At 31.2% G+C, this 57,671-nt stretch carries 60 protein-coding genes and 2 tRNA genes (2 of these 62 cut by a window edge); 48 read left to right on the forward strand and 14 right to left on the reverse strand.

The features are described 5' to 3' along the window. Window positions 1-1,147, reverse strand: partial view of a YfhO family protein gene (locus ATE90_RS08535; RefSeq protein ID WP_036785127.1) — the beginning only. The gene continues 1,292 nt to the left of window position 1, outside the view; only the first 1,147 of its 2,439 coding nucleotides appear in the window; the start codon lies at window positions 1,145-1,147; the stop codon falls past the left edge of the window. An 84-nt stretch (window positions 1,148-1,231) separates the two neighbouring features. Beyond that, the gene (locus ATE90_RS08540) at window positions 1,232-1,477 is read right to left on the reverse strand and encodes a DUF4834 family protein (RefSeq protein WP_231960074.1); all 246 of its coding nucleotides are present in this window, start codon (window positions 1,475-1,477) and stop codon (window positions 1,232-1,234) included. Window positions 1,478-1,649: 172 nt separating this feature from the next. Between ATE90_RS08540 and ATE90_RS08545 the strand changes: the two genes are divergently transcribed. From ATE90_RS08545 to ATE90_RS08570, 6 genes are all read left to right on the forward strand, one after another. Continuing rightward, window positions 1,650-2,798 (forward strand): transporter, encoded by a 1,149-nt coding sequence (locus tag ATE90_RS08545; protein ID WP_101451530.1) that lies wholly within the window; start codon window positions 1,650-1,652, stop codon window positions 2,796-2,798. A gap of 18 nt (window positions 2,799-2,816) precedes the next feature. Further along, the gene (locus tag ATE90_RS08550; RefSeq protein ID WP_101451255.1) at window positions 2,817-3,938 is read left to right on the forward strand and encodes a GTP cyclohydrolase; all 1,122 of its coding nucleotides are present in this window, start codon (window positions 2,817-2,819) and stop codon (window positions 3,936-3,938) included. A gap of 51 nt (window positions 3,939-3,989) precedes the next feature. Beyond that, window positions 3,990-4,697, forward strand: a complete 708-nt coding sequence (locus ATE90_RS08555) for a 16S rRNA (uracil(1498)-N(3))-methyltransferase (RefSeq protein WP_036785123.1) — start codon at window positions 3,990-3,992, stop codon at window positions 4,695-4,697. Window positions 4,698-4,742: 45 nt separating this feature from the next. Next, window positions 4,743-5,384, forward strand: a complete 642-nt coding sequence (locus tag ATE90_RS08560) for a DUF4159 domain-containing protein (protein WP_036785121.1) — start codon at window positions 4,743-4,745, stop codon at window positions 5,382-5,384. Window positions 5,385-5,464: 80 nt separating this feature from the next. Continuing rightward, a complete protein-coding gene (locus ATE90_RS08565) occupies window positions 5,465-6,385 on the forward strand; it encodes a bile acid:sodium symporter family protein (protein ID WP_036785118.1) in 921 nt (306 codons plus the stop codon). A gap of 5 nt (window positions 6,386-6,390) precedes the next feature. After that, window positions 6,391-7,443 carry a lysophospholipid acyltransferase family protein gene (locus tag ATE90_RS08570; RefSeq protein WP_036788106.1) on the forward strand — a complete coding sequence of 351 codons (1,053 nt, stop codon included), beginning with the start codon at window positions 6,391-6,393 and terminating at the stop codon, window positions 7,441-7,443. A 125-nt stretch (window positions 7,444-7,568) separates the two neighbouring features. Here ATE90_RS08570 and ATE90_RS08575 read toward each other — a convergent pair whose 3' ends face one another. From ATE90_RS08575 to ATE90_RS08590, 4 genes are read right to left on the reverse strand one after another with little or no spacing between them, the layout of a single operon-like run. Beyond that, window positions 7,569-10,487, reverse strand: coding sequence for a glycoside hydrolase family 3 N-terminal domain-containing protein (locus ATE90_RS08575; protein WP_036785117.1), 2,919 nt, complete (start codon window positions 10,485-10,487; stop codon window positions 7,569-7,571). 20 nt (window positions 10,488-10,507) lie between these two features. Further along, window positions 10,508-10,993 carry a hypothetical protein gene (locus tag ATE90_RS08580; RefSeq protein WP_036785115.1) on the reverse strand — a complete coding sequence of 162 codons (486 nt, stop codon included), beginning with the start codon at window positions 10,991-10,993 and terminating at the stop codon, window positions 10,508-10,510. 51 nt (window positions 10,994-11,044) lie between these two features. Further along, the gene (locus ATE90_RS08585; RefSeq protein ID WP_036785112.1) at window positions 11,045-11,872 is read right to left on the reverse strand and encodes a 3'-5' exonuclease; all 828 of its coding nucleotides are present in this window, start codon (window positions 11,870-11,872) and stop codon (window positions 11,045-11,047) included. Then, on the reverse strand, window positions 11,869-12,723 hold the full coding sequence (locus ATE90_RS08590) for a PPK2 family polyphosphate kinase (protein WP_101451257.1): 855 nt from the start codon (window positions 12,721-12,723) through the stop codon (window positions 11,869-11,871). Before ATE90_RS08590 ends, ATE90_RS08585 begins: the two co-directional genes overlap by 4 nt. 164 nt (window positions 12,724-12,887) lie before the next feature. On the opposite strand from ATE90_RS08590, the gene ATE90_RS13565 reads away from it, so the two are divergent. Continuing rightward, complete coding sequence (locus tag ATE90_RS13565; RefSeq protein ID WP_172824260.1) at window positions 12,888-13,046, forward strand: hypothetical protein; 159 nt, start codon at window positions 12,888-12,890, stop codon at window positions 13,044-13,046. Then, the gene (locus ATE90_RS08595) at window positions 13,043-13,543 is read left to right on the forward strand and encodes a cupin domain-containing protein (RefSeq protein ID WP_036785110.1); all 501 of its coding nucleotides are present in this window, start codon (window positions 13,043-13,045) and stop codon (window positions 13,541-13,543) included. Before ATE90_RS13565 ends, ATE90_RS08595 begins: the two co-directional genes overlap by 4 nt. Before the next feature lie 119 nt (window positions 13,544-13,662). On the opposite strand, the gene ATE90_RS08600 is transcribed toward ATE90_RS08595, so the two are convergent. The 3 genes from ATE90_RS08600 to ATE90_RS08610 form a co-directional block, all read right to left on the reverse strand. Next, window positions 13,663-13,920 (reverse strand): DUF6952 family protein, encoded by a 258-nt coding sequence (locus ATE90_RS08600; protein WP_036785108.1) that lies wholly within the window; start codon window positions 13,918-13,920, stop codon window positions 13,663-13,665. Between the two features lie 2 nt (window positions 13,921-13,922). Beyond that, a complete protein-coding gene (locus tag ATE90_RS08605; protein WP_036785105.1) occupies window positions 13,923-14,231 on the reverse strand; it encodes a thioredoxin family protein in 309 nt (102 codons plus the stop codon). An 89-nt stretch (window positions 14,232-14,320) separates the two neighbouring features. Then, entirely contained in the window at window positions 14,321-14,962 is a 642-nt protein-coding gene (locus tag ATE90_RS08610) for a peroxiredoxin (protein WP_036785102.1), read from the reverse strand. Window positions 14,963-15,248: 286 nt separating this feature from the next. Here ATE90_RS08610 and katG point away from each other — a divergent pair, with 286 nt between their 5' ends. Continuing rightward, complete coding sequence (katG, locus tag ATE90_RS08615) at window positions 15,249-17,447, forward strand: catalase/peroxidase HPI (protein WP_036785099.1); 2,199 nt, start codon at window positions 15,249-15,251, stop codon at window positions 17,445-17,447. A gap of 66 nt (window positions 17,448-17,513) precedes the next feature. Here the strand turns inward: katG and ATE90_RS08620 are convergent, their stop codons facing one another. From ATE90_RS08620 to ATE90_RS08635, 4 genes are all read right to left on the reverse strand, one after another. Further along, window positions 17,514-18,677, reverse strand: coding sequence for a sigma-54-dependent transcriptional regulator (locus ATE90_RS08620; protein ID WP_036785097.1), 1,164 nt, complete (start codon window positions 18,675-18,677; stop codon window positions 17,514-17,516). 78 nt (window positions 18,678-18,755) lie between these two features. Beyond that, window positions 18,756-19,631 carry a mechanosensitive ion channel family protein gene (locus ATE90_RS08625; protein WP_036785095.1) on the reverse strand — a complete coding sequence of 292 codons (876 nt, stop codon included), beginning with the start codon at window positions 19,629-19,631 and terminating at the stop codon, window positions 18,756-18,758. Next, the gene (locus ATE90_RS08630) at window positions 19,632-20,957 is read right to left on the reverse strand and encodes an ABC transporter permease (protein WP_101451259.1); all 1,326 of its coding nucleotides are present in this window, start codon (window positions 20,955-20,957) and stop codon (window positions 19,632-19,634) included. Between the two features lie 3 nt (window positions 20,958-20,960). Continuing rightward, complete coding sequence (locus ATE90_RS08635; RefSeq protein WP_036785091.1) at window positions 20,961-21,890, reverse strand: ABC transporter ATP-binding protein; 930 nt, start codon at window positions 21,888-21,890, stop codon at window positions 20,961-20,963. A gap of 170 nt (window positions 21,891-22,060) precedes the next feature. Between ATE90_RS08635 and ATE90_RS08640 the strand changes: the two genes are divergently transcribed. The 6 genes from ATE90_RS08640 (at window position 22,061) to ATE90_RS08665 (ending at window position 29,694) form a co-directional block, all read left to right on the forward strand. After that, window positions 22,061-22,516 (forward strand): MarR family winged helix-turn-helix transcriptional regulator, encoded by a 456-nt coding sequence (locus ATE90_RS08640; protein ID WP_036785088.1) that lies wholly within the window; start codon window positions 22,061-22,063, stop codon window positions 22,514-22,516. Between the two features lie 23 nt (window positions 22,517-22,539). After that, window positions 22,540-24,945, forward strand: coding sequence for a 3-hydroxyacyl-CoA dehydrogenase/enoyl-CoA hydratase family protein (locus ATE90_RS08645; protein WP_036785086.1), 2,406 nt, complete (start codon window positions 22,540-22,542; stop codon window positions 24,943-24,945). Window positions 24,946-24,949: 4 nt separating this feature from the next. Next, entirely contained in the window at window positions 24,950-26,140 is a 1,191-nt protein-coding gene (locus tag ATE90_RS08650) for an acetyl-CoA C-acyltransferase (protein WP_036785083.1), read from the forward strand. 18 nt (window positions 26,141-26,158) lie between these two features. After that, entirely contained in the window at window positions 26,159-27,967 is a 1,809-nt protein-coding gene (locus ATE90_RS08655) for an acyl-CoA dehydrogenase family protein (RefSeq protein WP_036785081.1), read from the forward strand. Window positions 27,968-28,101: 134 nt separating this feature from the next. Then, window positions 28,102-29,070 carry a M28 family peptidase gene (locus ATE90_RS08660; protein WP_101451260.1) on the forward strand — a complete coding sequence of 323 codons (969 nt, stop codon included), beginning with the start codon at window positions 28,102-28,104 and terminating at the stop codon, window positions 29,068-29,070. A 177-nt stretch (window positions 29,071-29,247) separates the two neighbouring features. Then, entirely contained in the window at window positions 29,248-29,694 is a 447-nt protein-coding gene (locus ATE90_RS08665) for a KTSC domain-containing protein (protein WP_036785079.1), read from the forward strand. Window positions 29,695-29,776: 82 nt separating this feature from the next. Here ATE90_RS08665 and trxB read toward each other — a convergent pair whose 3' ends face one another. Continuing rightward, complete coding sequence (gene trxB / locus ATE90_RS08670; protein ID WP_101451261.1) at window positions 29,777-30,724, reverse strand: thioredoxin-disulfide reductase; 948 nt, start codon at window positions 30,722-30,724, stop codon at window positions 29,777-29,779. Window positions 30,725-30,916: 192 nt separating this feature from the next. On the opposite strand from trxB, the gene ATE90_RS08675 reads away from it, so the two are divergent. The 33 genes from ATE90_RS08675 to udk form a co-directional block, all read left to right on the forward strand. Further along, window positions 30,917-30,991, forward strand: a tRNA-Pro gene (locus ATE90_RS08675). 138 nt (window positions 30,992-31,129) lie between these two features. Then, the gene (locus tag ATE90_RS08680; RefSeq protein WP_036785074.1) at window positions 31,130-31,762 is read left to right on the forward strand and encodes a flavin reductase family protein; all 633 of its coding nucleotides are present in this window, start codon (window positions 31,130-31,132) and stop codon (window positions 31,760-31,762) included. Then, window positions 31,759-33,180 (forward strand): SDR family oxidoreductase, encoded by a 1,422-nt coding sequence (locus tag ATE90_RS08685; protein ID WP_101451262.1) that lies wholly within the window; start codon window positions 31,759-31,761, stop codon window positions 33,178-33,180. Before ATE90_RS08680 ends, ATE90_RS08685 begins: the two co-directional genes overlap by 4 nt. 2 nt (window positions 33,181-33,182) lie before the next feature. Next, on the forward strand, window positions 33,183-33,323 hold the full coding sequence (locus tag ATE90_RS08690) for a DUF2256 domain-containing protein (RefSeq protein ID WP_081958143.1): 141 nt from the start codon (window positions 33,183-33,185) through the stop codon (window positions 33,321-33,323). Beyond that, complete coding sequence (locus tag ATE90_RS08695; protein WP_101451264.1) at window positions 33,293-34,603, forward strand: DASH family cryptochrome; 1,311 nt, start codon at window positions 33,293-33,295, stop codon at window positions 34,601-34,603. The genes ATE90_RS08690 and ATE90_RS08695 overlap by 31 nt, the downstream gene beginning before the upstream one ends. Window position 34,604: 1 nt before the next feature. After that, a complete protein-coding gene (locus ATE90_RS08700; RefSeq protein WP_036785065.1) occupies window positions 34,605-36,137 on the forward strand; it encodes a cryptochrome/photolyase family protein in 1,533 nt (510 codons plus the stop codon). Next, window positions 36,127-37,617: a cryptochrome/deoxyribodipyrimidine photo-lyase family protein gene (locus tag ATE90_RS08705; RefSeq protein WP_036785062.1), complete on the forward strand. Its 1,491-nt coding sequence runs from the start codon at window positions 36,127-36,129 to the stop codon at window positions 37,615-37,617. The genes ATE90_RS08700 and ATE90_RS08705 overlap by 11 nt, the downstream gene beginning before the upstream one ends. Before the next feature lie 89 nt (window positions 37,618-37,706). Beyond that, window positions 37,707-38,150, forward strand: a complete 444-nt coding sequence (locus tag ATE90_RS08710) for a hypothetical protein (RefSeq protein ID WP_036785060.1) — start codon at window positions 37,707-37,709, stop codon at window positions 38,148-38,150. Window positions 38,151-38,158: 8 nt separating this feature from the next. Then, window positions 38,159-38,425: a TIGR03643 family protein gene (locus ATE90_RS08715; RefSeq protein WP_036785057.1), complete on the forward strand. Its 267-nt coding sequence runs from the start codon at window positions 38,159-38,161 to the stop codon at window positions 38,423-38,425. Window positions 38,426-38,483: 58 nt separating this feature from the next. Then, complete coding sequence (gene folE / locus ATE90_RS08720; protein ID WP_036785055.1) at window positions 38,484-39,182, forward strand: GTP cyclohydrolase I FolE; 699 nt, start codon at window positions 38,484-38,486, stop codon at window positions 39,180-39,182. A gap of 3 nt (window positions 39,183-39,185) precedes the next feature. Continuing rightward, on the forward strand, window positions 39,186-39,410 hold the full coding sequence (locus ATE90_RS08725; protein ID WP_036785052.1) for a hypothetical protein: 225 nt from the start codon (window positions 39,186-39,188) through the stop codon (window positions 39,408-39,410). Window positions 39,411-39,488: 78 nt separating this feature from the next. Further along, window positions 39,489-39,704: a hypothetical protein gene (locus tag ATE90_RS08730; RefSeq protein WP_036785050.1), complete on the forward strand. Its 216-nt coding sequence runs from the start codon at window positions 39,489-39,491 to the stop codon at window positions 39,702-39,704. 5 nt (window positions 39,705-39,709) lie between these two features. Next, on the forward strand, window positions 39,710-40,393 hold the full coding sequence (locus ATE90_RS08735; RefSeq protein ID WP_036785047.1) for an SDR family NAD(P)-dependent oxidoreductase: 684 nt from the start codon (window positions 39,710-39,712) through the stop codon (window positions 40,391-40,393). A 15-nt stretch (window positions 40,394-40,408) separates the two neighbouring features. Next, the gene (locus ATE90_RS08740) at window positions 40,409-40,882 is read left to right on the forward strand and encodes a glutathione peroxidase (protein WP_036785045.1); all 474 of its coding nucleotides are present in this window, start codon (window positions 40,409-40,411) and stop codon (window positions 40,880-40,882) included. A 5-nt stretch (window positions 40,883-40,887) separates the two neighbouring features. Further along, a complete protein-coding gene (locus ATE90_RS13480; protein WP_143741112.1) occupies window positions 40,888-41,061 on the forward strand; it encodes a Lacal_2735 family protein in 174 nt (57 codons plus the stop codon). After that, the gene (locus ATE90_RS08745; RefSeq protein WP_036785041.1) at window positions 41,058-41,519 is read left to right on the forward strand and encodes a TspO/MBR family protein; all 462 of its coding nucleotides are present in this window, start codon (window positions 41,058-41,060) and stop codon (window positions 41,517-41,519) included. The genes ATE90_RS13480 and ATE90_RS08745 overlap by 4 nt, the downstream gene beginning before the upstream one ends. Window position 41,520: 1 nt before the next feature. Continuing rightward, window positions 41,521-41,985 (forward strand): SRPBCC family protein, encoded by a 465-nt coding sequence (locus tag ATE90_RS08750; RefSeq protein WP_036785039.1) that lies wholly within the window; start codon window positions 41,521-41,523, stop codon window positions 41,983-41,985. Window positions 41,986-42,075: 90 nt separating this feature from the next. Further along, window positions 42,076-43,377, forward strand: a complete 1,302-nt coding sequence (locus ATE90_RS08755) for a cryptochrome/photolyase family protein (RefSeq protein WP_036785037.1) — start codon at window positions 42,076-42,078, stop codon at window positions 43,375-43,377. Between the two features lie 221 nt (window positions 43,378-43,598). Beyond that, window positions 43,599-43,672, forward strand: a tRNA-Thr gene (locus tag ATE90_RS08760). Between the two features lie 190 nt (window positions 43,673-43,862). Then, a complete protein-coding gene (locus tag ATE90_RS08765; RefSeq protein ID WP_180335192.1) occupies window positions 43,863-45,299 on the forward strand; it encodes a WS/DGAT/MGAT family O-acyltransferase in 1,437 nt (478 codons plus the stop codon). Window positions 45,300-45,365: 66 nt separating this feature from the next. Continuing rightward, on the forward strand, window positions 45,366-45,695 hold the full coding sequence (locus ATE90_RS13570) for a hypothetical protein (protein ID WP_180335193.1): 330 nt from the start codon (window positions 45,366-45,368) through the stop codon (window positions 45,693-45,695). Window positions 45,696-45,698: 3 nt separating this feature from the next. After that, window positions 45,699-46,634 (forward strand): alpha/beta hydrolase, encoded by a 936-nt coding sequence (locus ATE90_RS08770; RefSeq protein WP_101451266.1) that lies wholly within the window; start codon window positions 45,699-45,701, stop codon window positions 46,632-46,634. Between the two features lie 5 nt (window positions 46,635-46,639). Then, window positions 46,640-47,800 carry an alpha/beta fold hydrolase gene (locus ATE90_RS08775; protein WP_036785032.1) on the forward strand — a complete coding sequence of 387 codons (1,161 nt, stop codon included), beginning with the start codon at window positions 46,640-46,642 and terminating at the stop codon, window positions 47,798-47,800. A 5-nt stretch (window positions 47,801-47,805) separates the two neighbouring features. After that, window positions 47,806-51,051, forward strand: coding sequence for an HAD-IB family hydrolase (locus ATE90_RS08780; RefSeq protein ID WP_036788104.1), 3,246 nt, complete (start codon window positions 47,806-47,808; stop codon window positions 51,049-51,051). An 18-nt stretch (window positions 51,052-51,069) separates the two neighbouring features. After that, window positions 51,070-52,071: an NAD(P)H-dependent glycerol-3-phosphate dehydrogenase gene (locus tag ATE90_RS08785; RefSeq protein WP_036785029.1), complete on the forward strand. Its 1,002-nt coding sequence runs from the start codon at window positions 51,070-51,072 to the stop codon at window positions 52,069-52,071. 11 nt (window positions 52,072-52,082) lie between these two features. Continuing rightward, on the forward strand, window positions 52,083-52,595 hold the full coding sequence (locus ATE90_RS08790; RefSeq protein WP_036785026.1) for a hypothetical protein: 513 nt from the start codon (window positions 52,083-52,085) through the stop codon (window positions 52,593-52,595). Window positions 52,596-52,602: 7 nt separating this feature from the next. Next, a complete protein-coding gene (locus tag ATE90_RS08795) occupies window positions 52,603-53,406 on the forward strand; it encodes an AfsR/SARP family transcriptional regulator (protein WP_036785023.1) in 804 nt (267 codons plus the stop codon). Window positions 53,407-53,490: 84 nt separating this feature from the next. Continuing rightward, window positions 53,491-53,748 (forward strand): hypothetical protein, encoded by a 258-nt coding sequence (locus tag ATE90_RS08800; RefSeq protein ID WP_036785021.1) that lies wholly within the window; start codon window positions 53,491-53,493, stop codon window positions 53,746-53,748. A gap of 73 nt (window positions 53,749-53,821) precedes the next feature. Beyond that, window positions 53,822-54,667 (forward strand): hypothetical protein, encoded by an 846-nt coding sequence (locus tag ATE90_RS08805; RefSeq protein WP_091953243.1) that lies wholly within the window; start codon window positions 53,822-53,824, stop codon window positions 54,665-54,667. Between the two features lie 28 nt (window positions 54,668-54,695). Beyond that, window positions 54,696-54,986, forward strand: a complete 291-nt coding sequence (locus tag ATE90_RS08810; RefSeq protein WP_036785019.1) for a hypothetical protein — start codon at window positions 54,696-54,698, stop codon at window positions 54,984-54,986. Between the two features lie 119 nt (window positions 54,987-55,105). Next, window positions 55,106-55,765 carry a TetR family transcriptional regulator C-terminal domain-containing protein gene (locus ATE90_RS08815; RefSeq protein WP_036785018.1) on the forward strand — a complete coding sequence of 220 codons (660 nt, stop codon included), beginning with the start codon at window positions 55,106-55,108 and terminating at the stop codon, window positions 55,763-55,765. 6 nt (window positions 55,766-55,771) lie between these two features. Then, a complete protein-coding gene (locus ATE90_RS08820; RefSeq protein WP_101451267.1) occupies window positions 55,772-57,082 on the forward strand; it encodes an ABC1 kinase family protein in 1,311 nt (436 codons plus the stop codon). A 51-nt stretch (window positions 57,083-57,133) separates the two neighbouring features. Beyond that, a protein-coding gene (udk, locus tag ATE90_RS08825) for a uridine kinase (RefSeq protein WP_101451268.1) crosses the window boundary here: on the forward strand, window positions 57,134-57,671 show its 5' portion. The gene runs 68 nt beyond the window's last position; only the first 538 of its 606 coding nucleotides appear in the window; it begins with the start codon at window positions 57,134-57,136; its stop codon lies off the right edge, out of view.

Here is a 57,671-nt window from a genome sequence, read left to right on the forward strand (position 1 = left end):
TTCTACCCCAACTTAATAAAATAGAAAATACTGTTGCGGCTAATAACCATTGTTTTAACCTTCCTTTCACCAAAAATAAACCTAAGAAAAAAAGAAAGAAAATAACAGCACCAATATAAGCAGGAGCCTCAACAATTGTTTGATCCCCCCAATATGTAAGCGCTTGATCGGTAAAATAATCTGCTCCTTTTTTCCCTAGTTTTGTTTCAATAACTTTATATAACTCTGAACTGTTTTCTAGTTTCTCAACAGTTCCTCCACCCATAAATCGTGGAATAAATAAATTAAAAGTTTCTAATTTGGCATAACTATACTCCGTAATGTAGGCTTTATCTAATCCAACAGCAGCTTCTTTTACACTACCATCAGGCGTTATGGTTAGTTCGGATTTTCCTCTTGTACTATAATCCCCATATTCTTTCATTGCCATTAAGCGTGAAGAATTTGCTCCAATTCCTAATAAAACTGCAGCAATAATTACAACACTTTGTTTTATAAAAACTGGAAGTAACTTTTCTTTGATAGCGTTTATAAATTCAACAACTACTAAAATTAATAAACAAAACCCAAGATAGTAAGTCATCTGAGGATGATTTGTATAAATTTCTAAAGCCAGCCCAAAACCTGTAACTAAAAAGCCAAGAATATACCGTTTTTGAAAAACCCATAAAACTCCGGCTAGGACTAATGGCATATATGCAATTGCATGCGCTTTTGCATTGTGTCCTGCTCCAAATATGATTATTAAATAGGTAGAAAAACCAAAGGAAAGTGCCCCTAAAATTGCCAATCTCCATTCAATTTTCAAGGCCAACATCAATACGAAAAAACTTAAAAAATAAAGAAAAGTATAATCCGCTGGTCTTGGTAAAAAACGGAAAGTTCTGTCTATCGATCTAACGAAATCATTGGGATAATATGCACTTATTTGATAGGCTGGCATCCCTGAAAAAGAAGCTCCTGTCCAATAAGGTTCTGTATTTTTATCAGCTCTAAAATTGTTAATTTCCTTAACCATTCCTCGAAACTGAGTAATATCTGATTGGGCTATTTTTTGTCCTTTTAAAACAGGATAAAAATAAGTTAAAGAGGCAAAAATAAAAATTGCAATTGCAATAATATAAGGTAGAAGTTTTTTTGATTTCACTTTACGAAGTTAGATTTAAAAATTAAATTTGATTGCATTCAATTAAAAAAGTATCTAGATTTTACTGTAAACACCGCTTAAAGATTAATCTATTTCTTCAAAATCCACATATTCTCCAACAGAATTTTTACCTTGTTGGTTGCTTTTTGGTGCTTTATCTATAGTTGTTTCGCCTTCCTTAACTGTACTTTTAGGCTGCTGACTATTATATTGTTGCTCGGTCTTTTTCTTTATAGTCTCTGCTGCTTTTTTTACTAAAAAAGGACCAAACAACCGTATTAAATACTTAAAGCCTAAATAAACTAGAAGAATAATAAATAATGTTTTCAATTTCAATAATTTTAAAAATCAATCAAAAATAACAATTTGACAACAATTGCAGCGTTAACAAACTATAAAATTTTAACAAAAGTAAAAAAGTACTCAATGCTTTTAAGAACAGCAATTTTGTTCTATGTTTGTTTCACAAATCAATTTTAAATTTAAACGCTTTTTTGGGCTAATGAAAAACCATCTACTGAAACTTTCTTGTTTATTCTTTCTACTTGGTTTTTCGTCTGCTTACAGTCAATATACGGATGTTATAAATTCTAACAAACCTGGTTTCTCTGAGAGTCCTTATAGTGTTGGAAGAGGCATTTATCAATTTGAAGGTAATTTATTTTTAAGAAACACATCTATAGAGCCTACTTTTTCTATTCCACAATCTTTTGGATTTGATATGCTTTTTAGAACTAGTCTTTTATCCGAAAAATTAGAACTAAATGCTCAGGTGAGTTATCAAAGAGATAAAATTGCATTTAAAAACATTTTTACTTCTTCTTATTTTTCAACAGGATTTCAAAAAATTACTATAGGTGCAAAATATTTAGTTTTTCAAAAAGAGTATGAAGATAAAAGTAAAGAAGTTAGAAGCTGGAAAAAAAGACATGCCTTTGATCGAAATAGGTTAATTCCCTCTGTAGCAATTTATGCAGGAGTAAATACAGATATGGTAAACGACATATATAAAACAGGAAATATGTCGCCTAAAATAGGAATCTTATTACAAAATAATATGAGTAATGATTTTAATATTATTACTAATTTATACTACGACAAAATTGGGACTGATTTCTCCGAATTTTCATATATAATTACGGCTACACAAAATTTTAGTGACAAATGGTCTGGCTTTTTTGAAAACCAAACAGTATTACAAAAATATCAAAACAACACAAATCTAGCTGCTGGTTTAGCCTATTTGATTAATAGAGATTTTCAAATAAATACTTCTGTAAGAATACTTTTTGAGGGGAAAGCTGAGGGGACATATGGTAGTTTAGGTATTTCTTACAGAATAAATAAACATAAAGATTCATTTGTTGATTTACAAGAATCTAATTTAACTCTAAAAGGTACTCCGAAAACAAAATATAATAATCAAAAAAGTTTTTTTAGAAGGATTTTTAGCTTCCTTGAAAGGAAGAAAAATACAAAAACAATAAGAAAAAGGCCTAGCAGAACTAGAACAAAAAAAATCACTAAAAACAAAAAAAGAGGTTTATTTGGACTATTTGGCAAGAAAAAGAGGAAAGAAGAAACCGAAATTGAAAAGCTTGAAAGAGAAATTAAAGAATTAGAAAAAGAAGTAAAAAAAGATGACCACTAGAAATACTACTTTTGTTTCATGATTACACTTAAAAAAATTACTACAAAAAAGGAAATGAAAGAGTTTGTCATTTTTCCTTTTTCACTTTATAAAGATAACAAATACTGGGTACCTCCAATTATAAAAGACGAAGTTGATAATTTTGACTCAGAAAAAAACCCTGTGTTTGAAAATGCCGAAGCTCAATTTTTTGTAGCCATCAGAAATAAGAAAATTGTTGGTAGAATTGTTGCGATTATTAATTGGTTTGAAGTTGAAAAGCAACAAATTAAAAAAATGCGTTTTGGATGGTTTGATACCATAGACGATATAGAAGTTACAAAAGCACTAATAAACAGAGTCAAAGAAATTGGGGTTAAAAATAATCTTGAGTATATTGAAGGGCCAGTAGGTTTTAATAATCTTGACAAAACTGGAGTTTTAACTGATGGTTTTGATCATTTAGGAACGATGATTACTTGGTATAATCATCCTTATTATAAAGACCACTTAGAACAATTAGGTTTTGTAAAAGAAAAAGAATATTTAGAGAATAAATTCAAGTTCAAAAACGTAGATAGTGCTTATTTTAATAGAATAAGTAACATTATCAAAACACGGTTTAAACTTACGGCATTAGACTTTACAAAAACAAAAGAGATTATGCCCTATGTAGATGAAATGTTTGAAGTTTTTAGTGCAGCTTACTCTAAATTATCAACTTTTGTGCCCATTTCTGAAAGTCAGATTGCTTTTTTTAAAAAAAAATATATTTCTTTTATAAATCCAGAATATATAAAATTTGTGGTCAATGAGCAGAATAAGCTGGTGGCTTTCGCTATTGTTATGCCTTCATTTTCTGAAGCTCTGCAAAAGGCAAAAGGCAAGTTATTTCCTTTTGGTTTATTTCATTTATTGAAAGCAAGAAAATATTCAAAAGATGTTACTTTTTATTTAATTGGAGTGCATCCAGATTATCAAAATAAAGGTGTACACGCCATAATTTTTGATCAATACACAAAAACATTTGGGCCATTGGGAATCAATAATTGTATAAGAACTCCTGAATTAGAAGACAATGAAGCTATCAATAAATTATGGGAAAAATTTGCTCCAATAACTCATAAACGACGGCGAACCTATAAAAAGAGGATTCTGTAATTCAATTGTGAGTTGATAATAATAAATTTGAAAATCTGAAAAATAAAAAAAATGCAACTATTTTATAATTCTGAAATTTCTTCTAAAACTACTCAAGTTACTTTTGATAAAATTGAAAGTAAACATATTGTGCGTGTTTTACGCAAAAAAGAAAATGATGTCTTAAAAATCACAAACGGAAAAGGTTTTCTATTTGATGCTAAAATTAGTTTTGCAAGTGATAAGAAATGTATTGCAGAAATTGTTTCTTCAAAAGAGAGACCAAAACCCTGGAATTACCATGTTCACATAGCAATCGCACCTACAAAATTAAATGACCGAATGGAATGGTTTTTAGAAAAAGCAACAGAAATTGGTATTGATGAAATTACACCGATTATTTGTCATAATTCAGAAAGAAGGATTATAAAAATTGAGCGTTACAAGAAGATTATTCAATCTGCTATGAAACAATCACTAAAATTTACAATTCCAAAATTAAATCCTCCGATAAAGTTTAATGAGTTTATCCTTCAAGATTTTGATGGAAAAGTATGCATTGCACATTGTGAAGATGACAATAAAAAATTACTGAATACTGTTTTAAATCCGGCAGAAAAAATTACTATTTTAATTGGTCCTGAAGGTGATTTTTCATCCGAAGAAATAAAAAAATGTTTAACAAAAAACATGATTCCTATTTCTTTAGGGGAAAGTAGATTACGCACTGAGACGGCTGCTTTGGTTGCTGTACAAAATGTATCTTTTATAAATCAGTAACATCATTTTTAGTATCTTGCTTTAAATTCATTTATTGAATAATCTATGAAGCAGTTTATAACACTACTTATTCTTTTAATCTCTTTATCGACCTATGCACAAGATGTTGCTGTCTTAAAATATAATGGTGGCGGAGATTGGTATGCTAACCCTACAGCAATTCCTAATTTAGTGGAGTTTACAAATAAAACTATTAAAACTACTATTTCTAAAAATCCACAATCTGTAACTATTGGCAGTGAAGATCTTTATAATTTTCCACTAATATTTATGACTGGTCATGGAAATGTTTTCTTTTCTGATGAAGAAGCAATTAATTTAAAAAACTATTTAATTTCTGGAGGATTTTTGCACATTTCTGACAATTATGGTTTAGACAAATTTATACGGAGAGAGCTCAAAAAAGTATTCCCTAAGTTAGATTTTAAAGAGATTCCTAGTAATCACGCAATTTATAATCAGACTTTTAAATTCCCTGAAGGAATGCCAAAAATACATGAACATGATAAAAAGCCTGCACAAGGTTTTGGGTTGTTTTATGAAGGAAGATTAGTTGTTTTTTACGATTACGAAACAGATTTAAGTGATGGTTGGGAAGATGAAATTATACACAATAATCCAAAAGAATTACGCGAAAAAGCATTAAAAATGGGTGCAAATATTATTTCATATGCTTTTTTAAATTAGAGAATATCTTTAAATAACTTACCCTTAAAGTCTCTCAAAAAAACATGCAACTTGGTGCCTATAGAAAATGAAATAAAAATATGTTTTTACTAACGGATATAACAATTAATATTGATGACATTAAAATAAACTTCGATTCAGAGGGTTTATGGATATTAAATATTGCAATTGCAGTCATTATGTTTGGTGTTGCTTTAGGTATTCGAATTGACGATTTTAGTCGTCTTTTTAAAAATCCGAAAATAGTTTTTGTAGGCGTGCTATCACAATTTATTTTATTACCAGCAGTCACTTTTTTTGCAATTTTAATTATAGAACCTCATCCAAGTTTTGCATTAGGAATGATGATGATTGCGGCTTGTCCCGGAGGAAATGTATCAAATTTTTTTAGTAAAATGGCGGGAGGTAATGCCGCCCTCTCTGTTAGTTTAACAGCTTTCGCAACATTGATTTGTATTTTTATGACTCCTTTTAATTTACAATTTTGGGGCAGTATGTACGAGCCTACAAATGAAATTTTAAAAACAGTTGAATTAAATTGGGTAGACTTACTCAAACTAGTTTCTTTGATTTTAGGAATTCCATTAATTCTAGGGATGGTTATTAAACATTACCATTCAGAAATAGCAATTAAAATAGAAAAAATATTAAAACCTCTTTCTATGACTGTTTTCATTGTGCTTATTTTTGTAGCTTTTTCTCAAAACTTAGATGTGTTTGTAAGCTACATTCACCATGTGCTGTTCTTGGTTATTTTTCATAATATTTTTGCTTTTATTCTTGGTTTTTATACAGCCAAAAGTTTTGGATTAAAACAACAGGATTGTAAAACAATTTCTATGGAAACAGGCATTCAGAATGGTGGTTTAGGATTACTTTTAATTTTTGGATTTTTCGATGGTTTAGGAGGAATGGCTTTACTAGCCGCTTTTTGGGGAATTTGGGATGTGTTTTCAGGAATGGCGTTGGCTACTTTTTGGGGAAGAAAAAAGAATATATAATTAAGATGATACAAAAAACTTGGTACAACTTATTTAGATTTTTCGTAAAAATAGGTTTGTTCTTTTACAGCAAAAGAATATTGGTTTCTGGTGAAAAAAATATTCCGAAAAAAGGAGCTATTTTGTTTTGCGCAAATCATCCTAATGGATTAATAGATCCTTTAATCGTAACTACAAATTGCCGAAGAGAAAGTCATTATTTAGTGAGAGCTGCGGCTTTTAAAAAGCCCTTTATTAAGAAGTTTTTGGAAAGTTTAAACTTAATACCCATTTATAGAATTAGAGATGGATCGAGTCAAATGGCAAAAAATAAAGAAGTTTTTGAAAACTGTTTTGAGATTTTTAAAAGAGGAGAAACTTTACTGATTTATCCTGAAGCAAGTCATAATAGAAAAAGAACTATTAGAAATTTAAGTAAAGGATTTACAAGGATTGTTTTTGGTGCTTTAGATAAATATCCTGATTTAAAAATAAGCGTAATTCCAGTTGGACTTACCTATCAAAATACTTCTTTTTATCCCTCAAAGGTAGCTATTGTTTTTGGCAAACCTATTGCAGTTGAAACATTTTATAAATCAAATGAAATAACTTCTTCCATCAATAATTTAAAAGATGAGGTTAGCAAGCAACTAAAAAAATTAAGTGTTCATATTCCTGATGATGAAAAATACTGCTCAATTTTGGCCAAGTTAAACAGCTTAAATGTTGATTTTACAAATGTTGATTCAATTAATAAAATTATTGAATCTGGAAATTATCCAAAACAAAAAAAGAAACATCTAAACTTCTTACAACCTTTGTATTATATTATTATTTTAAATAGTTTAATCCCTTTTTTTATTTGGAGAAAAGCTTCTAAAAAAATTGATGAAATTGAATTTATAGATACTTTTAGATTCACATTTAGCTTGTTTGCTTTTCCTTTTTTTTATGTTTTACAAACTTGGATTTTCTATCTATTTTTTGATTGGAAAATTGCTACTTGTTACTTATTCACTTCCATAGTCATAGTCTTTATTTACTCCAAATTTTCAGAAACAAATGCAGAAAAAACTTAAATAAAAATGGTTCTTAAAGAATCTTATGGAGCAATTTAATTCTAAAAATACGCCAATCATAGTTTTGACAAAAAAAATTCAAAAAGACGATCTAAAAAGAGCTGCTAATAAATAGGAAGCAGCTTCTAATCTATTATCGCATCTTGAATGACCTGTTGAATTTTAGTACGCATGTTCGTTTTAATTAAACCTGTATTGTTCATGTGAGGATATACCCTGTTCGATAGAAAAACATAAACAATTTCGCTTTTAGGATCTGCCCAGGTATAAGTGCCTGTAAATCCCGAATGACCAAAACTTTCATCAGAGACACAACCACAAGTTGCTTTTACTTTCGGGTTTAATTGAGGTTTATCAAAACCTAAACCTCTGCGTACTTTTTTCTCCGAAAAATAACGTGTATTAAATTTACCTATAGTTTCTGGTTTTAAATATCGCCTTCCACCATAAAACCCTTTCTGCAAGTACATTTGCATAATTTTTGCGACATCATTTGCATTAGCAAACAAACCCGCATGGCCCCCTACTCCGCCTAACATTGCCGCCCCCATATCATGCACATGACCATGTAGTAATTGATTTCGAAAATAATCGTCCTTTTCTGAAGGTACAATCTCCGATTTATTAAACTTAGCAAGAGGTAAATAGGTCATTCTATTTGCTCCTAAAGAATTGTAAAATTTTTGATTAACTAATTTATTTAATGGTTTATTGTAAGTGTTTTCTAGCGCTTCCTTGAATAAATAATACCCTAAATCACTATATTTATAACCGTTTTTCTCTCTCTGATCTGCTTCTCTTATATACTTATAAATACTATCTTTATAAAATTTACTGATATATAAATTTTCAGCAACCTCTATATTAAACTTTGAGTTTCTTTTTTTTCTATAAAATTTAGATGAATTTTTACCTGAAAAACTGTCTTGAGCACCTTTGTAAAAAGGAATCCAAGCCTTTAATCTTCCATAATGAGAAAGGATTTCCTTTACTGAAACCGCCCCTTTGTTGCTGTTTTTAAAACTTGGTAAAATATCTTGTAGACTGGCAGATAGCCTTATTTTTTGTTCTTCTTCAGCTTTCATTATCAATGGTAAAGAAGCTAAAATTTTAGTAAGAGATGCAAGATCATACATGTCCGAATTTCTAACTTTTCTAACTTCATTTGCAGTATGATATCCGTAACTTTTTTGAAAAATAACTTTACCTTTTCTTGCAACTAAAACCTGAAACCCTGGAGCCATTTTTTCTTCTAAAATAGTATCAGCTAATTTATCTATTAAGGCTAATTTTTTTGAGGATACTTGAGCTTCTTCTGGAATTGTATATTCCAATCTACTTAAACTATAAGATTGTAAACCATGACCTACTTTAAATTCTTCGCCTATAGAAACAGGTAATTTTCCTTGAGCTTTAAAAGCTCCAAAAATCATTTGTGCAGAAAGTTCTTGTGCTAATTTACTGTTTTGATACGATACGATTATAGCTTCTATATTGACGAATGTTTTTACTTGTAACAAACTGTAAGGGCTTGCGAATACATCTAGGATAACTTTTTTGTTTCTTGCAATTTCTTGTAACCAAACTAATTCTTTATTTTTAAATCTATAGCTCTTCCAAGGATGCTTGTTTGATTTATGAAAACCAATAATTACTTGATTATAGGATTTCAGTTTTGTTAATAATCCATCTAAATTGTTATCACTTATCACTTCCACTTTCGTGTAATTTTTTAACATATTTACGAAATGATCTCCAGAATCATCCCCTAATTTAACGTAAGCAATTTTCTTATATTCTAAGTTTCCTAGAGGAATATTTTGATCTGAATCTTTTATCAAAGTAATTGCATTTTTCAACAATTTTCTATGAAGCAATTCATCTTCAATAGTGTTTAAATCTTCCTGCAAGCCTGAAATTTCTATAGGTTTATAATTATTTAAACCCATCCAATATTTTGCTTTCAAGATCTTACGAACAGATTTATTGATTCTCTCTTCTGATAGCGTTTTAAGCGCAAGAGCTTGTTTTATAATTCTTATACTCGCAGGCACATTTTGCGGAATTAAAAGCAAATCATTACCTGCTTGAATTGCTGATAAATTAATTTCTGCTGATCTCGCATAATTTGTAGCCCCTTTCATATTTAAACCATCAGTAATAATCAGCCCATTAAAACCCAACTCTTGTTGCAATAGATTTGTAACTACATTTTTTGAAAGTGATGTAGGTAATGTTCCATTCGGTTCTAAACTTGGTATGTTTAAATGTGCCGTCATTACACTGCCAATACCAGCGTCAAAAACTTTACTGTAAGGGTACAATTCAATAGAATCTAAACGTGCTTTGTCAAAATTTAAAAGTGGTAATGTGTGATGAGAATCTGCTGCTGTATCACCATGACCAGGAAAATGTTTTGCATTTGCCATCACTCCATACTTTTGCATTCCATGGGTAAAAGCAATTGCTTTTTGCGTAACATTCTCTTTACTCTCTCCAAAAGAGCGATTGCCAATAATCGGATTTTCTGGATTTACATTTACATCTACAACCGGTGCAAAATTAATATGAATTCCTAACCTTTTACAATGTTTCCCTAAATGTTCTCCAAATTCCTTTACTAAAGAATCATTTTTGATTGCACCCAAAGTCATGTTCCAAGGAAACTTGTAGGTGTTTTTTAAACGCATATCTAAACCCCATTCTCCATCAAAACCAATCATTAAAGGAACTTTAGAAAGCGTTTGATATCTATTATTTAAAACAGCCTGTTTTTCTGGAGTTCCCTGCATAAAAATCAAATTACCAACATGATGTTTCGTAATCAATTCAGAAATAAAGATTGCATGTTCTTCATCTAAATTAGAATATGCTTGCACCATAAACATCTGGCCAATTTTTTCATCGATTGACATATTATTCATAATACTGTCTACCCAAATTTCCTGAGCTTCAAAATCTCTAGTTCTTAAAGGATCTATTCTTTGTGATTGTAATGTGCAAACAAATGCAATTAAAAACAATAACAGTACTCTTTTTTTCATACTCTGTTTTAACTCAATATTTATATTAAAAAGCGTTTATGCCAGCTTTTTTTTGCTGGAACTTCCCAATTGTTTTCAAAATCTTCCTTGGTATTTACCATATTATTGAAAACAATGGTTTCTTGACCTATTTTTCCGTCTTTTGCAAATTTCTGAAAAGCAGCCAAATTCACTAAATTAATTGTATCATTATTTTTAAAGGTAACATTCATTTTATTCATTAAATCTAATTGTAATTCTTTCTCTAATTCTTGTATAAAACGAACTGAACTATCAATAGAGCAACCAGAAATATTGTTAAAACTTTCATCTACGGCTAAAATTAAAAACTGTCTGTATTTTATGGTAAATGAACCTTTTAAATCATCTCCATGACGTGTCCATTGATTAATAAAATCTTCTGATTTTAAAGCTATAAAGTCAACCTCTTTATTTGTGAACTCTCTGGCTGACTGATAAATCCAAACACGAGAATTGCTTGGTAAATTCTTATATTTTATAAACATTTTATTCTAAATTAATTGATATGCGTAAAGGCCCTAATCTGTGATTAAATATTACCTCAAATTAAATTTTTGTTGCAAGGCCTCTAATTTTTCTGCATCAGACATTTTATTCTTTGGAGCAGACATTCTTTCTTTAATTTCTCTCAACACTTTTTTGGTGTATAAAGGGAAATCTGCATTCTGAATCCAATTATTATAACCAGGATTTTCTTTTAGCACCTCAACAACTGTTCTTCCTTTATATTTTCCAAAAGAAAAAATTTCTTGGTCTTCTTCATTCATCAAAATAAAACCTGCAAAATCTGCTCTTTTCCCATGTGTTGAATATTCACTTAACGCATCAACTGTGTTTCCTATATCCTTGTATTTAGTTAATTGAGCCAGCAAAATTTCATAAGTAGCATTTGTATCTGCCTCTGCTCCATGAGCACCTTCTAATTCTTTTTCGCAATAAAATTGATATCCCGCACTTAAAGTTCGCTGTTCTTTTTTATGAAAAATAACTTGTACATCGATTGCTTTTCTATTCTTCATATCAAAATCAATTCCTGCGCGCATTAATTCTTCTGCTAATAAAGGAATGTCAAATCTGTTTGAATTAAATCCTGCTAAATCACAGCCTGAAATCATTTCATTTACTTTGGAGGCTAACTCTTTAAAAGTAGGTTCTGTAGCTACTTTTTCATTTGTAATTCCGTGCACATCTATAGAACCTTGTGGAATTTCCATTTCTGGATTTACCAACCATGTTTTACTTTCTTTATTTCCATTTGGAAAAACTTTTAAAATTGAAATTTCTACAATTTTGTCGTTTGCAATATTAATACCCGTAGTTTCTAAATCGAAAAATACAATTGGTTTTTTTAAGTCTAAATTCATTTATTATTTAATTGTGCTTTAAAATCATCTATTTGATCAACAATTTTTAACGGTAAAGTTGGTTCTTTAAAGTTATATTTTTTTAAGTTTTTTAATAAAATTTCAGCTAAAAGTAATCTTGCTGTTGGTTTATCATCTGCCGGAATTACAAACCAAGGAGCATTTTCTTTGGAGGTTCTGTTTAATAAATCTTCATAACAATACTGATATTTATCCCATAGTTTGCGTTCTTTTAAATCTCCTGTCGAGAACTTCCAATTCTTTTCTGGTAAATTTAACCTTCTTAATAATCTATTTTTTTGTTCATCTTTAGATAAATTTAAAAAGAACTTTAAAATAATTGTTCCACTTTTAGCAAGATGATTTTCAAAATTGTTAATTCTATCCATTCTATCATGATAAAATTCATCATTCAAATCGCTTAAACTTCTTACGCCTGGTATGTTTTCGCCAAAAATATATTCAGGGTGGACTCTTGTAACCAACACATTTTCATAATGGGTTCTGTTAAAAACTCCTATTTTGCCTTTTGAAGGAAGTGCTAAATAATGACGCCATAAGAAATCATGTTTTAATTCTAATTCTGTTGGAACTTTGAAGCTATGAACTTCCACTCCACGTGCATTTACATCTTTAAAAACCTCTCTAATCAGGCTATCTTTTCCAGATGTATCCATTCCTTGTAGGCAAATAAGTATGCTATATTTTCCTTCTGCATACATCCTATCTTGCAACGTACTTATTTTTTTTCTTACTTTTTTAAGTTCCTTTTTCGAATCTTCTATTACTTCCTTTGTAGAAAAATCTTTTATATTTATGGCACTTGTGACTTCATATTTTTCTAAATCCATGTTCATTCTAATTATTCTTTAAAGATAAAAAAAAACATGGGTTTTCTATTAGTTTTGAGATGGCTTTTATCGATTAAAATGATAATTTTTTCACAAATTTTATAAACACTTAAACCAGTTTTTAGAAATAAAATTCCTTAAATTCGTTTCATAATTCTATCTAAATGCCTAAAAAAGGGAAAGCAAAAAATACGGTTAACAAAGCTAAACACACAAAGTTGATGAATCAAAAAATCAACAAAGTAAAGCTAGAAAAACAACTTACAAAAGAGCGTTTAAAAGCGATTATTAAAAAAGTAAACGAAAATAAAAATACGGAATGAAAGTTGCAAAAATTATTAGTCATTTTAATTTAATCGAGCATCCCGAAGGTGGCTACTTTAAGGAAACTTATCGAAGTAACGGTGAAATTCAATCAAAACATCTAGGAAATGAATTTGATGGAAACAGAAATTATTGTACGAGTATTTATTTTTTACTAACCTCTGATAAATTCTCTGCTTTTCATAAGATAAATCAAGATGAAATTTGGCATTTTTATACCGGAACGACTTTAAGATTACACACGATTTCACCAAACGGAGCACATGCTACTGTATTGATTGGAAATGATTTTCTAAATGGTGAAATCTTACAATTCACAGTGCCTGCTGGGTATTATTTTGCTGCTGAAGTTTTAGAAAAAAATTCTTTTTCTTTCACCGGATGCACAGTTTCGCCTGGTTTTGACTTCAGAGATTTTGTACTTCCCAGTTGCAAAGAACTTTCAAAAAAATTTCCAAAACATAAGAAAATTATAAAGCAATTAACCCATCATTAAAATAAAAAATAGTGTTTTATTGTATTAAATTTTATGAATAAGAAACTTTTGAATTACAATTAATTGAAAAAAATCCCGAGTTTTCACTCAGGATTTAATTTTTATATTAAAAATCAGAACTATTGATCAATAGAACCCAATACACGTTTCATAAAAATATTTAATGCTTCTTTTTTCTGAGTACCTTCTTTAATCATTTTATGAACTTCTAAAGCACCATACATATTAGAAATCAATTCTCCAATAACATCTAATTCTTCATCCTTTAAAGACGAAACTTCAGTTAAAGCTTCTAAGGTTTCTATTGTTTCTAAAACGTAATCTTGGTCGTTTTCTTCAATAAAACTGGTTAAGTGTTTTATTACAGGTAGTTTCATAATTAAATAACTTGGTTTACTAAATCTTTTAAAACATCAAACTTGTTCGTTTGTGTTTGATTTAAAAATTTACCATCAACAAAAGTTGCAAAAGTTGGCAAATTACTAACATCTGCTAATTTTCTACTTTCAGGAAATTTTTCTGCATCGACAATCACAAAAGCAACGTCTTCATTTTCTGAAGATAATTTTTTAAATTTTGGCTTCATTATACGGCAGTTTCCGCACCATGATGCAGAAAATTGTACGACTACCTTTTGATTATCAGAAACTATTTCTGCTAAATTATCTTGACTTAATTCTTGTACCATTTTTTTTTAATTTTGTGATATTATAAGTAAAACGAACTAATCTATTTTCTAATTTAAGATTGTTATGCTTTCTAATAATAACTAATTATTTAATGAGAAGCTAAATACGCTGCTGTTCCTTTTGCATCAGGAGACATTGCATCTTTACCTTCTTCCCAGTTTGCAGGACATACTTCTCCATGAGATTGCACATGTGCATAAGCATCAATTAAACGTAAAAACTCATTTACATTTCTGCCTACTGGCATATGATTGATTCCTTCATGAAAAACAGTTCCTTCTTCATCAATTAAATAAGTTGCTCTATAAGTTACATTATCTCCTTCTACCTGAATAGTTTGTGAGGCTTCATCAAATGTCTCATTCGTAATATCTAAGATTCCTAAAATTGAAGATAAGTTTCTATTGCTATCTGCTAACAAAGAATAAGAAACACCTTCAATTCCTCCATTGTCTTTAGAAGTACTTAACCAAGCAAAATGAACTTCTGGAGTATCACAAGATGCACCAATTACAATTGTATTTCTTTCTTCAAACTCAGCTAAAGCTGCTTCAAAAGCGTGTAATTCTGTAGGACATACAAATGTAAAATCCTTTGGATACCAAAACAATAATACTTTTTTTCCTTTATTTTTTGCTTCTTTTAAAACATTTAATTTAAATGTATCTCCCATATCATTCATTGCGTCTACATTTAAATCTGGGAATTTTTTTCCAACTAAAGTTGCCATTTTTTCTGTTATTTATTATTGATTAATAATTTTAAGCCGCAAATATATTCTAGTTTAAACTAATAAAAAACTGAGACAAATTTTTTTACTTATTTTAAAATAAGATTTTCTTATGTAGATAATTTAATTACAATCCTCATCATCCTACAAAACCACAAAACATATATTATCAAGCATTTATGCATGTTTTTGATAAATTTAAGTTATGATCAAATAAGAAATATAGATAAAAATCATCAATATTTTTATCGTAAATTTGGATTATACTAATTTTAAAACTAGAAAAATGGAGCATAATAAGAATGGAGACATAAGTAAATGTCCATTTCAAAGTGGTACACAAAAAAAAACAGCTGGAGGGGGAACTTCTAACAGAGATTGGTGGCCAAATGAGTTAAAATTAAATATTCTGCGCCAAAATGGAGCAAAATCTAACCCATTGGGTGAAGATTTTGATTATTCGAAAGCTTTTAACAGTGTCAATTACAATGAACTAAAGCAAGATATTATTAATTTAATGACAGATTCTCAAGATTGGTGGCCAGCAGATTATGGACATTACGGTCCATTTATGATTCGTATGGCTTGGCATAGTGCAGGAACTTATCGCGTTGGAGATGGGCGCGGAGGAGCAGGATCTGGAACACAACGATTTGCACCATTAAACAGTTGGCCAGATAATGGTAATTTAGATAAAGCACGTTTATTATTATGGCCAATAAAAAAGAAATATGGAAATAAAATTTCTTGGGCAGATTTGATGATTCTTGCCGGAAATTGTGCACTAGAATCAATGGGATTCAAAACATTTGGTTTTGCTGGTGGACGGGCAGATGTTTGGGAACCAGAAGAAGATATTTATTGGGGTTCTGAAAATCAATGGTTAGGTAATGATGAGCGATATGACACAAGTGATGGTGACTTAGAAGGTCATTTAGGAGCTGTTCATATGGGATTAATCTACGTAAACCCGGAAGGTCCAAATGGAGAACCAAATCCCTTAAAATCTGCACATGATATAAAAATTACGTTTGGTCGTATGGCAATGAATGATGAGGAAACTGTGGCTTTAGTTGCTGGTGGACATACATTTGGTAAAGCTCATGGCGCTGCTGACCCAAATAAGTATGTTGGAACTGAACCTCATGGAGCGTCAATTGAAGAAATGAGCACTGGGTGGAAAAACAGTTTCGGTTCTGGTGTTTTAGATGATACAATTACGAGTGGTTTAGAAGGTGCTTGGACACCAAGTCCAACACGTTGGGATGATGAATATTTTGATGTTTTATTAAATTATGATTGGGAATTAACTAAAAGTCCAGCTGGAGCTCATCAATGGACTCCAACTAAAGCATCAAAAGCTAGAATGGCACCAAAAGCCGGAGACGCAAATAGCGAACAAGCTTTAATGATGTCGACTGCAGATATAGCATTAAAAATGGATCCAACTTATTTAGAAATATCTAAGCGTTTTCATAAAGATCATAAAGCTTTTGAAGATGCTTTTGCTCGAGCTTGGTACAAATTAACACATCGTGATATGGGACCAATAAGCCGTTATTTAGGTCCTGAAGTTCCGAAAGAGGAATTATTATGGCAAGACCCAATTCCCGCAGTTAGTTATAATTTATCAAACTCTGATATTTCTTCCCTTAAAAAAATGATTTTAGCATCAGGTTTATCAATATCAGAATTGGTTAAAACGGCTTGGGCTTCGGCTTCTACATTTAGAGGTTCAGATATGCGTGGCGGAGCAAATGGTGCTCGTATTTGTCTAGAGCCACAAAGAAGCTGGGAGGTAAATAACCCATCTGAATTAAATAAAGTTTTAACTGTATTAGAAAAAATTCAAAGTGAATTTAAGGAAACTATTTCTATGGCAGATTTAATTGTATTAGCAGGAACCGCAGCAGTTGAAGAAGCTGTAAGAAAAGCTGGACATAATATGACTGTTCCATTTTCTCAAGGTAGAGGTGATGCTACACAAGAGCAAACAGATTTAGAATCGTTTGGATACTTAGAACCTTTGGCAGATGGATTTAGAAACTATATGAACTCTAAATTGGATGTGGCTGCCGAAGGCTTATTAGTAGATCGCGCTAACTTACTAACTCTAAGTATTCCAGAAATGACAGCACTTGTTGGAGGATTGCGTGTTTTAGGAGCAAATTATGATGGTTCTAAACTTGGCGTTCTTACTGATAATGTTGGAAGTTTAACAAATGATTTCTTTACAAATATTCTTGATTTTTCTGTAACATGGAATGCAACTGCGTCAGAAGATAAAGAATTTATTGGACGAGATCGTAAAACTGGAGCCATGAAGTTTGCAGGAACTCGAGCAGATTTAATTTTTGGCTCAAATACAGAATTAAGAGCAGTTTCTGAAGTTTATGCACAAAATGACAACAAAGAAAAATTTGTAAATGATTTTATTACTGCTTGGACTAAAGTGATGAATCTTGATCGTTTTGATTTACAATAATAAAATACATTCAATAAAAAAGCCTGCTATAATTAGTAGGCTTTTTTTAGGCTTTAAAACAACATTTTACTTACTAGCAAAAAGTTGAATGTCATTTGCAGAAACCTCTTTTTCTCCTAAAATTATTAAACGTTCAACCACATTTCTTAATTCACGAATATTTCCTGTCCAATCATATTCTTTTAAAAGATTGATTGCTTTTAACGAAAACTTCTTTATTGGAGTTCCTTGTGCTTCAGAAATTTTCTTTGAGAAGAAATCCACCAGTAATGGAACATCCTCTCTTCTTTCATTCAACGCAGGAACTTTAATTAAAATGACCGCTAATCTGTGATACAAATCTTCTCGAAATCTACCTGCTCCAATTTCTTCTTTTAGATTTTTATTAGTAGCTGCAACTACCCTAACATCTATTTTTATATCTTTATCAGAACCAACTCTAGAGATTCTACTTTCTTGCAAGGCACGCAATACTTTTGCTTGAGCAGACAAACTCATATCCCCAATTTCATCTAAGAAAATAGTTCCCCTATTCGCAGCTTCAAACTTACCTGCTCTATCCTTATTTGCACCTGTAAAAGAACCTTTTACGTGTCCAAAAAGTTCACTTTCAATTAATTCTGACGGAATTGCCGCACAGTTTACTTCAATCATTGGTGCTTTCGAACGGTCTGATTTTTCATGCAACCAGTGCGCTACCAACTCTTTACCTGTGCCGTTAGGACCTGTAATTAAAACTCTTGCATCTGTAGCTGCAACCTTTTCTATAATTTCTTTAATGTGAGAAATAGCAGCACTATCTCCTATCATTTCATAATTTTTGCTAACCTTTTTCTTTAATCGCTTATTCTCAACAATTAAAACTTTCTTTTCTAAAGCATTTCTAACCGTATTTAAAAGTCTATTTAAATCTGGCGGTTTTGAGATATAATCAAAAGCTCCTAAACGCATTGTATTTACAGCCGTATCTATATCTCCATGACCAGAAATCATAACAAATGGAATTTCTGGTTTAATTTTCTTTGCTTTTTCTAACACCTCAACACCATCCATTTTTGGCATTTTAATATCACACAAAACCAAATCGTAATCGTTATTCTTAATCATTTCGATTCCTAACAATCCATCTTCTGCTCCTTCTACACGATAAGCTTCATTTTCTTCCGAAATAATTTTTGTTAAAACTCTTCTAATCGCAGCTTCGTCCTCAATAATTAATATTTTACTCATATATTTTTGGTTTCAAGGTTTTAATTTTTTTTTTGAAAACAGTATTAAATTTTGTTCTTTTTACTAAAACTATTTTTATTAATCTGATTGTTTTTTGCTTCCAAAAATATGCACATCTCTTTGAGGAAAAGGAATAGTAATACCATTTTCTCGAAACTTTTTATCTATTTCAAAACGTAAATCGCTTTGTATGAATCTTGTTTCAAAACTATCATTTAGAGAAAAAACGAGTTGGAAATTTAGAGAACTATCAGCAAAATCAGTGAATAATACTTTAGCTTCTGGAGTTTTTAAAATCTTATGTTGACTTTTTGCTACATCTAACAAAATTTGTTTGACTAACTCTACATCACTTCCATAAGAAACACCAACAGTTAAGGACTCTCTTGTTTCTGTTCCGTTTTCTGTCCAATTAAATAAAATGTTGGTTAAATATAGATGATTCGGAATCACTAAAACCTTATTATCTATGGTTACAGCTCTGGTAGTTCTTAATCTTATATCTAAAACTCTACCAACTTTTCCCTCTAATTCAATGATATCACCAACATGTACAGATTGATCTACCAAAATAAAAACACCTGAAATAATGTCTTGAAACAAGGTTTGCAAAGCCAAACCAACGCCTATTAAAAGCACTGCTGAAGCTGCAAAAAGAGCAGTTACATTTACACCAGAAGCATCCATAGCAATTAAAAAAATAGCTAAAAACACCACCCATCGAATATAGCTAAAAACACTTACGAATTTAACTTTATCATTTTCTGGCATCTTTCTAGTAATAAATCTTCTTATCTGTTTTAACACAAAAGCTGTAATTATAAGAGCTACTGCAACAAATAATAATCCTTTAAGAGATATACTTATTTCTTTACTAAATGTAAAAGTATAATCTAAAATTGAATTAGCTTCCTGGACGATAGTGTCTGTAACTTTCTCTAATTTACCTTGCATTTATCCTTTGTATTTTAGCCATTTATATAAATCTTTATAGGTAGGTTTCTTACCATACATTAAAATTCCTACTCTGTAAATTTTAGCAGCCAACCAAACCATGAACACAAATGTTATAACTAATAAAGTCATTGATATTGCCAATTCATACCAAGAAACTCCGAAAGGAACTCTCATTAACATTACAATTGGTGAAGTCAATGGAATATGTGAAAACAGCACTGCTATGGATCCGTGAGGATCATTAATTACAGTTGCAAAACCGACATAAACTCCAAGAATTAATGGCCCCATAATTGGCAACATAAATTGTTGTGTATCTGTTTCATTATCAACTGCAGCCCCAACTGCAGCAAACAAGGAACTGTATAACATATAACCTCCTAAAAAATAAAAGATAAATAAAATGAACATTTTTAAAATTGGTAATCTTAAAATTTCTTGAATTATCAATTGCATTTTATCCATACCTGCTGCTTGTTTTGCAGCTTCTAATTGTTCTGCTGGTAATTTTGCAGTTTGCATTTCTACCATATCAATTCCGAAAATAGAGAATGCCAATGTTGAAATTATAAATATCAGAATCCCCCAAATTAAAAATTGTAATAAACCTGCAGAAGCATTTCCAATAATTTTACCCAACATTAACTGAAAAGGTTTTACAGATGAAACTATAATCTCTATAATTCTACTTGTTTTTTCTTCAATTACACTTCTCATTACAGAAGTTCCATATATCATTACAAACATCATTAATAAGTAACCCGCTATTAAACCGACCCCAATCTTTAGTCCGTTTATTAATTTAGATGATTCCTCTCCTGAAAAATTCAACATTTTGATCTCTGACTGAATTTTTGATGCATTAATTTTTTCAAGATCAATTCCAAAATTATTAAGCTTTTCGTTTCTTAATTTACGCTCAATTTTTGTTTCCAAAGAATTCATAACAGACATACCAGGTGAATCTTTTGAATAAAATTCTATAGCGTTTGCTAAAATTTCTAGACTATCTTGTTTTGGTATAATTAAAGCTCCATAATAATCTCCTTCTTCAACTTTTTTCTTAGTCTCAGCAATCCCTAAATCAGTATAATCTTGATAACGAATTGTTTCTGAATCTTTAAAATCATCTTTTGAAAACAACCCTGAATTATCAACATATACGATTTCTTTAACTTTTTCATCATTTTTTTTCATTAGGAAAAAAACCAAGGCACCCATACCAACCAATAGTATAGGACTTAAAAAGGTCATAACCAAAAACGATTTATTACGAACCTTAGCTATAAACTCTCTCTGTATAATTAATTTTAACTTACTCATTTTCTAATTGTTTTTACTTATTGCTTGAATAAAAATATCATTTGCATTTGGGATCAACTCAACGAAATGTTGTACTTCACCTCTACTTGTTAAAAATGATAATAATTCGTTTGCAGAATTATTATTTCCTAATTTCACATTTAATGTTAACTCATTTCCTAATAATTTAAAATCTGCAGGTAAGACATCAAAATTTTGTTTTAAGGAAGCTTTCACCTCTTTAGGGTTTAAAGTATTTAACCCTACCTGAAAAGTATGGGTCTTAAATTGACGTTTGATGTCATTTAATTTTCCATCTAAAATTTTATTCGATTTATCGATCAATGCAATTTCATCACACATTTCCTCAACAGATTCCATTCTATGCGTAGAAAAAATAACGGTTGCACCTTTATCTCGTAATTGTAAAATTTCTTGAGCAATTAACTGCGCATTTATCGGATCAAACCCCGAAAAAGGTTCATCAAAAATCAACAATTTTGGCTCATGTAATACAGTCACTATAAACTGTACTTTTTGGGCCATTCCTTTCGAGAGCTCTTCAATTTTTTTTCCCCACCAAGCAGAAATATCAAATTTGTCAAACCAATATTTTAAGCGTTTTCTTGCTTCGGACTTACTTAATCCTTTTAACTGAGCTAAATACAAAGCTTGTTCGCCAACTTTCATAGATTTATACAAACCACGTTCTTCTGGCAAGTAGCCAATATCTGCTGTATGCTTTGGTGCCAAAAACTCGCCATCTAACATAACAGATCCTGAATCTGGCATTGTTATCTGGTTTATAATTCTTATTAACGAGGTTTTACCAGCTCCGTTTGGCCCTAATAATCCGTATACACTTCCTTCTGGAATATGAATAGAGACATCATTTAACGCTCTAAAATCTCCATAATTTTTTATAACATTTTTAATTTCTAATAAATTCTTCATTAACAATTGGTTTTTTTATCCGTGTAAACACAAATTTAGTTATTTTAAACGTACTAGTGGAGAATAATTGCTAGAGGTTACACGACTAAAAAATGTTAAATTTACTATGCATGCATAACTTTTTTTAAATTTACTATGCATGCATAGTAAATTTTTATATCTTTGACCTCATGGATAAAAATAAATCTATAGATCATCAATTAAGAGCTACGTGGCAAGCAGTTGCAAAAATGTATAATGAGCAAGCTGCGAACTACGGCAGCACAATGTCTTCTGCCTTTGTTTTGCTCACTATTGACAAACAAAATGGCACACCTTCCACGGCTCTTGGACCACTCATGGGAATGGAACCAACAAGTCTCTCTAGAGTTTTAAAGTCGATGGAAGATAAAGGGGCTATCTATAGAGAAAAAAATCCAGATGATGGTCGAAGTGTAATTATTAAGTTAACTGATTATGGCTTAGAAATGCGAAAGTTTTCTAAAAACCATGTTTACCAATTTAATAATGTGGTTAGAGAGTATGTTACAGAACAAGAACTCGAGAGTTTCTTTAAAGTAACTTCCACAATTAATAAGTTAATTGCAGACAAAAATATTTATAAATCAAGTAATCAAGAAAAATAAGAAGTATAATAAACAATAATCAAATGACAAGAAGAATTAAAAAAGTAGCAATTGTAGGATCTGGTATTATGGGTTCTGGTATTGCGTGTCACTTTGCTAATATTGGAGTTGAAGTTCTTTTGTTGGACATTGTTCCAAGAGAATTAAATGACAAAGAAAAAGCAAAAGGACTTACGTTAGAAGACAAAATAGTTCGTAATCGTTTAGTAAATGATGCTTTAACTACTTCTTTAAAATCGAAGCCTTCCCCTATTTATCATCAGAAATTTGCAAGCAGAATTACTACTGGTAATTTAGAAGATGATATTGCAAAAGTTGCTGATGTAGACTGGATTATGGAAGTTGTTGTTGAACGATTAGATATTAAAAAAATCGTTTTTGAAAAATTGGAGAAATACAGAACGCCAGGAACTTTAATTACATCTAATACTTCTGGTATTCCTATTAAGTTTATGAACGAAGGAAGAAGTGAAGATTTCCAAAAGCATTTTGCGGTAACTCACTTTTTCAATCCACCAAGATATCTAAAACTGTTTGAAGTTGTTCCTGGTCCAAATTGTAAACCAGAAGTTACCGACTTCTTAATGATGTACGGTGATAAATTTTTAGGTAAAACCTCGGTTTTAGCCAAAGATACGCCTGCATTCATAGGAAATAGAATTGGAATTTTTGGCATTATGAGTTTATTTCATGTTGTAAAAGAGATGAATTTAACGATTGAAGAAGTAGATAAATTAACAGGGCCCGTTATCGGTCGTCCAAAATCTGCTACTTTTAGAACAATTGATGTAGTTGGTTTAGATACACTTGTTCACACTGCAAATGGTGTAAAAGACAATTGTCCTGAGGATGAAATGAGAGACCAGTTTGTAATTCCTGATTTTGTAAATCATATGATGGAAAACAAAATGTTAGGAAGCAAAACCAAACAAGGCTTTTACAAAATGACCAAAGATGGGAATGGTAAAAGAAATATATTATCATTAGATTTAAACACTTTAGAATACAGACAAAAAAAATCAGCAAAATTCGCCACTTTAGAACTTACAAAAACGATTGACAATGTTGTTGATCGATTTAAAGTTTTAGTTGCTGGAAAAGATAAAGCTGGTGAGTTCTACAGAAAAAGCTTTGCAGCAATGTTTGCGTACGTTCAAAATAGAATTCCAGAAATATCTGATGAATTATATAGAATAGATGATGGTTTAAGAGCTGGTTTTGGTTGGGAACATGGACCTTTCCAAATTTGGGATGCAGTTGGTGTTGAAAAAGGTATCGAAATTATGAAAGCTGAAGGCAAAGAACCTGCAGCTTGGGTAACAGAAATGTTAGCAAATGGTCAAACTTCTTTCTATTCTGTAAAAGAAGGCTCAACGCATTATTATGATATTCCTGCAAAAACACAAATTAAAAAACCAGGACAAGATTCATTTATCATTCTAGATAATATCAGAAAATCAAACGAAGTTTGGAAAAATTCAGGTGCTGTAATTGAAGATTTAGGAGATGGAATTTTAAACTTAGAATTCCAATCTAAAATGAATACTATTGGTGGTGATGTTTTAGCTGCCATAAATAAAGCAATTGATCTAGCAGAAAATAAATATCAAGGTTTGATTATTGGTAATCAAGGAGCAAATTTCTCTGTAGGTGCTAATATTGGTATGATTTTTATGATGGCTGCCGAGCAAGAATATGATGAATTAAATATGGCTATCAAATATTTTCAAGATACCATGATGCGCATGCGTTATTCTGCAATTCCTACAATATCTGCTCCTCATGGAATGGCTTTAGGTGGTGGATGTGAAATATCATTACATGCTGATAAAGTAGTTGCAGCAGCAGAAACCTATATGGGATTAGTAGAATTTGGAGTTGGTGTAATTCCTGGTGGTGGTGGCTCTAAAGAAATGGCTCTGCGTGCTTCAGATACATTCCGTAAAGGAGATGTTCAATTAAACGTTTTACAAGAAAATTTCTTAACGATTGGTACTGCAAAAGTAGCAACCTCTGCTTATGAAGCTTTCGATTTAGGTTTATTACAAAAAGGAAAGGACGTTGTGGTTGTAAACAAGGATCGACAAATTGCAGAAGCTAAAAAGCATGCCGTTTTAATGGCAGAAGCTGGTTACACACAGCCAGCCACTCGTAAAGATATTTTAGTTTTGGGTAAACAAGCATTAGGCGCGTTTATGGTCGCTACAGATTCTATGCAGGCAAGTAGATTTATCTCAGAACATGATCAAAAAATTGCAAATAAATTAGCCTATGTAATGGCTGGTGGAGATTTATCAGAACCAACTAAAGTTTCTGAACAGTATTTATTAGACCTTGAACGTGAGGCGTTCTTGAGTTTATGTACAGAGCGCAAAACATTAGAGCGTATTCAACACATGTTAAAAACTGGTAAACCATTAAGAAACTAAAAAGATGAAAACAGCATATATAGTACAAGGATATAGAACAGCCGTAACAAAATCTAAAAGAGGCGCATTCAGGTTTAAAAGAGCTGATGAGTTGGCTGCTGAAACCATTGAATATTTAATGGAGAATTTACCAGAATTCGATAAAAAAAGAATTGATGATGTAATCGTCGGTAATGCCATGCCTGAAGGCTCTCAGGGTTTAAATATGGCTCGTTTAATATCTCTAATGGGATTAAAAATTGAAGAAGTACCAGGTGTAACCGTAAATCGTTTTTGTTCTTCAGGATTGGAAACTATTGGTATGGCCGTTGCAAAAATTCAATCTGGAATGGCCGAATGTATCATTGCAGGTGGTGCTGAAAGTATGAGTTCTGTGCCAATGACAGGTTTTAAACCAGAATTAAACTACGATACAGTAGCTGCTGGGCATGCAGATTACTACTGGGGAATGGGAAATACTGCTGAAGCGGTTGCTGACCAATATAATATCTCTCGTAAAGATCAGGATGAGTTTGCATTAAATTCTCATTTAAAAGCATTAAAAGCACAAGAAGAAAATCGTTTTCAAGACCAAATAGTTCCTATTGAAGTTGAAGAGACGTATGTGAATGAAAAAGGTAAAAAAACGACAAGAAAATATACTGTAACCAAAGATGAAGGACCAAGAAAAGGATCTAACCTTGCTGGCCTGGAGCGTTTGCGTCCTGTTTTTGCAACCAATGGAAGTGTTACTGCTGGTAATTCATCACAAACAAGTGATGGTGCAGCTTTTGTAATGGTCATGAGCGAAGACATGGTAAAGGAATTAAATATAAAGCCAATCGCAAGAATGGTAAGTTACGCTGCTGCTGGTGTACCTCCACGAATTATGGGGATAGGACCTGTAGCTGCAATTCCTAAAGCATTAAAACAAGCAGGCTTAAAACAAGAAGACATAAGCTTAATAGAATTAAATGAAGCATTTGCTTCGCAATCTTTAGCGGTAATTCGTGAATTAGGATTAGATGCAGACATTATTAATGTAAATGGTGGTGCCATTGCACTCGGTCATCCTCTAGGTTGTACAGGTGCGAAATTGTCCGTTCAATTATTCGATGAAATGCGTAAGCGAAATATGCAAGGAAAATACGGAATGGTAACCATGTGCGTTGGAACAGGACAAGGTGCTGCTGGTATATTTGAATTTTTAAACTAACTCCTAAAATAATATAAAATGGAAACAACAAATAAAGAAATTTTAAGAGGAGGTCAATTCCTTGTAAAAGAAACAAACTGTGAAGATATATTTACTCCTGAAGATTTTTCAGAAGAGCAAATTATGATGAAAGATGCAGTGAAAGAATTCACTGATCGCGAAATTGTTGCGCATAGAGATCGTTTTGAAGCGAAAGATTATGCATTAACAGAAGAAGTAATGAAAAAAGCCGGTGAACTTGGCTTTTTAGGTGTTGCTGTTCCGGAAGAATATGGAGGAATGGGAATGGGTTTTGTATCAACGATGATTACCTGTGAATATATTTCTAGTGGAAATGGTTCTTTGAGCACAGCCTTTGGTGCGCATACAGGAATTGGCACCATGCCAATTACTTTATATGGTACGGAAGAGCAAAAACAAAAATATGTACCAAAATTAGCTTCTGGTGAATGGATGGGCGCTTATTGTTTAACTGAACCAGGTGCAGGATCTGATGCAAATTCAGGAAAAACAGTTGCTGAACTTTCTGATGATGGAACCTCTTACAAAATTAACGGACAAAAAATGTGGATTTCAAATGCAGGTTTCTGTAATTTGATGATCGTTTTTGCTCGTATTGAAAATGACAAAAACATTACTGGGTTTATCGTTGAATATGATGCTGCAAACTCAAATGGAATTACCTTGGGTGAAGAAGAGCATAAATTAGGAATTCGTGCTTCCTCTACAAGACAGGTGTTTTTTAATGACACTGTTGTTCCTGCAGAAAACATGCTGTCTAAAAGAGGCGGTGGTTTTAAAATTGCTGTAAATGCATTGAACGTTGGACGTATTAAATTAGCAGCAGCCTGCATCGACTCTCAAAGAAGAGTTACAGATACTGCTTTACAATATGCAACCGAACGTAGACAATTTAAAACTCCTATTGCAGATTTTGGAGCTATTAAAGCAAAATTAGCAGAAATGGCCACCAATACATACGCGGGTGAATCTGCAAGTTATAGAGCTGCAAAAAATATTGAAGATAGAATTGAAATGAGAATGGCCGCCGGAAATTCACATCAAGATTCTGAATTAAAAGGAGTTGAAGAATATGCTATTGAATGTTCTATCTTAAAGGTTACTGTTTCTGAAGATGTGCAAGCCTGCGCAGATGAAGGAATTCAAATATTCGGAGGAATGGGGTTCTCTGAAGAAACACCAATGGAAGCCGCTTGGAGAGATGCCAGAATTGCGCGTATTTACGAAGGAACTAATGAGATTAATAGAATGCTTTCTGTAGGTATGTTAATAAAAAAAGCAATGAAAGGTCATGTGGATTTATTAGGTCCAGCGACTGCTGTAGCAGATGAATTAATGGGAATACCTTCTTTTGACACACCAGATTACTCAGAATTATTTGCAGAAGAAAAAGAAATGGTTGCCAAGTTGAAAAAGGTTTTCTTAATGGTTGCTGGTTCTGCAATTCAAAAATTTGGCCCAGATTTAGACCAACACCAACAATTGTTAATGGCTGCTGCCAATATTCTAAACGAAGTTTATATGGCAGAATCTACAATACTCCGTGCTGAGAAAAATGCAAAACGTTTTGGAGAAAATAAACAAGACGGACAAATTGCCATGGCGAAGTTATATCTATACAATGCTGTAGAAATTGTTGCTAAAAATGGTAAAGAAGGCATTATTTCTTTTGCTGAAGGTGATGAACAACGTATGTTGCTAATGGGATTAAAACGTTTCACGAAATATGCCAATTATCCGAATGTAATCGGTTTACGTAATCAAATTGCAGAAAAATTAAAAGCTGAAAACAAATATTGCTTTTAAGCATATTTAAAAAAAGAATCAAAGTTTTAGAATTTAGTTTTTTATTCAAAGGGATCATTTTAATAAATGGTCCCTTTTTTTTGTATATTTACATATATCATTCCCTTATTTAGTTTATTTAAAAAAAGGAAGTTATGAAATCATTTTTCTACTTTATTGCCTCATTCTTGATTTTTGCTGGCGGATGTACTTCAACTGAGCCTATTGACATCGATAGTAAAAATCTGTTAAAAACTGTTCAAATCATCTCCCATGACTCCTTAGAAGGAAGAGCTTTTTCCACTCTTGGTAACATTAAAGCTCAAAAAATAATTAATAGGAATTTTACTAAAATTGGTTTACAAACTGGAAAAAACCGACGCTATTTTCAAGAATTTTCATATTCGTTTAAAGGTGAAAAAAGACAAGAAATTTTCCCGATAAAAAAACCAAAAGAGAATTTTTCAAATGTTCCTGACACCACATTAACAGGTAGAAATATTGTTGGAACATTAAAAGGAAAAATCAATAAATCCATAATTATTACGGCTCATTTCGACCATTTAGGCATAAAAAATGGTAATATATACAATGGAGCCGATGACAATGCTTCTGGCGTGGCCGCTTTGTTCACTATTGCTGAATATTTTAAAAAAAATCCTACTAACCATGATTTAATTTTTGCTGCTTTCGATGCAAAAGAATTTGGTTCTTTAGGGGCTGAATATTTTTTAAAAAATTACGAGGACAAAGAAAATATTGTTTTGAATATAAATTTAGATATGATTGCGCATAGTGATTATGATCCAATATTATTTGCTTGCGGATTGCACCATCATCCTAATTTAAGAAAACCTTTAGAAAGAATAAAATCAGATGAAGTCACATTATTATTTGGTCATGATGACCCTCTTAATAGAGATCAAACTGATTGGACTTTTTCATCAGATCACAAAGTTTTTCATAAAGAGAATATTCCATTTATTTATTTTGGCGTAGAAAGTCATAAAGATTATCATAGGCATACAGACAATTATGAGACTATTAATCCTGAATTTTATATTGAAACTGTAAAAATAATTATTCAGGCTATCAAAAACTTTGATGAGTTTTTATTGGACTAAGAATAAAGAGACGGTTCATCTGCACTCTTTCTTTTAAAGTTACTTAGATAGCTCCGCTTCCTTATTATCTGTAAGACACTGATAACCAAAATAACAAATACTTTAATTAAATTTTGACGCATTCATATTTAATCAAATAAATAAGACTAATTTTGCACGAAATTGGAAAACACAGAAATGAAGCGCATAAAAGAATATAAAAAACTATTTAAAATAGAAGGTGCAATTGATTTAAAGGAATTAAAATCTTCTTACAGAAAATTAGTGAAAGAATGGCATCCAGATAAATTTCAAGACGAAATTAAAAAAGAGGAAGCAGAGGTTGTGAGTACTCAAATTATTGATGGTTATCATTTTTTAGTAAGCATCGCTCCAGAAACAAAAGAAGCTAATTTAGATGCATATAAAACTACAATTACCCAATTTCAGGTTGCTGACTGGCATCATAAAAGTATGCTGTTAGAAGTTACTTTTACAGACGGAAATAAATATGAATACTTTGGGGTGAGTAAAATACTTTTCGGGAAGTTTGTCAATGCAAAATCTATGAATAATTTTGGTAAAAGAAATATTTTTAATTCTTTTATATATAGAAAATCAATGAAGGCTTCTGTAGTCGCATAAATACTTTTCTTTAAAAAATGAATGACATAAAAAAAGAGATTACCAAAGGGTAATCTCTTTTTTTATGATATCAGTAGAAATCTTATTCTAAAGCTCCTAAATAACGTTCTGCATCTAAAGCTGCCATACAACCTGTTCCTGCTGCAGTTACAGCTTGCCTGTATTCTTTATCTTGAATGTCTCCAGCAGCAAATACTCCTGGTAAATTTGTCTTTGTAGTTTTTCCTTTGGTAATTAAATAGCCTGTTTCATCCATATTTAAAACGCCCTTAAATAAATTTGAGTTTGGTGTATGTCCAATAGCTATAAAAACACCAGTAACAGAAATATCGTGTGTTTTCGTCGTTTTGTTATTGATTGCTCTTACCCCCTTTACAACATTTGTTCCAAGAACTTCATCAATTTCTGTATTGTACAAGACTTCTATATTTTCAGTTTTATTTACTCTATGTTGCATTGCTTTCGAAGCTCTCATAAAATCCTTACGAACTAAAATAGTAACCTTTTTACAAATATTTGCTAAGTATGTAGCCTCTTCTGCAGCAGTATCTCCTGCACCAACAACAACTACATCCTGACCTTTGTAGAAAAAACCATCACAAGTAGCACATGCAGAAACACCACCACCAATTAAACGCTGTTCGCTCTCTAAACCTAAATATTTTGCAGTTGCTCCAGTACAAATGATAATTGTTTCTGCCTCTATATGTTTCGTTTCATCCACAATAACTTTATGAATTCCACCAACTTCAGCACTCAAATCTACACTAGTTACCATTCCGAAACGAACATCTGTACCAAATCGCTCTGCTTGTCTCTTTAAATCGTCCATCATTGTTGTTCCATCTGTTCCATCCGCATATCCTGGAAAATTATCAACCTCTGTAGTAGTCGTTAATTGACCTCCCATTTGCATTCCAGTATACATGATTGGTTTCATATCTGCTCTCGCGGCATAAATTGCCGCAGTATATCCTGCCGGACCAGAACCTATAATTAAACATTTAATTTTTTCTATTGTATCTGACATATTTATTTGTAATAATTTTTGAAGCGTAAAAATATAGTTTTTTAATACTTCTATTCACGAATGTTTATAAGTTTTAATAATGAGAAGATAATTAGATTTAATGCAAAATTTGCTCTCAATATTATTTATTAAATTAATTGTTTTTCTTTAAAAAGGATGTATCTTTGCCAACCTTAAATGAGCAATCATTTTCGGGGTGTAGCGTAGCCCGGTCATCGCGCCTCGTTTGGGACGAGGAGGTCGCAGGTTCGAATCCTGCCACCCCGACTAAAAACTTCAGATTTATTTTCTGAAGTTTTTTTTATTTATAAAAGCCTCTAATTTTAACCTTATCTTATGTTTAACTTATTGCTTTATACCTTAAACAATTTGTATCTTTGTTTCTAATAGATAGAAAACGAAGACATGAAATTTTTTGATCATAAAGACATCTTAAACCTCGATAAAATTTATAAAATTAATTTAATAAATAGTTGTTCTGGCTTTAAATCAGCAAATTTATTAGGTTCAATTTCCCTGGATGAAACTCCGAATGTTGCGGTTTTTAGCTCCGTTACACATTTAGGTTCTAATCCACCAACACTAGGTTTTATATTAAGACCTACAACTGTTCCGAGAGATACCTATAAGAATATCAAAGAAAATGGTATTTTCACTATCAATCATATATGGGAAGATATTATAGAGGATGCACATCATACATCAGCGAAATATCCTGAAAAAATATCTGAATTTGACGTAACTAATTTAGAGTCCGAATATAAGGGTGAATATAAAGCTCCATTCGTTAAAAATGCACCCGTACAAATGAGTATGAAATTTGTAGAAGAGGTCTATGTACCCTCTAATGATGTAATGTTAATTGTTGCGCAAATTCAAGAGCTATATGTAACAGATAACTTACTTCAAAAAGACGGGCTCATTAATCTTTCAAAAGGAAATATAGCCACCATTAACGGTTTAGATACATATGCAATTCCAAAATTTAAAAAACAATTATCATATCAACGTCCAAAAGATTTAAATAAAATGTCATGAAAATTCTCGTAACAGGTGCAACTGGTTATATCGGCAAACGATTAATTCCATTATTATTGAATGATGGTCACATAGTCGTTTGTGCTGTAAGAGATAAAGACAGAGCAAAAAGTTATTTCAGAGGTCGAAAAAACATTGAACTCGTAGAAGCTGATTTCTTAAGTTTTACGAGTCTAGAAAGTATACCTAAAGATATTGATTTTGCTTATTATTTAATTCATTCCATGTCTAATTCTGCGAAAGAATTTCACGTTTTAGAAGAAAAATGTGCTTTCAATTTTAAACGTTTTGCCGAACAAACAACTTTAAAACAAGTTATTTATCTAAGCGGAATTACAAATGACACAAAACTTTCTAAACATTTATTGTCAAGAAAAAATGTAGAAAACACCTTAGCATCTAAAAAATATGCGTTGACTACATTTAAAGCAGGAATTATAGTTGGTTCTGGAAGTTCATCGTTTGAAATTATTAGAGATTTGGTTGAAAAACTACCTGTGATGATTGCTCCAAAATGGTTAGACACAAAAACACAACCACTTGGTATTCGCGATGTTTTATCATTCTTACACCGTGCAATTGGGAAAAAAAAGTTGTTCAATAAATCTTTTGATGTATTTGGACCAGAGGTTTTAACTTATAAAGAAATGTTATTGCAATTTTCTGAAGTACGAAAATTAAAAAGATGGATTTATACTGTTCCAATAATGACACCTAAACTATCATCATATTGGCTCTATTTTGTAACATCTACATCCTATAAGTTAGCAAGTACTTTGGTAAACTCTATGGGTGTAGAAGTTATTGGAAACAAAAGCGATATTAATAAAATATTAGATGTACAACCGATGTCTTATAAGCAGGCCGTGGAATTTGCTTTTGTAAAAATTAAACAAAACAGTATCATTTCTAGTTGGAAAGATTCATACATCAGTAGTGGAAAATTAAAAAACTATGTGCATGAGTTTATTAATGTACCAAAACATGGTTGTTTTAAAGATTTCAAAAAGAGAAAAGTTGAAAATCGAGAACGAACTTTAAACAGAATATGGGCAATTGGTGGTGAAACTGGTTGGTATTATGGCACTTTTCTTTGGAAAATTCGTGGATTTATAGATCAGTTTTATGGAGGTGCAGGTTTGAGAAGAGGAAGAAGGCACCCTTCAGAATTAAATGCAGGCGATGCATTAGATTTCTGGAGAGTTATTTATGCAGATAAAGAAAAAGGCAAACTCCTACTCTATGCAGAAATGATTTTACCCGGTGAAGCTTGGCTAGAATTTAAAATTGAAGAAGGAATTTTGTGCCAAACAGCAACTTTTAGACCTCATGGCCTCGCAGGGAGACTATATTGGTATGCTGTAATGCCTTTCCATTGGTTTGTTTTTAACGGAATGATTAATAATATCAATAAATAATTTTGAAGAAAGAACATCTTCCAACAAAAGATTGCCCCGTTTGTAAAAGGCCATTCACATGGAGAAAAAAATGGAAAAAAAATTGGGATAACGTTAAATATTGTAGTGAAAAATGCAGAAGAAACAAAATAATACAGGATTAATATGGTTTCGTAATAATTTACGAACAGAGGACAATGCATCTCTTAAAAAAGCAGTTGAAAATTGCAACAAAGTAATTGCAGTTTACTGTTTTGATCCAAAATTATTTCGAATTGACGAATTTGGGTTTCAAAAAACAGCAAAGTTTAGAGCCCAGTTTCTGATTGAAACAATTGCTGATTTAAAACAAAATTTAGCAAATTTGAACGTCACGATTCTCACCTATTTTGAAAATCCGGAAAATAGCATTTATAAAATTTGTGACACCTACTCGGTACATACTATTTATACTCAAACAGAATGGACAGAGGAAGAAACAACCACTAATAACCTCATCAAAGCCACACTAGCAGAAAATATAAATTTCATAGAAGATTATGATCAGTTTCTATATCATCCCGATTCTATCTCGAAAGATTTTACTAAAATTCCTGATGTATTTACCGTTTTTAGAAAAAAGTTAGAAAAAACAGTGAAAATTGAAAAAGAATTTTCTGTTTCTAAACTTCTAAAAGAAAATTTAATTAAAAATGATACATCAATACCAACTTTAAAAGAATTGGGTTTTGAAAGCTTTGAAACAAATGTAAAATCTGCTTTTCCCTTTTCTGGTGGAGAAAACGCTGCCCAGGAAAGATTAAATGACTATACTTTTAAAACAAAGAAGGTTGCTTTTTATAAAAAAACAAGAAATGGATTAGTAGGTGTAGACTATAGTACAAAATTTTCGCCTTGGTTAGCAAATGGTAGTTTATCTGCCAAAACTATTTATTGGAAAATAAAGGAATATGAAGCCGAATATGGGGCAAATCAATCTACATATTGGGTAATATTTGAATTAATTTGGAGAGATTATTTTAAATACATTTCTCTAAAACATCATTCTAAAATTTTTAAAATTGGGGGGATTTTAGAGAAAAAATATCAATGGAATACAGACAAACAATTAATTCAACAATGGGTTCATGGAAATACAAAAGACGATTTTGTTAATGCTAATATGATAGAACTCAAAGAAACAGGCTGGATGAGCAATAGAGGAAGACAAAATGTGGCTTCTTATTTTGCAAAAGAACTTCTGTTAGATTGGAGAATTGGAGCAGCGTATTTCGAATCTTTGTTATTGGACTATGATGTACACAGTAACTATGGAAACTGGATGTATGTCGCGGGTGTTGGAAATGATCCAAGAGATCGAAAATTTAATACACAATTGCAAGCTGACCGCTATGATGGCGGACACAGGTTTAGAAAACTTTGGTTAGAAAAAACATTATTTTAAAATGAAAAAATTACGCTTAATTTTAGGAGATCAGCTAAACAGCCAGCACTCTTGGTTCCGAGAGACTGATAGTAATGTTATCTATTGCATATTTGAAATGCGACAAGAAACAGACTACGTAACCCATCATATTCAAAAAGTTACTGGCTTTTTCGCAGCCATGAGAAACTTTGCCAAAGAACTAAAAATAGCAAATCATGCTGTTATCTATTTTAATATAAATGATAAAAAAAACACACAAAGTTTAGTTGAAAATCTTACTATTTTAATTGAAGAAAATAACATTGAAAAATTTGAATATTTATCTCCGGATGAATATCGGCTTGATCAGCAAATAAAAAGTTTTTGTAAAAATTTACCTATTGATTCTAGGGTCTTTTCAAGTGAACATTTTTATACAGAAAGAGAGGATTTAGAAACTTTTTTTAAAGGTAAAAAACAGTTTTTAATGGAGAATTTTTATCGCAATATGCGTAAAAAACATCAAATCCTAATGATTGACAAACAACCTGAAGGAGGTAAATGGAATTACGATGCCAGCAATAGAAAAAAGTGGAAAGGAGATACTCTAATTCCGCAAGAAATTAACTTTGACACAAACGTTGAAGATATTCTTTCTGATATAAAAAAAGCAAAAATAGAAACGATTGGAAAGATCAATTCTAAATATTTTGAATATCCTATTTCTAGAAAACAAGCAATTCAGCAATTAAATTATTTTTGTGAACATTTATTGGTACACTTTGGTGATTATCAAGATGCCATGCATACAGATAAAATCTACCTTTTTCATAGTCGAATTTCTTTCGCCATGAACACGAAAATAATTTCTCCTAAAGAAATAATTGATACCGTTCTTGAAACATACAGAAAGCAACAAGATGCTATTGACATTTCGCAAGTTGAGGGTTTTATAAGACAAATTCTAGGTTGGAGAGAATATATGAGAGGGATGTATTGGATGTTAATGCCTGAATACAAGAAAGAGAACTTTCTAGATAATAAAAATAAATTACCCGAATTCTTTTGGACGGGAAAAACAAAAATGAACTGTCTTAAAAATGCAATCAATAATTCTTTAGAAAATGGGTATGCACATCATATTCAACGATTAATGATTACCGGAAATTTTGCCTTATTAACGCAAATACATCCAGATGAAATCGATGCTTGGTATTTAGGTATTTATGTAGATGCCATTGAATGGGTTCAACTGCCAAATACACGCGGAATGAGTCAGTTTGCAGATGGTGGAAAAATTGCAACAAAGCCCTATGTTTCAAGTGGAAGTTACATTAGTAAAATGAGTAATTATTGTGAAAGTTGTATATATAAAAAAGCAAAGAAATTCGAAGACGATGCGTGTCCTTTTAATACACTTTATTGGAATTTTCTGGACGAAAAACAAGAGAAACTATCCTCTAATTTTAGAATGAAAATGATGTATAGTCTATTAAACAAAATGTCTTCCGAAGACCGAGCGAGGATAAAAGAGAAAGCAAATCATATTATAAAAAATTTAAATGAATATTAATAAAGAAGAAATACATATTGTTTGGTTTAAACGTGATTTACGTTTGCAAGATAATGAAGCAATTCAAAATGCTTTAAAAGCAAACAAACGTGTACTTTTCTTGTATGTTTTTGAAAATTCCTTAATCGAAGACCCACATTACGACACACGTCACTGGAACTTTATAAAAGAGTCTTTGGTAAATTTAAATGCTGACCTAAAAAAGTACAATACCAAAATTCTTTGCGTTCAAACAGAAGTTGTGAGTGCCTTCAATCAATTATTTGATAGCTATTTTATAAATACTGTTTTTTCTCATCAAGAAACTGGTTTATTAACAACCTATAATAGAGATAAAGAGTTTACCAGATACTGCAGAAACAACTCCATAAATTGGGTGGAAAACAATAATAATGGAATTTTAAGAGGTTTATTAAATAGAGAAGATTGGTTTGAAAAGTGGGATGATTACATGTATGACTCTCTAATTACTAACCAATTTAATTCAAAGAATTTTATCTCTATTGAAGAAATTACTAAACTAGAAAAATATTTTCATATTGTAAATTTAGAAACGCCAAAACATAAATATTTTCAAAAAGGGGGCACAAAAACAGCTTGGAGATATGCCGATACTTTTTTTCAGAAACGCCATGAAAAATATATGTATCATATTTCAAAACCTAGTTTGGCAAGAGAAAGTTGCAGTAGATTATCGCCATATATTGCTTGGGGAAATGTTTCTATTCGACAAATATTTCAAGAGGCTTTAAAATACAAAACAGAAGCTAATAAAAGACATCTAGGGGCTTTTATCTCAAGATTACGCTGGCAGGCACATTTTATACAGAAATTCGAAATGGAACATACCATGGAGAATGCCAGTATCAATAAAGGATATCAAAAATTAAAGAAAAGCATTTCTGTAAAATATCAAAAGGCTTGGGAAGAAGGAAAAACTGGATTTCCTTTAATTGATGCATGCATGCGTTGTTTGCAAGAAACCGGTTATTTAAATTTCAGAATGCGGGCCATGTTAGTTTCTTTTTTTACGCATATTTTATGGCAACCTTGGCAAGCCTCCTCTCAACATTTATCTAAATTATTTTTAGATTTTGAACCCGGAATTCACTTTCCTCAATTACAAATGAATGCGGGTGAAACTGGTATAAACATTCTTCGAATATACAATCCTGTAAAAAATAGTTTAGAACATGACGAAGATGGCAGTTTCATAAAAAAATGGGTCCCTGAACTGGCACATTTATCAATTCCTTTTTTACATGAGCCATACTTAATGACCCCCTTAGACGAACAATTTAACAATTTAGAACTTGGCATCGATTACCCAAAACCAATTGTAGATATTAAGATTGCGAGAAAAAAGGCAAGTGATACACTTTGGAACATGAAAAAAAATGCTAATGTGAAAAAAGAAAGTTTACGAATTCTAAAAAAACACACCCTTTCTGACAGAAATAGTTTGCTTGAAAACAATTAACAACCTCCCTTTAGTAAATTATAATATTATGTTAATTTTTGTTTAAGTATATCTAAATATGGTTAAACATTAATATATTTGATATTGTTATGATATACAATACAACATATCGAAATCAAGAAGCAAAAGAGATTTTTAATGATTTGCTTGGCGAATCTTATTCTTTTTTACAAGCCATAAAAATGGGCGGCGTAGGCTCAAAAAGAATGATCATAGAGGAGGTCAGTCCAGGTTTTGCAAAGTATATGAATGCTGTTTCTGACATAAACTATGGTAACATAGAGATACGTGAAAAAGGAATTATAATTCATATAACCAAAGGATTGAAAAACTTTAGCTGGGGAATTCCTTTTTACCAATTGCATACTTACAAAACTGCTGGTCTAAGCATACATGCTTGTGGAAATTTTGTTCGTTTTAAAAATAACAAATTATTGAAAGAAAACAAAAAGTTTATTGATAAAATAATAGAAATGAAGATAAAAAATACTTCAAACTATGAATTCTATAGTTCTACTAATTCAACTTTTTAATAACAAATATGGATAGCATAACAACTGATCGGATTATTGAAATGGCTTGGGAAGATAGAACTACTTTTGAAGCGATCGAATTCCAATTTGGACTGAAAGAGCAAGAAGTTATTAATTTAATGCGCAAAGAAATGAAACTTAAAAGTTTCAAAATGTGGAGAAAAAGAGTTCAAGGTAGAAAAACAAAACATGAAAAATTAAGAACATTTGCAGAGGGAAGATTTAAATGTACAAGACAAAAAGCGATATCAAATAACTCAATAGCGAAAAGATAACAACGTGCTTTGGTTTAAGGTTTGAGTACTTAAACACAGCAAATAAAAAAGACAAAAAATGATTACAGAAGTAGGATTAAAACAGACAGAAATATCAGAAAAATTAAATGGATACTCATTTGAAGAAGTGGGAGATGATCATTTATTTACAGGTTTACACACTCCAATGAAGGCTGATGCTTTTAAGCTCTCTGATCATGAGAAAAAAGAAAGAATAGCTCTATTATTTGAAGAGATAATGGATGTGATGGGTTTGGATTTAACCGATGATTCATTAAAAGGAACTCCTAAAAGGGTTGCCAAAATGTATATTGATGAAATATTTTCTGGTTTAAATCCAGCTAACAAACCAAAAGTTGCATTGTTTGATAATAAATATCAATACAATCAAATGTTAGTTGAAAAGAATATTACTTTCTATTCTAATTGTGAACATCATTTTGTACCTATAATAGGTAAAGCTCATGTTGCTTACATTTCCTCAGGAAAAGTTATTGGTTTATCAAAAATAAATAGAATCGTACAATACTATGCGAAAAGGCCCCAAGTACAAGAAAGATTAACAAATCAAATTGCAATAGAATTAAAAACTATTTTAAAAACAGATGACGTGGCGGTAATTATAGATGCCAAGCATCTATGCGTCTCTTCAAGAGGCGTAGAGGACGATTCATCTTCTACAACAACTTCCTATTTTGGAGGTAAATTTGAAAATCAATCAAAAATAGTAGAATTGCAAAACACTTTAAATTATTAATTTATGGATTTAATACACAAAGCATTAGAATTTGAAACAAGGAAAATGAGATTTCCAACCACTAGTGATCGCATCATGGCCGCTAGAGAAGCTAAATCTTTAATCTTAAGTCTAAATGAAATATATAAAGAAAATAAAGATTCAAAGATTATGGATATTATGAAACGTTTAACCACAATTAAGCAAAGAATTGAAAAACGTTTAAAAGGTAAACCGTTAACTGCATAATAAGTTCAGATTTTTCTTGCTTTTCTAACTTTTATATTTATATTCGAAAAAATATAGAATAAAACAGAGAAACAAGGAATGGATGTATTAGAAAGAGCTTTAGAATTTGAGAATAGAAAATTCTCATTTAAAACTACGAGCGATAGAATATTGGCCTCAAGAGAGGTAAAAGCTTTAATACTAGAGCTTAATGAAGTATACAAATTAGAGAAAGATCCAGAGATAATGGATCAAATGAAGCGCTTAACAGCTGTTAAACAAAAAATTGAAAAGCGCTTGAAAGGAAGACGTTAAAAAGTATGAAAAAAATTTTAGTTATCGGAGGAAGCAAAGGAATTGGAAATGCAATTATCAAATCTTTAGTTGATGAAAATTTAGTTATAAATATAAGTAGATCGGCCCCTTTGCTTTCCCATACTAACCTTACTCACTTTTCTTGTGATATCCTTACGGATGATTTACCAGAAATTGAGGCTATAGATTCCCTAATCTATTGCCCTGGAAGTATAAATTTAAAACCAATTTCACGCCTTAAATTAGAAGATTTTAGAAATGATTTTGAAATTAATGTCATTGGTGCAGTAAAGGCTATACAATACTATTTACCCTTATTGAAGAATGGAAGTAAGCCTTCTATTTTACTATTCAGCACGGTTGCTGCAAAACTAGGAATGCCTTTTCATGCAAGCGTAGCTGCTGCGAAATCAGCAGTAGAAGGTTTAACAAAGTCTTTAGGCGCAGAATTGGCTCCTTTAATTCGTGTAAATGCAATTGCACCAACTGTGACGGATACAGAATTAGCCTCTAAACTATTGCGTAATGAACGAATGATAGAAAACATTACAGAACGTCACCCTTTAAAAAAATATTTAGATCCAAAAGAAGTTGCTGACTTAGCTGCTTTTTTAATCTCTGAAAAAGCAAGTTCGATTTCAGGTCAGATTTTTGAATTAGACTGCGGAATTGTTAGTTTTAAAATTTAATTAAACCTCATCAAAATGAATATTTATGATATAGAGATTAAAAGTCTCCAAAATAAACCTATACTTTTATCAGATTTTGAAGGAAAATTTATCCTTTTTGTAAATGTAGCCTCTAAATGTGGTTTTACCCCTCAATACAAAGGTTTAGAGGAATTACAAAATACCTATAAAGACAATTTAGTTGTTATAGGAGTTCCTTGCAATCAGTTTGGAAGTCAAGAACCAGGATCGTCATCAGAAATAAAAGAATTCTGTGAAGTCAATTACGGAGTTTCTTTTTTAATTACTGAAAAAATTGAGGTAAAAGGCACCAACCAACATCCTTTATATCAATGGCTAACATCAAAAAAATTGAATTCTAAAAAAAGTTCTTCTGTAAAATGGAACTTTCAAAAATATTTAGTTTCTCCAGATGGACAACTGATTGATTATTATTTTTCAATCACAAAGCCTTTAAATTCAAAAATTACAAAACACTTAAATTCATAAATTTTATGTTTGGTTTATTTAAAAAGAAAAGTGAATTAGAAAAATTACAAGAATCTTACAAAAAGATAATGGAAGAAGCGTATAAAATACAATCCATTAATAGAACGGATAGCGATAAAAAGTATTTAGAAGCAGACAATGTTCTAAAAAAGATAGAACAAATTCAATCAAAAAAATGAAACAAGTTAAATTAACCTTTCTCTTTTTAATACTTAATTTTGGAGGGCTAGCCATTGGCAGCTGGTTAATGAATAACGGCCCAACGACAGATTGGTACACGAACTTAAATCAAGCTAGCTGGACGCCTCCAGGTTGGGTTTTTGGAGTTGCATGGACCTCTATAATGATCTGTTTTTCTCTTTATCTAGGAAAACTTTTTACAAAAGATTACCGCTCAAAATTGATATTCGTATTTCTCGTGCAGTTTATTTTAAACGTTAGTTGGAACTACATTTTCTTTAATCAGCGTCTCATATTATTTGGTTTGATAACAATTGTTTTGTTAACATCACTGATATTTTATTATTTCTTTAAATTGAGTAAGAATACCAGCTATTATAAATTTTTATTGCTACCCTATATGATTTGGCTGTGCATTGCAACTTCATTAAACCTCTATATTCTAATTCATAATTAAGATGAAAATCTACACACTTCATAAAAAACAAAAACTACCAATTTCTTTAGACGAAGCTTGGAATTTTTTATCAAATCCAAAAAACTTAAAAATAATCACCCCAGATTATATGAGTTTTAACATTATTTCTAATATAAACAAACCTTTATATACAGGACAAATTATTCAATATATAGTAACACCTCTTTTGGGGATTAAAACAAAATGGGTTTCTGAAATTACACACGTAGAAAATAAGAAGTATTTTGTAGATGAACAAATGTATGGACCATATGCGCTATGGCATCATAAGCATTTTATTAATGAAATCGATGGCGGTGTAGAAATGGAAGATATAATTGACTACAAAGTGCCTTTAGGAATTTTAGGACAAATGTTACATCCCATATTGGTAAAACCAAAATTAGAAGAAATTTTTGCTTACAGACAAACAAAATTGATTGAACTTTTTGGTGAATACAAATAAAGACTGAAACGGATTAAAATGTATTAAGAGTTAAAAACTATTATTTTTCATTAATTCTTACATTTAAAATTTTACACCTTTTTTACATTTATGAAATTATCAATACATATTTTTTGGTTTAGAAGAGACTTACGTTTAGATGATAATTGTGGGTTACTACATGCTTTAAAATCGGATAAAAAAGTCTTACCTCTTTTTATTTTTGATGAAGAAATTCTCAATAAACTTCCAAAAGATGATGCTCGTGTTTCGTTTATTCATCAACAATTAGAACACATCAACAATCAACTTACAGCAATAGGCAGTTCGTTAGCTATATATCACGGAAAACCCATAGAAGTTTATAATTCTTTATTAGAAAAATATAACATTGACACCGTTTTCACGAATCATGATTATGAACCTTATGCCAATAAAAGAGATTTAGAAATAAAAGATTTTCTAGCATCTGAAAACATACAATTTAAAACGTATAAAGATCAAGTAATTTTTGAAAGGAATGAAATTGTAAAAAAAGACGGAACACCTTATAAAGTATATACTCCATATTCGAAAAAATGGCTAGAAGCTTTTCATTTTAAAGGGATTCAGTTTTTCCCGTCGGAAGAAAATTTAGAAAATTTTATCCAAAATAAAAATCATCCATTTTTAACGTTAGAAGAAGTTGGTTTTACAGAATCTGCTATAAAAGTTGAATCATTTAAAGTCTCAACCAAACTTATTGATGCGTACGAAGAAACAAGAAACTACCCTGCAAAAAACAGTACATCAAGATTAGGAACTCATTTGCGCTTTGGAACTGTAAGTGTGCGTAAAATGGTTGATAAGGGATCGAAAAGCAACAACATCACTTTTTTAAAAGAATTAATTTGGCGTGAATTTTTCATGCAAATCTTATGGCATTTCCCACAGACCAATAAAGATAGTTTTAAGCCTAAATATGATAGGATTTTATGGATAAATAATGAAAAGAATTTTGGTGCTTGGTGCAAAGGAGAAACTGGTTATCCTTTGGTTGATGCAGGCATGAGGGAACTTAATAAAACTGGCTTTATGCACAATAGAGTTAGAATGTTAGTAGGTAGTTTCCTTTGCAAACATTTACTCATCGATTGGAGATGGGGTGAAGCTTATTTCGCCGAAAAATTACATGACTATGAACAATCTAGTAATATTGGAAACTGGCAATGGGTTGCAGGTTGCGGTGTTGACGCAGCTCCTTATTTTAGAATATTTAACCCTACAACACAAATACAAAAGTTTGATAAAAATTTAGAATATATTAAAAAATGGGTTCCTGATTTCCAAGAACTCACCTACCCTACCCCAATAGTCGAACATAAATTTGCAAGAGAACGTTGTCTAAAAACCTATAAAGAAGCGTTGCAATAGTTTTGTCATTTGAACATATTAATAAGATGTCCCAGTGTGTTTTTAATTAATAATTAATATGTTTTTTGTATAATAACAATAGTCAGATAAAATATATTATAAGCAAAATATTATTTCAATTTGCACCTTCAATTGTTAAGCCTTTTTTTTATCAAAAAAAAATCAATTTTATCTTGTAATATATCAATTTTTGCTCTTTATTTGCGCTCTCAAATTTAAACGCCGATGTAGCTCAGCTGGCTAGAGCAGCTGATTTGTAATCAGCAGGTCGTGGGTTCGAGTCCCTCCATCGGCTCAAATTTTAAAAGTCTCAAAAAAATATTTTTTGAGACTTTCTTTTTAAATAAATATCCCTAAAATTCTACTACTTTCAGATTAGAAAATCTAACTAAATTTCTTTATCTTGCAGAGTGTAGAAAATTTTAAACCAAAGATTTTTTAATCAAATTTTCTTATCACTTCGAATACATAAATTTTAAAAATACATGGCCAAAAAGATAATAAAAGATCTTTTACAAGATGCTCTAGACATTTCTATTCAGCAAGTATCTGGGCAAGATGCAACATTTTTATATGCAGAATCTCCATCAAGCCCAATGCATGTTGCAACTTTAACAATAGTAGAAGGATCTATTGAGTTTAATGATTTTAAAGAAATAGTGGCTTCCAAGCTTCATTTAATTCCAAAGTTCAGAAAGAGGCTTTTAAATGTTCCATTGAATTTAGACTACCCTTATTGGGTAGATGACCCAAATTTTGATATTGATTTACATATCAATAGATTAAAACTTCCTGACCCATCAAACTGGAAGACATTAAGAGAAATGACTTCCGCTATTTTTAGCAGCCCATTAGACTTAAGAAGACCCTTATGGTCAATTAGTTTTATTGAAGGCTTAGATGAAGTTTCACAAGTCCCTAAAGGTTCTATTGCTATTGTCTCTAAAATTCATCACGTGATGATTGATGGAAGCTCTGGCGTTGGAATTATGGGGATTTTATTTGATAAAAACAAGGAAGATAAAAACAAAAAACCTGCTCCAACAAGACCATATGAGCCAGAACCTCTGCCTGACGGAATTAGTTTATTACTAAAAAGTTCTTACGGCTTTTTTAAAAATCCTTTAAAAGTTCCTAAATTAATTGGTGAAACTGCATTTTCTTTACTCAAAGGAAAAATGAAGAGTCAATTGAATAGTAAAAAGTCAATTCATAAAAATTCTTTTTCTACTCCTAAAACCATTTTTAATGAATCTGTATCTCCAAGAAGAACTTGGGGAACTGCAATTTTAGCTTTTGATAGAATAAATACGCTGCGTAAAATCATGGACGTTAGTGTTAACGATTTAATTTTAGCTATTTGTGCAGGTGGAATCAGAAAATATTTAGAAGAAAAAGAAAAATTACCAGTTCAACCTTTGGTTGCAAATGTCCCAATTTCTATTCGTGTAAAAGGAGATAAACAAAAAATGGACAATCAGATTTCTAATATGTTAGTTAAAATTGCTACGCATATTAAAGATCCTATTAAACGTTTAGAATATATTCAGGAGCAAACTAACATGGGTAAATCTAGACATAAAGCTGTTGGTGCAAAAGCCCTTTCTAAAATGGCAGATGCAGTTCCTTTTGGATTAGCAAATTTAGCTGCAGGTTTGTACACGAGATACAATATTAAAGAATTTCACAGACCACCCTTTAATGTTACCATTACGAATGTTCCTGGACCACAAAACCCTTTGTATTTAAAAGGTCATAAAATTGTTGGTATTTTTGGATTAACTCCGGTTTTAGATGGGTTTGGATTGATTATTGCCGCATTTAGTTACAATGGTATCGTTTCTATTACAACGACTTCTGATGCTAAAACAATGCCAGATGCGGATAAGTTTTCTAGATATATCAGAGAATCTGCAAATTAATTAGAAAAAATCATTTTAACAAAAGGAAAACAAAAAACCACTACAAAGATTGAAAAGAAAAAAAGTATGGCTTTCTTTTCGGCTTTTAAAAAATTTTTAAATGAGCATGAAAAATTAAGAGAACAAGCCATCGGCCAATATGATTTTCAGCTAGATTTAAATAAAAACGAAGCTAATTATCAACTTGAAATTCTAAAAGATGCTGTTGCCATAAGAAAGAAAAAAACAGTGAAACCTTTAGTAAAAATAGAAATAGAGGATACTACTTTATTTAATCTTTATAAAAAGAAATTATTATTAGAAGAAGTTTTAATTCAAGAAAGAATAAAACTAACTGGAACTAAAAAGAACACAGAAAAGTTAACACAATTACTGTCTAAATTTTTAGAAAATTAATTGATGAGTTTTACGACAAACACATATAAAACTATTGACGATATAACCATTTTTTATTACAAGTGGCCTTCCAACAAAGACATTGCTTTAAAAGGAATTATACAAATTTCACATGGAGTTGGCGAACATGCAGGCAGATACCAACCCGTAGCAAAAACATTCCAAGATGCAGGTTATGAAGTCTATGCTAATGATCATAGAGCTCACGGTAAATCAGCAAAAAATGATGACTTTTTAGGTTTTTATGATGGTGATGATTATTTTACTGATGCATTAAATGACATGCACCAACTTACAGAAATCATCAAAAAAGAACATCCAAATAAAAAAATAATTTTGTTTGGACATAGCATGGGCTCCTTACTAAGCAGAGAATATGCTGCAAAATACGGTAATGATTTAGAGGCTTTAATTTTATCAGGAACTGCTAGCTTTATGAAAAGACTGGGCAATTTTGGGCTTTTAAGCGCAAAATTTTTAGGAAAAATAAACGGAAAACATAGAAGTAATGAATTGCTTAAAAATTTATTTTTCACACAATTCAATAAAAAATTTAAACCTAACAGAACAAAAGTAGATTGGATTAGTCGGGATGAAAAACAAGTTGATCTGTTTCAAGAAGATCCTTTAAGGATTGAGGATTTTTCTTTGAGTATCTTTTTAGATATTTTAAAAGGAAGTAAGAAAGTTAACAGCGCGACAACTTTTCTTAATACCCCAAAAAATTTATCTATTTTTATTTTTTCTGGTGATCAAGATCCTGTTGGAGAAATGGGAAAAGGAGTATCAAAAGTTGCCGCTAAATATAGAAGGGCAGCTATCCAAGATCTGACTTTCAAATTATATAAAGGAGGCAGGCACGAAATGCTAAATGAACTTAATAAAATAGAAGTTGAAAAAGATCTTTTAAACTGGCTGCAACAAACGATTCAAGCTTAAGATAAATGGAAAAAAATAAGACGTTATATAAAACTTTTACTGAATTAGCTCTCAAAGTTGTGCTTACAAAAGGTATGGATTTGTTAGAAGCAAAAAAAGTAGTCATTCAAAAGTTTGAAAATCATCCTTTTGAAAAAATGATTATTGGACTTATCGACGACAAAGAGCTCAATGTAAAAGAGGTCAATACTTTACTATACGATTGCATTTCTGTTTGTGAAGATTTTGGACCAGATAGAGATTATGTAACCTTAGAGATCGTTCTTAAAAGGATTGATGATATTGTTCCTTTGGAAAATGGAACGAATGAAGTATCACAAAAAGTACTAAAAAAGTTTGTGGATTTTGTAGAAGTTATCAATCGGAGGATAGATGCTCCTCCCCTTTTCAATATGGTTCTAGAAGGAAGATGTATTATAGAATGGGTTACAATATTTGGTATTTACCCAATAATACCGAAACATAAAGAAAGTAAAAACAAACCTGTATTATTAATGCCTCCTTATCTAGGAAATGATTTATCTACAACATTTGTAAGAAATTATTTAAAATCAGTAGGATTTATAACATATAAATGGGATTTAGGTGTCAATACAATCAATTCAAAATCTTTACCAAAACTGATTGAAAAATTAGATGATATTTATGAGCGACACCAAGAAAAAGTTAGTCTAGTTGGCTGGAGTGGTGGTGGTATTTTTGCAAAAATAATAGCGAATAGATACCCAGAAAAAGTGGAGCAACTAGTTACAATTGGCTCCCCTGTTTGGGGTGTTAAAAACATGAAAACACCCCTCGTAAAAATTTTAGAATTTTTACGAGGCAGACATCTGAAAGAAAGGAATGCCAAATTTTTAAAAGAACTCGAATTAATTCCTGAGGTTCCTATCACTTGTATTTACACTAAAACGGACGGATTATTGCCATGGAAACATTGTATGGAAGCAGAAACACTAAGACATGATATTAATAATATAGAGGTCTTTGGAAGTCATTGTGGAATGGGAGCAAATGCTTCTGTTTTATTGACTGTTGCCAATGCACTAAATGCTACCATTACTGGTAAAAAACCTAAAGGATTTTTACCAAAAATAGAATCTTTATTTTTTCCAGAATTTTGGGAACAAAAAGGATTATCAAAATTTAAAAACCTCTTTGTTAATTGATGATTATGGAGCATAGTATACAAAACATTATCAATCATTCTAAATTTCAAGAAAAACTTAAACAAATTGCTGAAGAGCAAAAGTTAGAGTTTTCTGAAGTTCAAAAAGAAGCATCAGATTGTATTGCTGAGTTGTTTTCACAACAACACCCAATAGCAAAAATGCTTTCTGTAAAAGGATTCCAATTTATGCTATCCAAAGCATATAATAATAAGATAGATATTGATCCTAAAGAAATAAAAAAACTCATGAAATTAATGCGACAAAACTCTGTTGCATTTATTTTAACACACAAGACATATTTAGACACCGTTGTTTTAATAACCACCTTAGCTCGTTTTGGAATGCCAATTCCATATACTTTTGGCGGCATTAATTTAGCCGTTCCTGGTTTTAAACAACTCGGGAAAAATTCGGGTTTAATTTTTATCAGAAGAAGTTTTAAAGACAACCCAATCTACAAAGCAGCTTTAAGACATTATATTTCTTGTATGATTGAAAACGGCGATCACTTAACCTGGAATATAGAAGGGACGCGCTCTAGAACTGGTAAAATAGTGTATCCACAAATGGGGATTTTAAAATACATCATGGAAGGTGAGCAAGCAAGTACAAGAAATATAAAGTATGTGCCAGTTTCTATTGTATACGATTTGATTCCCGATGTAAAAGAAATGACGGAAGAAGGGAAAGGAAAAACAAAAAACTCTGAAGATATTGGCACCTTTATCAACTATTTCAGAAAGCTAGGCAATGAATACGGAAAAGCAGCAATTAGATTTGGTGAACCTGTTGATGCCGATGCTCATCACAATGCCATAATTCCAGATATTGAAGAAGACAGTTATTCAGATAAAAATACGTTGCCACGTTTTGCTTTTGAGTTGATTCATAAAGCAAATATGATCACTCCAGTAACGACTGTTTCTCTAGTATGTAATGTACTTTTAAACAATTTTTCGCTTACAAAACAAGAAATAGAATTCAATGTTATTAGATTGATGAATTACCTTGAACAACGAAAGAAAGATGTATTAATTGAACGTGGAAAAAGCATAGGTGCCTCCGTCCAAAAAGCACTAAATTTATTACAAAGTTCTGGTATTATTCAGAAAAATAAGGCCGGTTATAAAACACAATATAGTTTATCTTCGACCGAGTTTTTACCAGCAACCTATTATGCAAATATGGCTGCTGCCCATTTATATCACAGAGCATTTATAGAAATGGCTTTGGTTAAAATAAAGGACGAAAAAACGCCTGATAGAGTTATCTCTTTTTGGAAAGAAATAATGCGTCTTCGAAACCTTTTCAAGTTTGAATTTTTCTATACAAACAAACCAAAATTTAGCAGTGAAATTGAGGCTGAATTAACTTTATTTGATCAAAACTGGAGAGCAATCCTTAGCGATCCAAATGGAGATATAGAAAATTTATTAGCAAATCAAGAAATGTTTGTTTCTAAAGGGTTATTGCTTATTTATCTAGAAGCCAACAAAGTCGTTTGCCATACATTGAATACTTGGGATTTAGATGATGAATTTTCTGATACTGAATTTATCGAATTATGTCTTTTTAAAGGGAAAGAATTACATTGGGAAAATAGAATTAGTAGATTAGAAAGTATCTCTAAACCTTTTTTGATAAGCGCATTAAGACTCGCAAAAAACAGCAAACTTACGCCCTTTAATAAAAAAATAAATTTCAAAGAATTAGATATTTGGATGAATCTGTTAGACAATCTTACGGATCGCTTACATTTTTTACAAAAAATAGAAATTGTAAACACAAAGAAGTCTATCAATACAGAAACTGAAGAAAGAAAAGTTGTTCCCGGAGCAGATTTGGCTAGTGTTCCAGAAAGGATTATTGAAGATGAAGAAGGAAAACACATAGCTGCTTTCTTTGATTTAGACAGAACTTTGATCAATGATTTTTCTGCTAAACAATTTTTAAAATCACGCTTGCTAAGCGGAAAATCTACTGCAAAAGAATTGCTTTCTCAATTTGCAACAATTTTGGTGTATGCCGCAGGAAATAGAGACTTTGAAACACTCACAAAAATTTCTGCTTTAGGCGTAAAAGGTATCAAAGAGAAACAATTTATTGATTTAGGTGAAGAAGTTTATCACGATCATTTAGCAAATACAATTTATCCAGAAGCAAAAACATTAATTGCTTCACACCTAGAAAAAGGGCATCAAGTTGTTATTATTTCTGCTGCCACGAGCTATCAAGTAACTCCTGTGGCGAATGAATTGGGTATTAAAGATATTTTCTGCACAAAAATGGAAGTTAAAAAAGGCAAATTTACCGGAGTAATTTCAGAAATGTGCTGGTCGGAAGGAAAAGCCAGAGCTGGAAGAACATTTGCAAAAACAAATAATATTGATTTGTCAAAAAGTTTTTTCTACACAGATAGTATCGATGATTATCCCCTTTTAGAAATTGTTGGAAAACCAATAGCAACAAATCCTGATCATAAATTATCGCAATTAGCATTTGAAAACGATTGGAAAATTCTTCGTTTTAAAGAAAACAAAAGAATCCCTTTTGTGAACGGATTAAGAACCGGCTTAGCAGCAGCGAGTATTTATCCATCTGCCTTAAAAGGCTTGGTTTCAGGATCGCTTTCCATGTCTAGACAAGAAGGCGCAAATACAACGATAGCAAGTATTGGTGATCTAGGGACTAAGTTAGCTGGTTTAGATATTGTAATACGCGGACAACATAATTTAGAAGACCATAGGCCGGCAGTTTTCTGTTTTAATCATCAAAGTTCAGCCGATTTTTTCATCCTATTAAAAATATTGAGAAAAGACATTGCAGGTGTTGCTAAAAAAGAATTAGAGTATACCCCTTTGGGACCTGTTTTTAAAGCTATGGGTGCAATTTTTATTGATCGTTCTAATAAAAAAAAGGCAATTGCCGCAATGAAACCTGCCGTAGAAGCTCTAAAAACAGGAACATCTATAGCTATTGCCCCCGAAGGTACTAGAAGCGGAAGTAAAAAATTAGGTAAATTTAAAAAAGGAGCATTTCATTTAGCCATGAATGCAGGAGTTCCAATTGTGCCCATTGTGATAAAAAATGCATTTATGGCGATGCCGAAAGGAACCAAAATGTTTAAACCAACTCATATTGAAGTGGTTGTTCTTGATCCTGTTGACACTTCTGAATGGAAACCAAAACATATAGATATATACGTAAACGATGTAAGAGATTTGTATTTAAAAGAATTGGAAAATTAACTACCAAAATAAGATTTTATGAAACTAAAAGTTGGATTATTAGGCGGTGGTTCTTGGGGAACTACTGTTGCTTCTTTAACCGCAAAAAACAGCTCAACTATTATTTGGGCTAGAAACCCAAAAACTGTGGAAGAAATCAACGAATATCATACAAACGAAAAGTATTTACCAAATGCTAAACTAACAACCTCTTTAAAAGCATCAAATTCGATAAAAGAAACTGTGGAGGAAGCTGATGTGATTGTTATGGGGGTTCCAGCACAAAGTTTTAGAAAAGTACTAGAAGAAGCAAAACCTCACATTCGACCCTGGATTCCAATTATAAACTTAGCAAAAGGATTAGAAATTAGTACAAAAATGAGGATGACCGAAATCATTCAAGAGTTAATGCCTGGTCATCCTGCAGGCGTCTTAACCGGCCCAAATCTGGCAAGAGAAATACATTTCGGAAATGCTGCTGCCGCCGTAATTGCTATGGTTGATAATACAATTGCCTCAAGATTACAATCTGTTTTTAGTTCTGGTTTATTTCGTGTTTATACAAATTCTGATGTTATTGGGTGCGAACTAGGTGGAGCCTTAAAGAATATTATTGCGATTGCCTCAGGAATGGGAGATGGGGCAAATGCCGGGGATAATACACGTGCTGCAATTATTACAAGGGGGTTATCAGAATTAACAAGATTGGGAACTGCTATGGGAGGCAAAGAAAGAACCTTTGCTGGTTTAGCTGGCATGGGAGATTTAGTGGCGACTTGTTCTAGTGCAAAAAGCAGAAACCATCATGTTGGATTTCAATTAGGAAGAGGCAAGAACCTAGAGGAAATTATTAATGAAATGAGTGAAGTTGCAGAAGGCGTTAAAACAGCCAAAATTATAATGGAACTGGCTAAAGAATACAATGTTGATATGCCCATATCTAAAGAAATATACAAAGTCCTATATGAAGGAAATACTGTAAATGAAGCTTTTAGAGGCTTACTGAAATATGAAATAGGCTCAGAAAAAGAACCTGGATAAAATTAAAAAAAATGACAAAAAAACAAGAACAAACAGCTTCTTTTTTGGTGCGTTTTCAACAACGAATTTTTGAAGAAAATGGTGAATCTGAAGTACAATGGCGTGGAAAAATTTCACATGTACAAGATGGTGAGGAACAACGCTTTTCTGATTTTAATGATGCCCTTTCTTTTATGCAACAAAAATTAGGCGAACTAACTGAAGAAGCTACTAAACATGAAAGCTCTGAAGAGCAAGAAAGCATCATTCATAAAAGTCTCTCTATGTGGAAAACTATTAAGGATGTTGGACCAAAAGTAATTAGAAATACTTTAAAAGACCCTAAAAAACAGTTTACACATCTGCAAGATGAAATTCAAGATAAAATAATTACCATCGGTGAAGAAATTTCAGAAAAAGTACATATTGATCAATGGAGAAACGCTTCTAGATCTGATTTCAACAAAATACAAAGCCAAATAGCCGCTTTATCTTCAGAAATTCAAAAGCTTTCAACAAAATTTGATACTATAAAGAAAAAATAGTAACGCGATGTCAGAATTTCTTCCAAAACTATTAGCCTTACAAAATTTTCAAGCAAATGCTCAAATTCGCATTGAAACATTAGGTAATTTTTGTGTTTGGAGAAATCACGAAAAAATAGACTCTAAAGAATGGGGAAGAGATAAAACCATTCAATTATTACAGTATTTAATTTCTAATCGCCAACGGAATGCCCTTCATAAAGAAAAAATCATTGATGGTTTATGGGAAGAATGGAATGACCGTGATTTTAAAGTAGCACTGCATGGAATTAATAAAGTTCTAGAACCAGAAAGAGCTTCTAGAATGGAAGCTATCTATATTATACGACAAGGAGTTAGTTATCAAATTGATCTGGAAACAGTCTGGATCGATGTTGAAGCTTTAGAAAAGTATATTATTATAGGTAATGAAGCACTAACAGTAGACACCACTATTTCAAAACAAGCCTATAAAGCAGCATTAAACTTATACAAAGGTTCTTATTTACCGAATAGAATTTATGAAGACTGGACCTCTGGAGAAAGGGAAAAAATGCAACTTTTAGTTTTAGGAACGTATATTACTTTAGCAGAAATTATTCTTAAAGAAAACCCTCTAGAAAGCATTCGTTTAGCGCAAAATGCATTAGCCATCGATGCAACTTGGGAGGATGCCTACAGAATACAAATGCGCGCATATATAGCAAAAGGCAACAGACCTCAAGCCATAAAAACATATATGAAATGCGAAGTGATTCTAGAAGAAGAATACGGAATCGCTCCTCTTCCCGAAACTAAACAACTGTTAAAAGAAATAGAACTAATAAACTAAATACTAATTAGTTACATTAACTGCAACTCATCTGCAACTCCACATTTTTATATTTGTATTAAAATTAATACAAGATAAAAAAGGATGAAAACAATTTCTAAAATTAATCATACAGAGGATACACTAAAGATGAATCAACTTGCTTTAAAAGCTACCGAAAAAGTGTTTTTAAAAGCAATTGATACAGCAGAAAATTTACAAGAAATAACTTCTAAAAGATTAAAAAGCAGTTTTAACTTCGCTGCTAAACAACAAGACCGTTTTTTTAATAATCTTGACAAAAGAAAAGAAATGATCTGGGCAAACCTTAATAAAGCTTTAGATTTTTTCAGCAAAAACTAACCTGCAACTCATTTGTAACTCGCACAAATTATATTTGCAGTATAAATATTAATAAAAATTAAATATCAATATTATGGCAACTAAAAAGTCAAAAAAAGAAAACACACTAGGGAAAGCAAAAGCAATCGTTAAAAAAATAAATAATGATTTAATTGACGCTTCTTTTAACGCTATTGAAACCACAGTAAAAACTGGTGAAAAATGGCAGAAATTAACTGCTAAATTAATAAAGAAAGCAGAACCATTAACAAAACAGCAAATTAATTTGGTTGTTGAAACTGCTGAATCTATTAAAGGGCAATTAGAAAATAGCACAGGACGTTTGAAAACTTTGGTTGGATACGATCCGAAAATGGTTGAAAAAGCTAAGAAAAAAGTTACTGAACATCCTTTAGTTGAGAAAGCTGAAGTAATGAAAGATAAAATTGAGAAAGAAGTTTCTAATAATAAATTAGTTCAGAAAGCAGAAAAGATGTCTGCTAAATTAAAAAAGAATATTTCCGATACTATTGAAAATGTAAAGGATAAAATTGAAGACTATACAGAGGACATCATTGATGATGTTAAAGACAAAGTTGAAGATGTAACGGGAGCAAAAACAAAAAAAAGTACTAGCAAAAAGACGCCAACAAAAAAAACAACTCCAAAAAAGAAAGCAGTAGTTAAAAAAGAGGTAGCCGAAGAAAAAATAGTAGTTGAAAAGACAGATATTATTAACGATTTAAAAGTTATTAAAGGAATCGGTCCTGTATTAGAGAAAAGTTTGAATGATTTAAATATTACAGCCTATGTTCAAATTTCAAAATTAACAGTAAAAGACTTAACTAACTTATTAAATGATTCAGGAATCAATGCAAAAATTTATGATTTAGCTGCTTGGAAAGCGCAAGCAGAATTAGCTTTAAAAGGAGAGTTATAATCATTAAAAATTATTAAAAGAAAATATTATGAGCACTAAAAAAATAAAAAAAGTAAACTTTACAGAAAAAGTAAATAATGTTGTCGAAACTGCAAAAACATCTGTCAAAACTGCAAATGATTACGCTTTAAACACAACAGAAGAATTAGTTACAGAAACCATTACTATTGCAAGTCAATGGCAAAACGTTACTAGCAAAGCCTTAAAAGGAAGTGTTAAGCTATTAGAAAATCAACAAAATTTGGTTTTTGACGCCCTAGAAACTTACAAAAATCATTTTGTAAAAGGTAAAAAAAGATTTACGCAAATATTTGCATAAACATCAGACTCCACAATTCTAAAAACCAAGTTAAATTTTAACTTGGTTTTTTATTTTTATATACTTCGTTTCTATTTTAAACATAAAACCTTTTGTATTTTTGTTGTATAAATCTAAACATGACAAAAGAGCACAACATTTCTAAAATTGACATCCTAACATTATACATGGATTTTGTTATAGAAAACCAAACAAAACCAGAAGATATAGAAGATTTTTGTCAAATAGTAAATTTAGAAGAAAGTAATTTTTATTTACATTTTAAATCTTTAAAAAAAGTTGAAAAGGCAATTTTCAAAGAACTTTTCAAAAATTCTTTAGAAGTATTAAGTGAAAGCGAAGAATTTATTTCTTTTGACAAAAAGAACAAACTTATTAGTTTTTATTTTACTTTTTTCGAAAATTTAAACTTAAACAGAGAATACATACTAATTGCCTTAAAAGGATGTAAAAATCAACTTAAATCTTTCAATACTCTATCTAGTCTAAAGAAAAGTTTTATTGCTTATATCGATAATTTAGATTTGTCTGAAAGTATCTTACCCATAGAAGGTTTAGAAAAAGCACAAAGAAAACTCATCAACGAATCCGCTTGGATTCAATTATATTTAACCATACAATTCTGGTTAGAAGACACCTCAGATTCTTTTGAAAAAACAGATATTTTAATAGAAAAATCAATCAATACGAGCTTCGAACTTATAGAAAACAAATTTTTAAAAAACGCCTTTGACTTGGGTAAGTTTGTTTATAAAGAAAAAATTCAAAAAAAGTACTAAATAAGTATGAAAAAAGCCAGTAAAATTCCGATTACGAAAATTCAGCGTGCATCAAAATTAGTAAAGACAGGTGCAAAAGTTGGTGTAAATTATTTGAAATATTACGGTGACAAAATCACCAATTCTGAAGAAACTGCGAGAAAAAAATTAAATGAGTCTAACGCCGAAGACATCTACGACAGCCTAAAAGATTTAAAAGGGAGTCCTTTAAAAGTTGCTCAGATGTTGAGTATGGAAAAAAGTATTTTACCCAGAGCCTACGTAGAAAAATTTTCTTTAGCCCAATTTTCTGTACCTCCACTATCTGAGGCTTTAGTTCTAAAAACGTTTAAAAAGAGTTTTGGAAAATTTCCATCTGAAATTTATGATAAATTTAATGTTAAAGCTTATAATGCTGCAAGTATTGGTCAAGTGCATAAAGCAGAAAGAGAAGGTAAAAAACTGGCTGTTAAAATTCAATACCCCGGAGTTTCAGATAGCATAAAATCTGATTTAGCTTTGCTAAAACCTTTTGTTATTAGAATGTTTAATATGAAAGGAAAAACTTCCGACGCCTATTTCTTTGAAGTTCAAGATAAATTATTAGAAGAAACAGATTATATTTTAGAAGTACAGCAAAGTCAGGAAATTGTGAATGCTTGTAAACATATTCCAAATCTTGATTTCCCTAATTATTATCCAGAATTGTCATCCAAACAAATTATTACTATGGATTGGATGCAAGGTGTTCATTTATCAGAATATACAAATACTTCAACAAATCAGGAAGCCTCAAATAAAATAGGTCAAGCATTATGGGATTTTTATATGTTTCAAATTCATAACCTAAAAAAAGTGCATGCAGACCCTCATCCTGGAAATTTCTTAGTTTCTGAAGAAGGTAAATTAATTGCACTAGATTTTGGTTGCATGAAAACCATTCCTTTAGAGTTTTACAATCCTTATTTTGTATTGGCAAAAAAAGAAACACTTTCTGATAAAGTTCTTTTTGAGGAAAAAATGTTTGAACTAGAAATATTGAGTAAAGAGGATAGCAAGGAAGAGTTTGAATTTTTCAGCGCCATGTTTCATGAGATGCTTTCAATTTTCACACAGCCCTTTCACAAAGAAATCTTTGATTTTTCTGATGCAGCATTTTTTGGAAAAATATCAGAATTTGGTGAACGTTATTCTAAAAATACAGAATTAAGATCTTACAACGCAAGCAGGGGTTCCAAACATTTTATTTATATGAATAGAACATTTTTTGGTTTGTATAATTTAATGTTCGATTTAAAAGCGCAAGACATAAAAATTAATAATTTTACTACTTTGTAAAATCTTTATTATTTTAGTGGTATAATTATCAAAAAAAACAATCAAACTTATATGCTAATTATTGGAATTGCAGGAGGAACTGGCAGCGGAAAAACAACCGTTGTAAATCAAATTGTAAAACAGTTACCAACTGACGAAGTGTGCGTGATTTCGCAAGATTCTTATTACAAAGAAACGCTTAATCTCTCTTATGAAGAGAGAACAAAAATAAATTTTGATCATCCAAGAGCTATCGATTTTGAGTTATTAATCAAACACTTGAAAGCGTTAAAAAAAGGAGAAACTGTAGAACAACCTGTTTATTCTTTTGTAACACACAATAGAACCGAGGATTCTGTAAAAACACATCCTAGAAAAGTAGTAATTGTTGAAGGCATTCTAATTTTTAATAGCGAAGAATTAAGGCGTTTGTTTGATATAAAAATCTTTGTACATGCAGAAACCGATGAACGTTTAATACGAAGAGTCCGCAGGGATATTACAGAAAGAGGCAGAGATATTGATGAAGTTTTAAATCGTTACCAAACCACCTTAAAACCTATGCATCAACAATTTATTGAGCCTACAAAAAACTTTGCTGACATCATAA

The sequence above is a fragment of the Polaribacter sp. Hel1_33_96 genome (genome assembly GCF_002846595.1).
In the GTDB taxonomy this organism is placed as follows: domain Bacteria; phylum Bacteroidota; class Bacteroidia; order Flavobacteriales; family Flavobacteriaceae; genus Polaribacter.

Coding starts and splice junctions, on each gene's coding strand:
- ATE90_RS08585 (WP_036785112.1), bottom strand. CDS start 11,872: ATGAATTTAGACTTAAAAAAACCAATTGTATTTTTCGATTTAGAAACT.
- ATE90_RS08550 (WP_101451255.1), top strand. CDS start 2,817: ATGATTACACTTAAAAAAATTACTACAAAAAAGGAAATGAAAGAGTTT.
- ATE90_RS08700 (WP_036785065.1), top strand. CDS start 34,605: ATGAAAAAATTACGCTTAATTTTAGGAGATCAGCTAAACAGCCAGCAC.
- ATE90_RS13480 (WP_143741112.1), top strand. CDS start 40,888: ATGTTTGGTTTATTTAAAAAGAAAAGTGAATTAGAAAAATTACAAGAA.
- ATE90_RS08725 (WP_036785052.1), top strand. CDS start 39,186: ATGGATTTAATACACAAAGCATTAGAATTTGAAACAAGGAAAATGAGA.
- ATE90_RS08635 (WP_036785091.1), bottom strand. CDS start 21,890: ATGAAGAATTTATTAGAAATTAAAAATGTTATAAAAAATTATGGAGAT.
- ATE90_RS08605 (WP_036785105.1), bottom strand. CDS start 14,231: ATGGTACAAGAATTAAGTCAAGATAATTTAGCAGAAATAGTTTCTGAT.
- ATE90_RS08790 (WP_036785026.1), top strand. CDS start 52,083: ATGACAAAAAAACAAGAACAAACAGCTTCTTTTTTGGTGCGTTTTCAA.
- ATE90_RS08820 (WP_101451267.1), top strand. CDS start 55,772: ATGAAAAAAGCCAGTAAAATTCCGATTACGAAAATTCAGCGTGCATCA.
- ATE90_RS08680 (WP_036785074.1), top strand. CDS start 31,130: ATGAAATTTTTTGATCATAAAGACATCTTAAACCTCGATAAAATTTAT.
- ATE90_RS08735 (WP_036785047.1), top strand. CDS start 39,710: ATGAAAAAAATTTTAGTTATCGGAGGAAGCAAAGGAATTGGAAATGCA.
- ATE90_RS08815 (WP_036785018.1), top strand. CDS start 55,106: ATGACAAAAGAGCACAACATTTCTAAAATTGACATCCTAACATTATAC.
- folE (WP_036785055.1), top strand. CDS start 38,484: ATGATTACAGAAGTAGGATTAAAACAGACAGAAATATCAGAAAAATTA.
- ATE90_RS08800 (WP_036785021.1), top strand. CDS start 53,491: ATGAAAACAATTTCTAAAATTAATCATACAGAGGATACACTAAAGATG.
- ATE90_RS08755 (WP_036785037.1), top strand. CDS start 42,076: ATGAAATTATCAATACATATTTTTTGGTTTAGAAGAGACTTACGTTTA.
- ATE90_RS08575 (WP_036785117.1), bottom strand. CDS start 10,487: ATGAAAAAAAGAGTACTGTTATTGTTTTTAATTGCATTTGTTTGCACA.
- ATE90_RS08595 (WP_036785110.1), top strand. CDS start 13,043: ATGAAAGTTGCAAAAATTATTAGTCATTTTAATTTAATCGAGCATCCC.
- ATE90_RS08745 (WP_036785041.1), top strand. CDS start 41,058: ATGAAACAAGTTAAATTAACCTTTCTCTTTTTAATACTTAATTTTGGA.
- ATE90_RS08650 (WP_036785083.1), top strand. CDS start 24,950: ATGAAAACAGCATATATAGTACAAGGATATAGAACAGCCGTAACAAAA.
- ATE90_RS08795 (WP_036785023.1), top strand. CDS start 52,603: ATGTCAGAATTTCTTCCAAAACTATTAGCCTTACAAAATTTTCAAGCA.
- ATE90_RS08665 (WP_036785079.1), top strand. CDS start 29,248: ATGAAGCGCATAAAAGAATATAAAAAACTATTTAAAATAGAAGGTGCA.
- ATE90_RS08660 (WP_101451260.1), top strand. CDS start 28,102: ATGAAATCATTTTTCTACTTTATTGCCTCATTCTTGATTTTTGCTGGC.
- ATE90_RS08765 (WP_180335192.1), top strand. CDS start 43,863: ATGGCCAAAAAGATAATAAAAGATCTTTTACAAGATGCTCTAGACATT.
- ATE90_RS08715 (WP_036785057.1), top strand. CDS start 38,159: ATGGATAGCATAACAACTGATCGGATTATTGAAATGGCTTGGGAAGAT.
- ATE90_RS08740 (WP_036785045.1), top strand. CDS start 40,409: ATGAATATTTATGATATAGAGATTAAAAGTCTCCAAAATAAACCTATA.
- ATE90_RS08705 (WP_036785062.1), top strand. CDS start 36,127: ATGAATATTAATAAAGAAGAAATACATATTGTTTGGTTTAAACGTGAT.
- ATE90_RS08645 (WP_036785086.1), top strand. CDS start 22,540: ATGACAAGAAGAATTAAAAAAGTAGCAATTGTAGGATCTGGTATTATG.
- ATE90_RS08810 (WP_036785019.1), top strand. CDS start 54,696: ATGAGCACTAAAAAAATAAAAAAAGTAAACTTTACAGAAAAAGTAAAT.
- ATE90_RS08545 (WP_101451530.1), top strand. CDS start 1,650: ATGAAAAACCATCTACTGAAACTTTCTTGTTTATTCTTTCTACTTGGT.
- ATE90_RS08775 (WP_036785032.1), top strand. CDS start 46,640: ATGGAAAAAAATAAGACGTTATATAAAACTTTTACTGAATTAGCTCTC.
- ATE90_RS08780 (WP_036788104.1), top strand. CDS start 47,806: ATGGAGCATAGTATACAAAACATTATCAATCATTCTAAATTTCAAGAA.
- ATE90_RS08730 (WP_036785050.1), top strand. CDS start 39,489: ATGGATGTATTAGAAAGAGCTTTAGAATTTGAGAATAGAAAATTCTCA.
- ATE90_RS08640 (WP_036785088.1), top strand. CDS start 22,061: ATGGATAAAAATAAATCTATAGATCATCAATTAAGAGCTACGTGGCAA.
- ATE90_RS08580 (WP_036785115.1), bottom strand. CDS start 10,993: ATGTTTATAAAATATAAGAATTTACCAAGCAATTCTCGTGTTTGGATT.
- katG (WP_036785099.1), top strand. CDS start 15,249: ATGGAGCATAATAAGAATGGAGACATAAGTAAATGTCCATTTCAAAGT.
- ATE90_RS08625 (WP_036785095.1), bottom strand. CDS start 19,631: ATGCAAGGTAAATTAGAGAAAGTTACAGACACTATCGTCCAGGAAGCT.
- ATE90_RS08600 (WP_036785108.1), bottom strand. CDS start 13,920: ATGAAACTACCTGTAATAAAACACTTAACCAGTTTTATTGAAGAAAAC.
- ATE90_RS08570 (WP_036788106.1), top strand. CDS start 6,391: ATGATACAAAAAACTTGGTACAACTTATTTAGATTTTTCGTAAAAATA.
- ATE90_RS08785 (WP_036785029.1), top strand. CDS start 51,070: ATGAAACTAAAAGTTGGATTATTAGGCGGTGGTTCTTGGGGAACTACT.
- ATE90_RS08655 (WP_036785081.1), top strand. CDS start 26,159: ATGGAAACAACAAATAAAGAAATTTTAAGAGGAGGTCAATTCCTTGTA.
- ATE90_RS08695 (WP_101451264.1), top strand. CDS start 33,293: ATGCAGAAGAAACAAAATAATACAGGATTAATATGGTTTCGTAATAAT.
- ATE90_RS08710 (WP_036785060.1), top strand. CDS start 37,707: ATGATATACAATACAACATATCGAAATCAAGAAGCAAAAGAGATTTTT.
- ATE90_RS08630 (WP_101451259.1), bottom strand. CDS start 20,957: ATGAGTAAGTTAAAATTAATTATACAGAGAGAGTTTATAGCTAAGGTT.
- ATE90_RS13565 (WP_172824260.1), top strand. CDS start 12,888: ATGCCTAAAAAAGGGAAAGCAAAAAATACGGTTAACAAAGCTAAACAC.
- ATE90_RS08685 (WP_101451262.1), top strand. CDS start 31,759: ATGAAAATTCTCGTAACAGGTGCAACTGGTTATATCGGCAAACGATTA.
- ATE90_RS13570 (WP_180335193.1), top strand. CDS start 45,366: ATGGCTTTCTTTTCGGCTTTTAAAAAATTTTTAAATGAGCATGAAAAA.
- ATE90_RS08805 (WP_091953243.1), top strand. CDS start 53,822: ATGGCAACTAAAAAGTCAAAAAAAGAAAACACACTAGGGAAAGCAAAA.
- trxB (WP_101451261.1), bottom strand. CDS start 30,724: ATGTCAGATACAATAGAAAAAATTAAATGTTTAATTATAGGTTCTGGT.
- ATE90_RS08750 (WP_036785039.1), top strand. CDS start 41,521: ATGAAAATCTACACACTTCATAAAAAACAAAAACTACCAATTTCTTTA.
- ATE90_RS08565 (WP_036785118.1), top strand. CDS start 5,465: ATGTTTTTACTAACGGATATAACAATTAATATTGATGACATTAAAATA.
- ATE90_RS08555 (WP_036785123.1), top strand. CDS start 3,990: ATGCAACTATTTTATAATTCTGAAATTTCTTCTAAAACTACTCAAGTT.
- ATE90_RS08620 (WP_036785097.1), bottom strand. CDS start 18,677: ATGAGTAAAATATTAATTATTGAGGACGAAGCTGCGATTAGAAGAGTT.
- ATE90_RS08770 (WP_101451266.1), top strand. CDS start 45,699: ATGAGTTTTACGACAAACACATATAAAACTATTGACGATATAACCATT.
- ATE90_RS08560 (WP_036785121.1), top strand. CDS start 4,743: ATGAAGCAGTTTATAACACTACTTATTCTTTTAATCTCTTTATCGACC.
- ATE90_RS08590 (WP_101451257.1), bottom strand. CDS start 12,723: ATGGATTTAGAAAAATATGAAGTCACAAGTGCCATAAATATAAAAGAT.
- ATE90_RS08610 (WP_036785102.1), bottom strand. CDS start 14,962: ATGGCAACTTTAGTTGGAAAAAAATTCCCAGATTTAAATGTAGACGCA.